At 61.5% G+C, this 55,433-nt stretch carries 55 protein-coding genes and 2 tRNA genes (1 of these 57 running past the window's edge); 26 read left to right on the forward strand and 31 right to left on the reverse strand.

The genetic code is table 11. The features are described 5' to 3' along the window. On the reverse strand, nt 1-395 hold a 395-nt coding region (locus Q0W88_RS00965), incomplete at its 3' end, for a hypothetical protein (RefSeq protein ID WP_297799039.1). A 103-nt stretch (nt 396-498) separates the two neighbouring features. Between Q0W88_RS00965 and Q0W88_RS00970 the strand changes: the two genes are divergently transcribed. After that, the gene (locus tag Q0W88_RS00970) at nt 499-1,248 is read left to right on the forward strand and encodes a sulfurtransferase (protein WP_297799042.1); all 750 of its coding nucleotides are present in this window, start codon (nt 499-501) and stop codon (nt 1,246-1,248) included. Nucleotides 1,249-1,256: 8 nt separating this feature from the next. Here Q0W88_RS00970 and Q0W88_RS00975 read toward each other — a convergent pair whose 3' ends face one another. The 3 genes from Q0W88_RS00975 to rnd all read right to left on the reverse strand — a co-directional run bounded on the left by Q0W88_RS00975 (nt 1,257) and on the right by rnd (nt 2,803). Then, nucleotides 1,257-1,589, reverse strand: coding sequence for a hypothetical protein (locus Q0W88_RS00975; protein ID WP_297799044.1), 333 nt, complete (start codon nt 1,587-1,589; stop codon nt 1,257-1,259). 16 nt (nt 1,590-1,605) lie between these two features. After that, nucleotides 1,606-1,681: transfer RNA gene (locus tag Q0W88_RS00980), tRNA-Ala, on the reverse strand. Between the two features lie 33 nt (nt 1,682-1,714). Next, nucleotides 1,715-2,803 (reverse strand): ribonuclease D, encoded by a 1,089-nt coding sequence (rnd, locus tag Q0W88_RS00985; protein ID WP_297799046.1) that lies wholly within the window; start codon nt 2,801-2,803, stop codon nt 1,715-1,717. 66 nt (nt 2,804-2,869) lie between these two features. Between rnd and Q0W88_RS00990 the strand changes: the two genes are divergently transcribed. Further along, nucleotides 2,870-3,877 carry a formylglycine-generating enzyme family protein gene (locus Q0W88_RS00990; protein ID WP_297799049.1) on the forward strand — a complete coding sequence of 336 codons (1,008 nt, stop codon included), beginning with the start codon at nt 2,870-2,872 and terminating at the stop codon, nt 3,875-3,877. On the opposite strand, the gene gluQRS is transcribed toward Q0W88_RS00990, so the two are convergent. Beyond that, complete coding sequence (gluQRS, locus tag Q0W88_RS00995; RefSeq protein WP_297799053.1) at nt 3,837-4,730, reverse strand: tRNA glutamyl-Q(34) synthetase GluQRS; 894 nt, start codon at nt 4,728-4,730, stop codon at nt 3,837-3,839. The two genes, Q0W88_RS00990 and gluQRS, sit on opposite strands and share 41 nt — an antisense overlap. 78 nt (nt 4,731-4,808) lie before the next feature. On the opposite strand from gluQRS, the gene htpX reads away from it, so the two are divergent. Further along, nucleotides 4,809-5,696 carry a protease HtpX gene (gene htpX / locus Q0W88_RS01000; protein ID WP_297799054.1) on the forward strand — a complete coding sequence of 296 codons (888 nt, stop codon included), beginning with the start codon at nt 4,809-4,811 and terminating at the stop codon, nt 5,694-5,696. Between the two features lie 46 nt (nt 5,697-5,742). Here the strand turns inward: htpX and Q0W88_RS01005 are convergent, their stop codons facing one another. After that, complete coding sequence (locus Q0W88_RS01005) at nt 5,743-7,827, reverse strand: EAL domain-containing protein (RefSeq protein ID WP_297799055.1); 2,085 nt, start codon at nt 7,825-7,827, stop codon at nt 5,743-5,745. 52 nt (nt 7,828-7,879) lie between these two features. Beyond that, entirely contained in the window at nt 7,880-8,887 is a 1,008-nt protein-coding gene (epmB, locus tag Q0W88_RS01010; RefSeq protein WP_297799057.1) for an EF-P beta-lysylation protein EpmB, read from the reverse strand. Nucleotides 8,888-8,974: 87 nt separating this feature from the next. Here epmB and efp point away from each other — a divergent pair, with 87 nt between their 5' ends. Genes efp through Q0W88_RS01040 form a run of 6 tightly spaced genes read left to right on the forward strand, consistent with a single transcriptional unit; the run spans nt 8,975 to nt 13,512 of the window. Further along, a complete protein-coding gene (gene efp, locus Q0W88_RS01015; RefSeq protein WP_297799058.1) occupies nt 8,975-9,541 on the forward strand; it encodes an elongation factor P in 567 nt (188 codons plus the stop codon). A 10-nt stretch (nt 9,542-9,551) separates the two neighbouring features. Next, a complete protein-coding gene (locus Q0W88_RS01020) occupies nt 9,552-10,049 on the forward strand; it encodes a hypothetical protein (protein WP_297799060.1) in 498 nt (165 codons plus the stop codon). Between the two features lie 26 nt (nt 10,050-10,075). Continuing rightward, complete coding sequence (locus Q0W88_RS01025) at nt 10,076-11,407, forward strand: TRZ/ATZ family hydrolase (protein WP_297799152.1); 1,332 nt, start codon at nt 10,076-10,078, stop codon at nt 11,405-11,407. Further along, on the forward strand, nt 11,404-12,108 hold the full coding sequence (ubiG, locus tag Q0W88_RS01030) for a bifunctional 2-polyprenyl-6-hydroxyphenol methylase/3-demethylubiquinol 3-O-methyltransferase UbiG (RefSeq protein ID WP_297799062.1): 705 nt from the start codon (nt 11,404-11,406) through the stop codon (nt 12,106-12,108). The genes Q0W88_RS01025 and ubiG overlap by 4 nt, the downstream gene beginning before the upstream one ends. Then, the gene (gene gph / locus Q0W88_RS01035) at nt 12,101-12,772 is read left to right on the forward strand and encodes a phosphoglycolate phosphatase (protein ID WP_297799065.1); all 672 of its coding nucleotides are present in this window, start codon (nt 12,101-12,103) and stop codon (nt 12,770-12,772) included. Before ubiG ends, gph begins: the two co-directional genes overlap by 8 nt. Beyond that, nucleotides 12,772-13,512 carry a hypothetical protein gene (locus tag Q0W88_RS01040; RefSeq protein WP_297799066.1) on the forward strand — a complete coding sequence of 247 codons (741 nt, stop codon included), beginning with the start codon at nt 12,772-12,774 and terminating at the stop codon, nt 13,510-13,512. Before gph ends, Q0W88_RS01040 begins: the two co-directional genes overlap by 1 nt. Nucleotides 13,513-13,518: 6 nt before the next feature. On the opposite strand, the gene pyrC is transcribed toward Q0W88_RS01040, so the two are convergent. The 3 genes from pyrC to Q0W88_RS10320 are packed head-to-tail and all read right to left on the reverse strand — an operon-like array spanning nt 13,519 to nt 15,350. Beyond that, nucleotides 13,519-14,550, reverse strand: a complete 1,032-nt coding sequence (pyrC, locus tag Q0W88_RS01045; protein ID WP_297799067.1) for a dihydroorotase — start codon at nt 14,548-14,550, stop codon at nt 13,519-13,521. Nucleotides 14,551-14,564: 14 nt separating this feature from the next. Then, entirely contained in the window at nt 14,565-14,804 is a 240-nt protein-coding gene (gene yidD / locus Q0W88_RS01050) for a membrane protein insertion efficiency factor YidD (protein WP_297799068.1), read from the reverse strand. 6 nt (nt 14,805-14,810) lie between these two features. Beyond that, nucleotides 14,811-15,350: a hypothetical protein gene (locus Q0W88_RS10320; RefSeq protein WP_343212519.1), complete on the reverse strand. Its 540-nt coding sequence runs from the start codon at nt 15,348-15,350 to the stop codon at nt 14,811-14,813. A gap of 151 nt (nt 15,351-15,501) precedes the next feature. On the opposite strand from Q0W88_RS10320, the gene dksA reads away from it, so the two are divergent. After that, nucleotides 15,502-15,951: an RNA polymerase-binding protein DksA gene (gene dksA, locus Q0W88_RS10325; RefSeq protein ID WP_343212520.1), complete on the forward strand. Its 450-nt coding sequence runs from the start codon at nt 15,502-15,504 to the stop codon at nt 15,949-15,951. A 44-nt stretch (nt 15,952-15,995) separates the two neighbouring features. Here the strand turns inward: dksA and Q0W88_RS01060 are convergent, their stop codons facing one another. Genes Q0W88_RS01060 through cysS form a run of 3 tightly spaced genes read right to left on the reverse strand, consistent with a single transcriptional unit; the run spans nt 15,996 to nt 19,542 of the window. Beyond that, a complete protein-coding gene (locus Q0W88_RS01060; protein WP_297799073.1) occupies nt 15,996-17,750 on the reverse strand; it encodes a DUF885 domain-containing protein in 1,755 nt (584 codons plus the stop codon). Beyond that, entirely contained in the window at nt 17,747-18,172 is a 426-nt protein-coding gene (locus Q0W88_RS01065; RefSeq protein ID WP_297799075.1) for a SufE family protein, read from the reverse strand. Before Q0W88_RS01065 ends, Q0W88_RS01060 begins: the two co-directional genes overlap by 4 nt. After that, nucleotides 18,172-19,542 (reverse strand): cysteine--tRNA ligase, encoded by a 1,371-nt coding sequence (gene cysS, locus Q0W88_RS01070; RefSeq protein ID WP_297799077.1) that lies wholly within the window; start codon nt 19,540-19,542, stop codon nt 18,172-18,174. Before cysS ends, Q0W88_RS01065 begins: the two co-directional genes overlap by 1 nt. Before the next feature lie 272 nt (nt 19,543-19,814). On the opposite strand from cysS, the gene Q0W88_RS01075 reads away from it, so the two are divergent. From Q0W88_RS01075 to argH, 6 genes are read left to right on the forward strand one after another with little or no spacing between them, the layout of a single operon-like run. Beyond that, nucleotides 19,815-20,831 carry an N-acetylornithine carbamoyltransferase gene (locus tag Q0W88_RS01075; protein WP_297799079.1) on the forward strand — a complete coding sequence of 339 codons (1,017 nt, stop codon included), beginning with the start codon at nt 19,815-19,817 and terminating at the stop codon, nt 20,829-20,831. 10 nt (nt 20,832-20,841) lie between these two features. Then, nucleotides 20,842-22,041 (forward strand): argininosuccinate synthase, encoded by a 1,200-nt coding sequence (locus Q0W88_RS01080; RefSeq protein ID WP_297799081.1) that lies wholly within the window; start codon nt 20,842-20,844, stop codon nt 22,039-22,041. Beyond that, on the forward strand, nt 22,038-23,123 hold the full coding sequence (locus tag Q0W88_RS01085) for an acetylornithine deacetylase (protein WP_297799084.1): 1,086 nt from the start codon (nt 22,038-22,040) through the stop codon (nt 23,121-23,123). The genes Q0W88_RS01080 and Q0W88_RS01085 overlap by 4 nt, the downstream gene beginning before the upstream one ends. 1 nt (nt 23,124) lies before the next feature. Then, on the forward strand, nt 23,125-24,453 hold the full coding sequence (locus Q0W88_RS01090) for an acetylglutamate kinase (protein WP_297799086.1): 1,329 nt from the start codon (nt 23,125-23,127) through the stop codon (nt 24,451-24,453). Further along, complete coding sequence (gene argC / locus Q0W88_RS01095) at nt 24,450-25,406, forward strand: N-acetyl-gamma-glutamyl-phosphate reductase (protein WP_297799088.1); 957 nt, start codon at nt 24,450-24,452, stop codon at nt 25,404-25,406. Before Q0W88_RS01090 ends, argC begins: the two co-directional genes overlap by 4 nt. After that, a complete protein-coding gene (argH, locus tag Q0W88_RS01100) occupies nt 25,403-26,692 on the forward strand; it encodes an argininosuccinate lyase (RefSeq protein WP_297799090.1) in 1,290 nt (429 codons plus the stop codon). Before argC ends, argH begins: the two co-directional genes overlap by 4 nt. A 4-nt stretch (nt 26,693-26,696) precedes the next feature. On the opposite strand, the gene Q0W88_RS01105 is transcribed toward argH, so the two are convergent. Beyond that, nucleotides 26,697-26,773, reverse strand: a tRNA-Pro gene (locus Q0W88_RS01105). Between the two features lie 171 nt (nt 26,774-26,944). Between Q0W88_RS01105 and hisS the strand changes: the two genes are divergently transcribed. Genes hisS through Q0W88_RS01120 form a run of 3 tightly spaced genes read left to right on the forward strand, consistent with a single transcriptional unit; the run spans nt 26,945 to nt 31,757 of the window. Next, on the forward strand, nt 26,945-28,303 hold the full coding sequence (hisS, locus tag Q0W88_RS01110; protein ID WP_297799092.1) for a histidine--tRNA ligase: 1,359 nt from the start codon (nt 26,945-26,947) through the stop codon (nt 28,301-28,303). Next, complete coding sequence (locus tag Q0W88_RS01115; RefSeq protein WP_297799094.1) at nt 28,300-30,183, forward strand: aromatic amino acid lyase; 1,884 nt, start codon at nt 28,300-28,302, stop codon at nt 30,181-30,183. Before hisS ends, Q0W88_RS01115 begins: the two co-directional genes overlap by 4 nt. Before the next feature lie 2 nt (nt 30,184-30,185). Beyond that, nucleotides 30,186-31,757, forward strand: a complete 1,572-nt coding sequence (locus Q0W88_RS01120) for a calcineurin-like phosphoesterase family protein (protein ID WP_297799096.1) — start codon at nt 30,186-30,188, stop codon at nt 31,755-31,757. Here Q0W88_RS01120 and mtnC read toward each other — a convergent pair. The 3 genes from mtnC to Q0W88_RS01135 are packed head-to-tail and all read right to left on the reverse strand — an operon-like array spanning nt 31,754 to nt 33,620. Then, nucleotides 31,754-32,458 carry an acireductone synthase gene (gene mtnC, locus Q0W88_RS01125; RefSeq protein WP_297799099.1) on the reverse strand — a complete coding sequence of 235 codons (705 nt, stop codon included), beginning with the start codon at nt 32,456-32,458 and terminating at the stop codon, nt 31,754-31,756. The genes Q0W88_RS01120 and mtnC overlap by 4 nt on opposite strands. Then, nucleotides 32,455-33,003, reverse strand: coding sequence for an acireductone dioxygenase (locus Q0W88_RS01130; RefSeq protein WP_297799101.1), 549 nt, complete (start codon nt 33,001-33,003; stop codon nt 32,455-32,457). Before Q0W88_RS01130 ends, mtnC begins: the two co-directional genes overlap by 4 nt. Then, nucleotides 33,000-33,620, reverse strand: a complete 621-nt coding sequence (locus tag Q0W88_RS01135; RefSeq protein WP_297799104.1) for a methylthioribulose 1-phosphate dehydratase — start codon at nt 33,618-33,620, stop codon at nt 33,000-33,002. The genes Q0W88_RS01130 and Q0W88_RS01135 overlap by 4 nt, the downstream gene beginning before the upstream one ends. A gap of 136 nt (nt 33,621-33,756) precedes the next feature. Here Q0W88_RS01135 and Q0W88_RS01140 point away from each other — a divergent pair, with 136 nt between their 5' ends. Together Q0W88_RS01140 and rmuC are read left to right on the forward strand one after the other, a co-directional pair. Beyond that, nucleotides 33,757-34,068: a high-potential iron-sulfur protein gene (locus tag Q0W88_RS01140; protein ID WP_297799107.1), complete on the forward strand. Its 312-nt coding sequence runs from the start codon at nt 33,757-33,759 to the stop codon at nt 34,066-34,068. A gap of 84 nt (nt 34,069-34,152) precedes the next feature. Continuing rightward, nucleotides 34,153-35,418: a DNA recombination protein RmuC gene (rmuC, locus tag Q0W88_RS01145; RefSeq protein ID WP_297799109.1), complete on the forward strand. Its 1,266-nt coding sequence runs from the start codon at nt 34,153-34,155 to the stop codon at nt 35,416-35,418. A gap of 52 nt (nt 35,419-35,470) precedes the next feature. On the opposite strand, the gene Q0W88_RS01150 is transcribed toward rmuC, so the two are convergent. Further along, a complete protein-coding gene (locus Q0W88_RS01150; RefSeq protein ID WP_297799111.1) occupies nt 35,471-36,952 on the reverse strand; it encodes an amino acid permease in 1,482 nt (493 codons plus the stop codon). A 186-nt stretch (nt 36,953-37,138) separates the two neighbouring features. On the opposite strand from Q0W88_RS01150, the gene Q0W88_RS01155 reads away from it, so the two are divergent. Further along, nucleotides 37,139-37,678, forward strand: a complete 540-nt coding sequence (locus Q0W88_RS01155) for an NUDIX hydrolase (RefSeq protein ID WP_297799155.1) — start codon at nt 37,139-37,141, stop codon at nt 37,676-37,678. 1 nt (nt 37,679) lies between these two features. Here Q0W88_RS01155 and Q0W88_RS01160 read toward each other — a convergent pair whose 3' ends face one another. Genes Q0W88_RS01160 through Q0W88_RS01170 form a run of 3 tightly spaced genes read right to left on the reverse strand, consistent with a single transcriptional unit; the run spans nt 37,680 to nt 39,604 of the window. Beyond that, entirely contained in the window at nt 37,680-38,252 is a 573-nt protein-coding gene (locus Q0W88_RS01160; protein WP_297799112.1) for a GNAT family protein, read from the reverse strand. Further along, nucleotides 38,252-38,815, reverse strand: a complete 564-nt coding sequence (yeiP, locus tag Q0W88_RS01165) for an elongation factor P-like protein YeiP (protein WP_297799114.1) — start codon at nt 38,813-38,815, stop codon at nt 38,252-38,254. The genes Q0W88_RS01160 and yeiP overlap by 1 nt, the downstream gene beginning before the upstream one ends. 18 nt (nt 38,816-38,833) lie before the next feature. After that, nucleotides 38,834-39,604 (reverse strand): SDR family NAD(P)-dependent oxidoreductase, encoded by a 771-nt coding sequence (locus Q0W88_RS01170; protein ID WP_297799117.1) that lies wholly within the window; start codon nt 39,602-39,604, stop codon nt 38,834-38,836. 87 nt (nt 39,605-39,691) lie between these two features. Between Q0W88_RS01170 and Q0W88_RS01175 the strand changes: the two genes are divergently transcribed. Continuing rightward, nucleotides 39,692-41,893, forward strand: coding sequence for a patatin-like phospholipase family protein (locus Q0W88_RS01175; RefSeq protein ID WP_297799119.1), 2,202 nt, complete (start codon nt 39,692-39,694; stop codon nt 41,891-41,893). A 4-nt stretch (nt 41,894-41,897) separates the two neighbouring features. Here Q0W88_RS01175 and Q0W88_RS01180 read toward each other — a convergent pair whose 3' ends face one another. The 5 genes from Q0W88_RS01180 to Q0W88_RS01200 form a co-directional block, all read right to left on the reverse strand. Continuing rightward, complete coding sequence (locus Q0W88_RS01180; RefSeq protein ID WP_297799121.1) at nt 41,898-42,392, reverse strand: GNAT family N-acetyltransferase; 495 nt, start codon at nt 42,390-42,392, stop codon at nt 41,898-41,900. Continuing rightward, nucleotides 42,379-43,278: a hydroxymethylglutaryl-CoA lyase gene (locus Q0W88_RS01185; protein WP_297799123.1), complete on the reverse strand. Its 900-nt coding sequence runs from the start codon at nt 43,276-43,278 to the stop codon at nt 42,379-42,381. Before Q0W88_RS01185 ends, Q0W88_RS01180 begins: the two co-directional genes overlap by 14 nt. Further along, nucleotides 43,271-45,265: an acetyl-CoA carboxylase biotin carboxylase subunit gene (locus tag Q0W88_RS01190; RefSeq protein WP_297799124.1), complete on the reverse strand. Its 1,995-nt coding sequence runs from the start codon at nt 45,263-45,265 to the stop codon at nt 43,271-43,273. The genes Q0W88_RS01185 and Q0W88_RS01190 overlap by 8 nt, the downstream gene beginning before the upstream one ends. A 67-nt stretch (nt 45,266-45,332) precedes the next feature. Next, nucleotides 45,333-46,124 carry an enoyl-CoA hydratase-related protein gene (locus tag Q0W88_RS01195; RefSeq protein ID WP_297799126.1) on the reverse strand — a complete coding sequence of 264 codons (792 nt, stop codon included), beginning with the start codon at nt 46,122-46,124 and terminating at the stop codon, nt 45,333-45,335. Between the two features lie 66 nt (nt 46,125-46,190). Further along, the gene (locus Q0W88_RS01200) at nt 46,191-47,543 is read right to left on the reverse strand and encodes a Gfo/Idh/MocA family oxidoreductase (RefSeq protein WP_297799128.1); all 1,353 of its coding nucleotides are present in this window, start codon (nt 47,541-47,543) and stop codon (nt 46,191-46,193) included. 155 nt (nt 47,544-47,698) lie between these two features. On the opposite strand from Q0W88_RS01200, the gene Q0W88_RS01205 reads away from it, so the two are divergent. The 3 genes from Q0W88_RS01205 to Q0W88_RS01215 are packed head-to-tail and all read left to right on the forward strand — an operon-like array spanning nt 47,699 to nt 49,997. After that, entirely contained in the window at nt 47,699-47,938 is a 240-nt protein-coding gene (locus tag Q0W88_RS01205) for a ferrous iron transport protein A (protein WP_297799130.1), read from the forward strand. Further along, nucleotides 47,935-49,767: a ferrous iron transporter B gene (locus Q0W88_RS01210; RefSeq protein ID WP_297799133.1), complete on the forward strand. Its 1,833-nt coding sequence runs from the start codon at nt 47,935-47,937 to the stop codon at nt 49,765-49,767. The genes Q0W88_RS01205 and Q0W88_RS01210 overlap by 4 nt, the downstream gene beginning before the upstream one ends. After that, entirely contained in the window at nt 49,764-49,997 is a 234-nt protein-coding gene (locus tag Q0W88_RS01215; RefSeq protein WP_297799135.1) for a DUF6587 family protein, read from the forward strand. Before Q0W88_RS01210 ends, Q0W88_RS01215 begins: the two co-directional genes overlap by 4 nt. Nucleotides 49,998-50,000: 3 nt before the next feature. Here Q0W88_RS01215 and Q0W88_RS01220 read toward each other — a convergent pair whose 3' ends face one another. The 5 genes from Q0W88_RS01220 to Q0W88_RS01240 form a co-directional block, all read right to left on the reverse strand. Then, nucleotides 50,001-51,167 (reverse strand): GGDEF domain-containing protein, encoded by a 1,167-nt coding sequence (locus Q0W88_RS01220; protein WP_297799138.1) that lies wholly within the window; start codon nt 51,165-51,167, stop codon nt 50,001-50,003. Nucleotides 51,168-51,176: 9 nt separating this feature from the next. Further along, nucleotides 51,177-52,784: a carboxyl transferase domain-containing protein gene (locus Q0W88_RS01225; RefSeq protein WP_297799139.1), complete on the reverse strand. Its 1,608-nt coding sequence runs from the start codon at nt 52,782-52,784 to the stop codon at nt 51,177-51,179. A gap of 87 nt (nt 52,785-52,871) precedes the next feature. Beyond that, entirely contained in the window at nt 52,872-53,180 is a 309-nt protein-coding gene (locus Q0W88_RS01230) for a hypothetical protein (protein ID WP_297799141.1), read from the reverse strand. Nucleotides 53,181-53,311: 131 nt separating this feature from the next. Then, on the reverse strand, nt 53,312-54,487 hold the full coding sequence (locus tag Q0W88_RS01235; RefSeq protein WP_297799143.1) for an acetyl-CoA C-acyltransferase: 1,176 nt from the start codon (nt 54,485-54,487) through the stop codon (nt 53,312-53,314). Between the two features lie 19 nt (nt 54,488-54,506). Beyond that, nucleotides 54,507-55,433, reverse strand: partial view of an isovaleryl-CoA dehydrogenase gene (locus tag Q0W88_RS01240; protein WP_297799146.1) — the 3' portion only. It continues 231 nt past the right edge of the window; the window shows 927 of its 1,158 coding nt (coding positions 232-1,158); its start codon lies off the right edge, out of view — the gene reads right to left on this strand; it ends in the stop codon at nt 54,507-54,509.

Below are 55,433 nucleotides of genomic sequence, written 5' to 3' on the forward strand. Positions count from 1 at the left end.
GCCAGACGATCATTCTTGAGGACTTCCGGACTGCCGTTGCAGTTCAGATTTGATTTAACGATGACCGGCCCATCCCATTCCGGATGCAAGCTCAGTTGCGCCATGCTGACCGTGGTTTTGCGGATATCGGCCACCCGCGCATTCAAGCAACGCCTGAAAGATCCCGCGAAATCCAGATAGTCTGCAGGCACGCAGGTCAGATCGACATGCAATATGGCCAAATCGGCCCCCGGGTTCTTCGCCTCAAGGCCATGGACGATTTCGACCTGGTGGCCCCGGTGGGTCAGTTCCATGGCCATTCGGCCGATCAGGTAAGGGCAGTTATAGCCATTTCCGTCCTGCCGTGGCCAGAGAATGCGGTCAAGTGCGTGGGAAAGAATTGCAATGGCCGCCATCGTTCAAAGTCCGTGCTGTTATCTGAATGGAATGCGTCCATTTAATCATAGGCAGGCAGTCAGTGGGTTTTCGGCAGGGGAGCGCTGCGTTAAAATAGAACGCATGTCGGATATCCTCAATATCGCCGCTTACCGTTTCGTCACCATTGTCGACGTCGATGCCGTTGCCGTGCGCGTCAAGGCCCTGTGCGAACAGCTCGAACTCAAGGGGACGGTATTGGTTTCGCCCGAAGGTCTGAATGTTTTTCTGGCCGGATCGGATCCGGCGATCCGCGGCTTTCTGGAGGCGTTGCAGGCCGATGTCCGATTCCGGGATATCGGCGTCAAATACAGCCGGAGCAGCTTCGTGCCGTTCAAACGGCTGCGGGTCAAGCGTAAACGGGAAATCATCACCTACCGCGATGAACGGTTGGCTCCGGAAAATGGACGTGCCCCCAGTGTGACTCCGGAAACACTGGCGCACTGGCTTGATCGGGGCTGCGATGATGCCGGGCGCGAAGTGGTCCTGCTCGACACCCGCAATGCCGAAGAGGTCGTGTACGGGACCTTCGCGGGCGCGTTGACATTCCCGATCGCCAAGTTCACCGAATTGCCGGAAGCCGTCGAATCCCAAAAAGAGGCCTTGGCCGGAAAAACCGTGGTCAGTTTCTGCACCGGCGGCATCCGCTGCGAGAAATCGGTGCTGCGCATGCAGGCCGACGGGTTCAGCGACTGCTATCAGCTCGAGGGCGGCATTCTCGGTTATTTCGAAAAAATGGGCGGCAAGCACTATCAGGGCCGTTGTTTCGTGTTTGACGACCGCATCGCGCTGGATCCGAATCTGGATCCGCTCATCGAAACCCCGGGGTTCTGAGTATTTCCTCAGAGCAGGTTGAGCCCCGCTTTCGGGGCAAACGTACCGACAGTCTTCCCGGTCTTGGCATCGCGCACGGCGATGGTCGATAGCGCCGGGTTTTTGGCATGGTGTTCTTCGAAAACCGGGGACAGGAGTGCTTCCTTTTCCCAGATATAGAGACCGTAGAAATCGTCAGTCACATAAACGATCAGGACGGTGGCTTTGGCGGCGCCGACCTTGTAGTAAAAGCGCCCTTGCGTGATGTTGACCGCTGCGGGCTCGGCGGCGGTTGGTGCGGCCTCTGCGCTTGCGTAAAGCAGAAGGGCCAGCGCGATGGACGCGGGCAGAATTCGATTCATGGACATCACTGAAAATTGGTGGATCTGAGGAGGATCGAACTCCTGACCTCGTCATTGCGAACGACGCGCTCTCCCAGCTGAGCTACAGACCCATGCGACTATGCTAATCCAAGAAGCTCCGGGCTTCAAGCCGGATCAAGAACGGCTTTGAACGGTTCGGCCAGCAGCGTCTGACGCCAGCCCTGCAGGGCGCTTGGCCAGGTGCCGGTTTCCAGCAGGAATTCCAGATGCTTGCGCGAACACAGCAGGCCTTCGGGAAGCTCCAGCTCCTGGGCTTTGGCCAGAACCGCCTGCTGCAGGGCTTTCAGGCGCGCTTTGGCCACGGCATCGGGCTCGCGGGCCAGCGGTGCGCGGCGCTCTTCGTCATCGAAGGGCTTCTGAAGCAGGGCGAACAGGTGCTGGCGGGCGCTTTTCGGCGATTTGGGATAACGCGAAAAGATGGCGTCGATGTCTTCGACTGCGGCGATCGGATTGCGCGCCAGCGCGAAGGCGGCATCGTTGTCGATGATCCAGCGTTTCGGTTTGTTGCGCTCGATGGCGCGGGCATCGCGCCAGCGCAGGATGCGCCGCAGCCGCAGCTGCGCCTCGGCGTCAAGCGGCTGGTTGCTGCGGATGCTCAGGTGTGGATGGGCTTCCGGCTGCTCATCGGCCGCGGCATTGACCGCACGTGCACAGTCGGCATCCAGCCACGCACGGCGTTGCAGTCCATCCAGACGCCCGGCCAGCTGCGCATGCATCGGCAGGATGTAGCGGACATCATCGGCGGCATAGTGCTTCTGGGATTCCGTCAAGGGCCGCTGCAGCCAGTCGGAGCGCGTTTCACCTTTTTCAAGCGTCACGCCGCAGAGCTGTTCCACGAGTTTCAGATAGCTCAGGCTGGCGCCGAGACCGCACAGTGCCGCGGCGGTCTGGGTGTCGAACACCGGCGTGGGGACCGCGCCGCAACCGGCCTTGAACGCCTGCAGGTCTTCGCTGCAGGAATGCATGATCTTCAGCACATCCGGATTTTCCAGAAGCGGTTTGAGCAGCAGGGCCACTTCCGGTTTGCCGGCATCGATCAGCGCGATTTCTTCGCCGATCACGATCTGGACCAACGCCAACTGCGGATAGTAGGTGCGTTCGCGGATGAACTCGGTGTCCATGCCGATCAGTCGGGCGTCGGCATGGGTTTGTAAAAAGCGGGTTAAATCGGACGGGGTGTCCAGCCAAATCATAGCGGTTTCTTGCATCTTGGGATAAGGTAGCTTAACTTGCCGCCGCCCTGATTGCCCAGACATTTCATGATTCCACGCCTGCCCGCATCGATGAAGTGCCTGATTCCGCTCGGAATGGTTTTGGCATTGGCGGCCTGCAAGGCACGGGATCCCTTGCCGGCCCCCGCAATGGCGGTCAAATCCGGCACCGAAGGCCTGCAGCCCGGCCATATTTTTTCAGACCGGCTTGCCCGCGCCGACTACGGCCCTGAACTCATCGTCATTCCCGCCGGGCGCTTCGAACTGGGCGCCGTCGGCAAGGACCGCAACGCCCCGGCGTCCGAGAAACCGGCGCATGCCGTCGAATTGCAGCGCCCGTTCGCCATGACCCGTGCCGAAATCACGGTCGACGAATTCGCGGCATTCATCGCGAGCAGCGGTTACCGAAGCCTGGCCGAACGCACCGGCGGCAGCGAGATTTTCGATCTGGCCAGCGGTCGCCTCATCCGTGCCGAGGGCGTCAACTGGCGTCTGGACCATATCGGCAAACCGGCCCGCGGTGATTATCCGGTCGTCCATGTCGCCTATGCCGATGCCTTCGCCTATGCGGCATGGTTGAGCCGGCGGACCGGACGGCACTACCGTCTGCCCAGCGAAGCCGAGTGGGAGTATGCCCTGCGCGCCGGCACGGATACCGTATTTCCCTGGGGCAACAAACCCAAACAGCTGGATAAAGGCAACCTCACCGGCAACGGCGACCTCTTCCCGAACGGCCGTAACTGGCGCAATGCCATCACCGGCTACAGCGACGGGTATTGGGCGCTTGCTCCGGTTCGGCGTTATTCCAGTGAAGGCTGGGGCACTTTCGATATGCTCGGCAATGTGTCGGAGTGGGTCGAGGACTGCTGGCACGAAAATTACCGGCGCGCTCCGGCCAGCGGCGAGGCCTGGGTCAATGAAGGCTGCACGCACCGGGTCATCCGCGGCAGCGCCTGGCTGAGCTCGATGGAGCAATCCCGGTCTTCGTTCCGCATGGCCATGCCGGCCGAACGCACTAATGCCCGTCTGGGCTTCCGTCTGGTTCGGGAACTGTAAGCGCCGGCAGCAGGCTTGCATCGAAGCCTCCCAAGGCCCGCGCCAGATTGGCTTCGGGAGCCAGATTCCGTTGCAGGATCCGCGCATCCTGCCCCAGATGCCCGTAGGCCAGGCATAGGGCATTGAACCGGTCTTCGGCATCCAGATCCGCGGCCCATTGCGATTTGCTCAGCTTCCGGCCATCCGGAGCACATACCAGGCCGATATGACAGTATGCCGGTGTCGGCAGGCCGAGCTGCTGTTGCAGAAAGATCTGCCGCGGGGTCGAAGCCAGCAGGTCGGCGCCGCGCACGACCTGGGTGATGTTCTGGGCGGCATCATCCACGACCACGGCCAGTTGGTAGGCATAAAATCCATCAGCACGCCGGAGCACGACATCACCGGTTTCGGCGGCCAGGTTCTGGCTCTGCGATCCATACACCCCGTCGGTGAATGCGATGGTCCGGTCAGCGACGCGCAGACGGATGGCGGCGCGTGCCGGATCGGCGGCCGTCACGCAGCGGCGGTGGATGCCGCCCTGATCGGCCAGCTGCTTGCGTGAACAGCTGCAGTAAAACGCCTTGTCCTCGCGCAGCAGCTTCGTCAGCGCCGCATCGTAAAACGCCGCGCGTTCGGACTGATACAGCACCGGTTCATCCGGGACAAGGCCGAAGTCGGCCAGTGTTTTCAGCTGCATTTCGGCCATGCCGGTGATTTCACGCGGCGGATCAATGTCTTCGATGCGGATAAGCCATTGCCCGTGCTGGCTTTTCGCCATGAGATAACTGGCCAGAGCTGCCGTCAATGAACCGAGGTGCAGTGGACCGGTCGGCGAGGGCGCAAAACGGCCGCGGGCAGGGGGTGTCGGGGTCACGGAAAATTCACTTGAAATCCGGAAAACTGGCTACAATTCATTATCACGCAACACTGACCAACCTGAAAGGGGTTTTCCATGTTCAAACGCATTGCTTTGTTCCTCGCCACCAATATGGCCGTGCTGGCTTTGCTCAGCATCGTGCTCAGCGTGCTGCAGAGCTTCGGCATCAATCTCGGCAACAACGGCACCTTGCTGGTGTTTGCGGTCATCTTCGGTTTCGGCGGCTCGCTGTTCTCGCTGATGATTTCGAAGTGGATGGCCAAACGCACCACCGGCATGCATCTGATCGAAAATCCGCAGAACGAACTGGAACAGTGGCTGGTGTCCACCGTCCGTCGCCAATCCGAAAAAGCCGGCATCAAGATGCCGGAAGTCGGCATCTACGACGCCCCGGAAATCAACGCCTTCGCCACCGGCCCGAGCCGTAACAACTCACTGGTGGCGGTGTCCACCGGCCTGCTGCGCTCCATGAGCCGCGATGAAGCCGAAGCCGTACTCGGTCACGAGGTCAGTCACGTCGCCAACGGCGACATGGTGACCATGGCCCTGCTGCAGGGCGTGATGAATACCTTCGTCATCGTTCTGTCGCGCGTGGTCGGCCGTGTGGTCGATTCGGTGGTGTTCGGCAACCGTGATGGTGTGGGTTTCGGCTATTACATCGTGGTCTTCGTGCTCGACATGGTGTTTGGCCTGTTCGCCTCATTCATCACCGCCTGGTTCAGCCGTCAGCGCGAATTCCGGGCCGATGCCGGCGGTGCCAGCCTGGCCGGCAAGGAAAAGATGATCGCGGCGCTGCAGCGCCTGGCGCAGAACCACGGTCAGAGCACGCTGCCGACCCAGATTGCCGCGTTCGGCATCTCCGGCGGTCTGAAGTCGGGCATCGGCGCCCTGATGATGACCCACCCGCCGCTGGAAGTCCGTATCGAAGCCCTGCGCAGCAGCGGTTCAGCGGTCACGCGCTGAGCGATATCCAGCATCCGGAAAAAAACCGCCGTAAGGCGGTTTTTTTTCAGGTGCTGAAATCGAAATTCATCTGGGTCAGAGGCGGCGACAGGAAATTGCCCTGGATCCAGTCGACGCCGGCACTGAACAGCAGGCTGACGGTATTGGCATCGGACACGAACTCGGCCACGGTGGATTTGTCGAGGTTGCGCGCGTTCTGCACGAATTCGCGGATTTTGGCCTGGTGATCCGGGTTTTTGTCGAGATCCTCGACGAAGCTTCGGTCGATCTTGATCAGATCGGCGTCGAAATGGCTCAGCATCTTGACCGAGTCCACGCTGGTGCCGAACTGGGTCAGGCAGATGCGCACGCCGAGTGCGCTCATCGCCGACTTGAAGCTCTGCGCCTGCTTGAGCCGGGTGATCATCTGCGATTCGGGAAGTTCCAGAATCAGGCGCCAGCCTTCGACGGCGTTGGCCATCAGGGATTTCGCGACCAGATCGATGAGGGTATTGTCCTGCAGCGACTCCGGCGAAATCTTGACGAAAATCTGGGTGTCGATGTTGCGCGACTGTTTTTCGGCCAGAAGACTGATGGCCTGACTGACCACCCAGCGGTCGATGTCGTCGCTCAGGCCGTGGCGCTGCGCGATGGGCAGGAAATGGTCGGGCAGGATCGCCTCGCCATCGGCCGACTGCAGCCGGATCAGCAGTTCATAGCTGTCGATCAGTTCGTCCTGGTTGAGATTGATGATCGGCTGGTAATTCAGAATGAACTCGCCATTGACCAGCGCCTTTTCGAGCCGGTCCTTCCAGGCCTTGTCGAGTTCGACATCGGCGCGTTCGCCGGCACCGGGGTCGAACACTTCGAAACGGTTGCCGCCGAGGCCGTCCATGGATTGCAGAAGATGGTTGCCGCGGTTCAGGATCTCCGGAACGCTGGCATTCTGTTCGGTAATCTGCACGCCGGCAACGCTGACGCTGAAGGTGATGGCGTTTTCACCGACTTCCATCAGCAGATTGTCGAACGCCACATGGATTTTCTCGCATAGCGCCAGGGTATGTTCATAGCGGCTTTCGGCGCAGATTACGGCAAGCGTCTGGTCGCGGTAATGGCAGCAGATGCCGTCGTTCATCACCAGGGTCGACAGCCGTGCCGCGAATTCCACCAGAACCTGGTCGGCAACGGTCATGTCCAGATTCTTGGTGCGCATTTCGAACTGGTTGGCTTCAACCAGAAGTATGGCCTGGCCGCCTGAACCCGAGCTGGAAACCTTGGCGACCATGGCCTCCAGCTGGTTCATGAAATACTTGCGGTTGAACAGCATGGTGTTCGGATCGCGGTCCTTCAGTTCCTTCAGCTGTTCGCTGAGGCGGCTGTCGGCCATCTGCGGACGGGCGACCAGCTGCAGGCAGGACTCGCCGTCATAGCTCGCCGGGGACATCTCCAGCTCGACTTCCGAGGGCGGCATTTTTTCCGGATGCAGAATCACCCGGATGGACGGCGGGCATTGCTTGGTTTTGGCGAAATCCTTCAGGATGGCCTTGAAATCCTTCTGCTGGCTGTCATCGATCAGATCGAGAATCGGCATGCCTTCCAGATCGTCGAAATTGGCGTAACCGAACATCTGCAGATAGGATTCGTTGGCATGGATGTGCATGCCTTCATGGATATAGGCGATCGGATCGCGTGATGACTCGATCAGATTGTTGCAACGGCGTTCCGACTCGCGCAGATCGGCTTCGAAATGCCGGATCTGACGGCGGTTGAGCAGGGCATGGAACTGCTGGCGGATGACATGCTGGATCTGTTTCGGCTCATCCCGGATGACCGTGTCGGCGGCTCCTGCGGCCAGTGCGTTGAGGACGCCGGCGTCGTCCAGATGCGCCAGAACGGCAATGACCGGGATGTCCTTGCCCCTGCGCTGTATGATGTCGGTCACGGCGGGCAAGGGCAAAAGGGTGCCTGCGGCATCGACCATGACCAGATCGATGCGGCTGCCATCGAGCAGTTGTTCGAAATGCTCGCTGTCATCCGCACGCTCCGGACGGACGGCGATACCGCCGTTCCGGATGTGACTGATCAGGAACTCCGCCTGTTCGAGCTGCTCCTCGACCAGCAGCAGGCGTAGCGCTTGTTCAGGTTTTGACATAAGAAGTCCGTCCTTGCTTTTGATAACAATAGCAAAAAATGGCGCTTACGGGCTAGTAAAGCGGGGATTTGTTCGGCTCTCCGGCGATTTCACGGACCAGTTTCGGAACCAGATAGCCCGGCAAGGCCGCCATCAGTTCCCGGTGCAGGGCAATGGCCCGTGCGTCGGGAACCGAAAAATGCGCAGCGCCCTGAACCCGGTCCAGTTGATGCAGATAATAGGGAAGCACGCCGAACTGGTGCAATCCCTCCGACAGCAGCTGAAGGCTCAGGGCGTCATCGTTGACGCCGGCCAGCAGCACGGACTGGTTGAGCAGGGTCGCCCCTGTCTGCCGCAGGCGCTGGAGCGCCTCACCGACATCCGGTCCGAGTTCGTTGCCATGATTGGCATGGATCACCACCGTGACCGGCCAGGGCAGGTCCGACAGCCATTCCAGCAGTTCCGCGTCCACGCGCTCCGGCAGCACCACCGGCAAGCGGGTGTGCAGGCGCAGACGCTTCAGGTGCGGTATGTGTTTCAATGCATCGGTCAACTGCGCCAGTTTCGGGGTGGCCAAAGACAGCGGATCGCCGCCGGAAAGAATCAGCTCATGGATGCCGGCATCGTTGCGCAGGTAATCGACGGCCTCCCGCCATTGGCCCGCTGCCGCCGTTTCTTCCGCATAGGGAAAATGCCTGCGGAAACAGTATCGGCAATTGATCGCGCAGGAGCCGGTTGCCACCAGCAACGCGCGGCCACGGTACTTGTGCAGAACCCCGGCAGCGCCGCGCGACATCAAATCGCCGACCGCGTCGAAGCTGAAGCCCGGAGACAGGACGTCCTCTTCCAACAGGGGCAGCACTTGCCGCAGAAGGGGGTCGTGGATGTCGCCGTGGCGCATTTTGGCCGCGAAACCGCGTGGCACCCGGAAAGCGAAGCCGGCCCGGGCCGTGGCCGATATCCGGTCCGAAAACCCCGTCAAACCGAGCAATTCCAGCAGTTCCAGCGGGTCACGCAGGCTGTCGCGCCAGAGCTGCTGCCAGTTCGGGATTTGAGCGGGGAGGGGTTTGACGGGTATCATAGAAGGCTGGAACGGCCGGAAAGGCCGTGTTTTCAATACGGTATTGTAACCCGCGGCCGGTCCGCCGGTGAATTTCAGGAGCAGGCAATGGCCACTTACGGCATGAATGATGTGAAGAACGGCATGAAGATTCTGGTCAACAACGACCCGTGCGTGATCACCGAAACCGAATATGTGAAGCCGGGCAAGGGTCAGGCCTTTACCCGTGTCAAATACCGCAGCATCAAATCCGGCCGCGTGGTGGAAATGACCATGAAGGCCACCGACAATGTTGAAGCCGCCGATGTGATGGATACCGACATGCAGTTCCTGTACGCCGATGGCGAGTACTGGCACTTCATGCAGCAGGAAACCTTCGAGCAGGTCCAGGCCGACAAGAATGCCATGGGCGATGCCTGGAAGTGGCTGAAAGGCGAAGAAGACTGCGTGGTCACGCTCTGGAACGGTCTGCCGATCGCGGTCCAGCCGCCGAATTTCGTTGAGCTCAAAATCGTCGAAACCGATCCGGGCGTGCGCGGCGATACCTCGGGCGGCGGCGGCAAGCCGGCCAAGCTGGAAACCGGCGCGACCGTGCGCGTTCCGCTGTTCGTGGCGCAGGATGAAATCATCAAAGTCGACACCCGCTCCGGCGAATACTTCAGTCGCGTCAAATAAGGCTTTGGCCTTGCGCATCCTCGGATTCATCTTCATCGTTTCGGCCGCATCCCTTGCGCATGCGGCCAAGCCGGACCCGGCGGTGTATCCGAATCCCAACATCTACCGTGATCCGGCGATTGCCAGGACGCCAGGTCAGGGGTTTGCCAAGGTCATCCGGGAATTCTGTCCGGGGCAGGGTCGCGGCCAGATTCATTTTCTGGAGGTGGATGGGCAGCTCATCCGCATCCGCAAAACCTGGCCGACCTATCTTGAGCTGGCCCCCGGCCATCACCGTTTGAGTCTCGAGTTCATGGCCCCGGCCAGCGATATCTGGAGCAGCTGGAACGGCAAGGCCGACGTGTCGGCAGACATCGAAGCGGGCAAAACTTACCTGATCCGCTATCAGCGCACGGCAGTCGATGCTTTCCGCGTGGCGATAGTCCCGTATCCGCAATTTGATGGTGTCGGCCTGTCCACGCAGGTCTGCGATCAACTGCCGTTTCCCGACGTTGGAGTGCATCAATGACGGCGTTGCATGATGGCGCGCGGGCAATGGAGCGCATCCACTGCGATTGGCTGATTGAAGCGGGTTGGATCATCCCCGTGCAACCGGCCGGGCAGGTGCTGGAATCGCATGCAGTGGTCATCGACGGCGACCGCATCACCGCCATCCTGCCGATTGCCGAGGCGCGTGCCCGTTACGCCCCGGAAGCCCATGTGCAACGCCCTGGCTCGGTGTTGATGCCCGGCCTGGTCAATGCCCACACCCACAACCCGATGAGCCTGATGCGCGGCGTTGCCGATGATCTGGCGCTCATGCCCTGGCTCAATGCACACATCTGGCCGATCGAGCGCGCGGTGATGACGCCGGATTTCATCGCCGACGGCATCGAATTGGCCGTGGCTGAGATGATCCGCGGCGGCACCACCTGCTGCAATGAAAACTATTTCTTTCCCGATGCCCAGGCGCGCACCTACGACCGTCTGGGGTTCCGCGCCGCCATCAGCATCCCGGTCATCGATTTCCCCTCGGCCTGGGCGTCCAGCCAGGACGAGTACTTCGACAAAGGCCTGGCCGTGCATGATCAATACCGATCGCATCCGCTGCTCAGCTTCAGCATGACCCCGCACGCGCCCTATACCGTGTGCGATGCCAGCTTCGAGCGCATCCGCCGCTACGCCGAACAGCTCGATCTGCCGGTGCATTGCCACATCCATGAAACCGCGCAGGAAATCACCGATTCGCTCAATCAGTACGGCCAGCGTCCGCTGGCGCGTCTGGATCGGCTCGGTTTGGTCAATGAGCGCCTGACCGCCGTACACATGACCCAGCTGACGCCGGCGGAAATCGCCCTGTGTGCGGCCCGCGGCGTGTCGGTGGTGCATTGTCCGCAATCCAACCTCAAACTCGCCTCAGGCTTCTGTCCGGCCGGCGATCTGCTGGCGGCCGGCGTCAATCTGGCCATCGGTACCGACGGCTGTGCCAGCAACAACGATCTGGACATGTTCGACGAACTGCGCACGGCCGCACTGCTGGCCAAAGCGGTTTCCGCAGACGCCACCATGTTCAAAGCCGGTCAGGCCCTGCATGCCGCCACCTTGGCAGGAGCGCGTGCCATGGGTCTCGAGCAGCTCATCGGTTCCCTCGAACCGGGCAAGCAGGCCGATATCATTGCCATCGATCTGGACCGGATTGAAGCCGCGCCTATTTATGATGTGGTTTCCCAGCTGGTCTACGCTGGTGCCCGGCATTGGGTCGGGGATGTCTGGATCGCCGGCCGTGCCAAAATGCTCAAACGCGAATTGCAGGACATGGACGAGACGCGCATTCTTTCCAGCGCTCGCCGCTGGCAACAGACCATCCGGGAGATACCGCGCGCATGAACGCCAATGTCAATCCGCAGGAAATCGAAAAATTCGGCGCGCTGGCCAGCCGCTGGTGGGACGCCAATGGCCCGCAGCGTCCCCTGCATGAACTCAATCCTGTCCGCCTGGATTACGTCCGCCGTATCCGGCCGCTGTCCGGTCTGCACGTACTCGATGTCGGCTGCGGCGGCGGCCTGCTGACCGAAGCCATGGCCGCTGCAGGCGCGCGCGCAACCGGCATTGATTTGTCGGAGCAGTTAATCGATATCGCCCGTCTGCATTTGCTGGAGTCGGGTTTGCAGGCTGAATACCGCGTGGTTTCCGCCGAGGCCATCGCCGCCCAACAGCCGGGCGCTTTCGATGCAGTGACCTGCATGGAAATGCTCGAGCACGTGCCCGATCCGCAGGCCATCGTGCAGGCCTGTTTCGATGTCCTGAAGCCGGGCGGCACACTTTTCCTGTCCACCATCAACCGCACCCCGGCCGCATTCGCATTGGCGGTGGTCGGTGCCGAATACGTGGCGCGTCTTTTGCCCAAAGGTACCCACGATTACCGAAGTTTCATTAAACCCTCGGAGCTGGCATCCGCGCTTCGACATTCCGGGTTTGTTCTGGAAGACGTCAGCGGCCTGCATTACAACCCGATGACGCGCAAGGCATCAATCGGTAGCAACACCTCGGTCAACTACCTGATGACGGCGCGCAAGCCCGATGTCTGAGTCGATTGCACCGCTGGTTCTGTTCGATCTGGACGGCACGCTTCTGGATAGCGCCCGCGATCTGCACGCCGCCATGGCGGTCTTGCTGGCCGAAAAGGGCGAGCCGCCGGTTGACTTCGAGGTATTCCGTCCCGTGGTGTCCAAAGGCGCACGCGCCATGCTCAAACGCAGCTTCGTGGCCGCCGACGAGCAGCAGCGCGAGGCCCTGCTGCCGGAATTCCTCGCACACTATGAAGGTGCGCTCGCCGCCCACAGCCGTTTGTTCGAGGGCGTCGCGGAAGTACTTGCGCACATCGAATCCCGGCAGGCGCGCTGGGGCATCGTCACCAACAAGCCCTTCTATCTGGCCGAACCTCTGGTTGAAAAGCTGGGCTGGTCGCAACGCAGCGCCATTCTGCTCGGCGGCGACAGTTTGCCGCGCAAAAAACCGGACCCCGATCAGCTGCTGCATGCCTGCGCGGTACTGGGCGAGCTTCCGGAACGGGTGGTGTATGTCGGTGACGACGAGCGGGATGTGCAGGCCGCCAATGCCGCCGGCATGCGTTCCATCGGAGCACTCTGGGGTTACCGTCCCGATGATGACGATCCGGAGCGCTGGCAGGCCGATGCTCTGGCTGAAACGCCGCTGGAGCTGATCGTCCGTGGACTGCTGCGAAGCCGCTGATGTCCGCGTCCGACGCCCTGCAGAGCTTTACCGGAAAATACCAGGCGCAATGGCCGGAGCTGTCGCTGTTGCAGGGATTCCTGCCGGAAAGATGCCGGCCGTTGGCTTCAGCATGGGGCGCGCTGCTGTGTGAGCTGCAGGACTGCGCTTTCGCCATCGAGCAGGAAGCCGTGCGTACGCCGAAATCACTCTGGTGGGCCGATGAATTGCAGCGGATGGCATCCCGGCAGGCGCGTCATCCCTTGACCATCGCCTTGCAGGACGAGGATGCCGGTTATGACCGCATCGCCGGCCCCTTGCTGGCTGTTTCCGCCAAAGTGCCCCTAAGGGCGGGAAATACCGAAGCGCTGCATCGGCAATTGCTGCCCTTGACCGCCGCGCTCGCCGGAACCGAAGCGGCGCTGTTCGGCGGCGGCAACGGGCACGACAGTACGGTCATTGCCGTCCAGCTGCTGCTGATGCGCCTGCCCGGCGGATTGCAGGCCTTCGATCGGGCCATGGTGCCGATGCATCTGCTGGCGCGCCATCAGGCCATGGAAGCACCCACGCAGAAACTTTCGGACGATTGGCTCGGCGAGCTGCGTGCACTGCTGCCGGAGCAGACGGCCGGTAATGCCTACCGCGAGGCGCAACGGCGGTTCATCCGACGACGTTTGTCGGCGATGCAATCCGGCAAACAGCCGAGGCTGACGCCCGCTTATGCCTGGGATGCCTGGCGGGCCGTCCGCCGTTTCCGCTGATCAGGGTTAAACCACTTTCCAGCGCAGGCTCTCGCCCGCCTTGAGCGGAGTCAATGCCGAGTCACCCAGAGGCTGTTGCGAAGGGACGGTCCACGATTCGCGTTTGAGTGTGATCCGGTCGGTATTGCGCGGCAGTCCGTAGAAGTCGGCACCGTAAAAGCTGGCAAACCCTTCCAGCCGGGCCAATGCGCCGGCGTCTTCAAATGCTTCCGCATACAGTTCGATGGCGGCATGCGCGGTATAGATTCCGGCGCAGCCGCAGGCCGCTTCCTTGCTGCCGGTGGCGTGCGGCGCGCTGTCGGTTCCGAGAAAGAACTTCGGACTGCCGGAGACCGCAGCCGCCACCAAGGCCTGCCGGTGCGGTTCGCGCTTGAGTACCGGCAGGCAGTACATGTGCGGGCGGATGCCGCCCTGGAACAGGGCATTCCGGTTGTACAGCAGATGGTGAGCGGTAATTGTGGCGGCGACATTGGCCGGTGCTGCGGCCACGAATTCGGCGGCCTGACGCGTGGTGATGTGTTCCAGCACTATTTTGAGCTGCGGGTAGCTGCGCAGCAGCGGCACCAAATGGCGTTCGATGAATACGGCTTCCCGATCGAATATGTCGATGTCGGCATCGGTCACTTCGCCGTGCAGCAGCAGCGGCATCCCGCAGGCCTCCATGGCTGCAATGGCTTCCGCGGCCTTTGCCAGGTCCGTAACGCCGGAATCGGAGTTGGTCGTCGCGCCGGCAGGATAATATTTCACCGCATGCACAAAGCCGCTGTCCTTGGCGCGCCGGATTTCATCGGCGGTGGTGTTGTCGGTCAGGTACAGGGTCATCAACGGCTGGAAGGCGGTGCCTGCCGAAGCCTCAAGCAGTCGGGTCCGGTAGGCATCGGCATCGGCCACACTCAGCACCGGCGGCTTCAGGTTCGGCATGACGATGGCGCGTCCGAACACGCGTGCCGTGTCCGGCACCACGCTGTGCATGGCGGCGCCATCGCGGAAATGGATGTGCCAGTCGTCCGGGCGGGTCAAGGTCAGGGTATCGGTCATGGCTGATTCAGGGCTCAGGAGTGGGAGTGGCCGCGGCATTTGTCCGGTACCGGATCAAAGCCGCCGGGATTGAACGGATGGCAACGCAGCAGGCGGGCGGCGGTCAGATACACGCCTTTGAAAAATCCGAAACGCTCGATGGCCTGCATGGAATAATTGGAGCAGGAGGGGGTGAAACGGCAGGTTTGGCCCAACAGGGGGCTGATCATCACCTGGTAAGCGCGCAGCAGCCATAGGGCCAGCGTTTTCAGCATAAAATATCACCGCAACATCTTGCGAAGGACTATAGTGTAGGCTATAAAAGATGTCCTGAGCCTAAACCAATGAGGAACACCCCACGTGGCTAGCAAAAAAACGGTAAAACCCGGCAAAAAGCCGGTCGTCCGCAAGCCGGCCGGTAAGGCCGCCAAGCCCGCGAAGAAGACGGTGAAAAAAGCCGCCGCCAAACCGGCAAAAGCCAAGAAGCCCGTTGTCAAAGCCAAAGCGCCCGCGAAGAAACCGTCCAAGCCCGTCAAAAAGCCCGTAGCCAAAAAACCGGTGACCAAGAAAGCGGCCGCCAAGCCGGTGAAAAAATCCGCCGTCAAGAAAGCACCCGCCAAGAAAGCACCGGTCAAGAAGGTTCCCGTAAAAAAGGCACCGGCCAAAAAACCGGTCCTCAAGGCAAAGAAATCACCCGCCAAAAAACCGGCACTTGCCAAAGCCAAGCCGGCCAAAAAACCGTTGGCCAAGGCCATTGCCAAGAAGCCTGCACCCAAACCCGTAAAAAAAGCCGCCGTCACGCCCAGCAAATCGATCGCCAAGGCCCCTGTCAGCAAGAAACCCGAAGTCAAAAAGCCTGAAGTGAAGAAACCTGTGCCTGTAGCCGCAAAAGTACCCGAAAAACAAATTCCCCCGCCGCCCGCTCCCAAGCCCGTCCGCAAAGGCGCCCGAGCCGGCTATGTCAAACGTGAAGTGGTTACCGAGAAAGCCCTGAAGCAGAAATCCGTGCGCCGCGTGCAGTTGCCTCCCGGCTACAAGCCGAGCGAAAAAGAAGAGTACATGAACGATTATCAGCTCGAGTACTTCCGGCAGAAGCTGCTGGCCGAGCGTGAAAATCTGCTCAATGCGACCCAGGAAACCATCAACGAGCTCAAAGAAGAAGCCCGCGACGTCGGCGATGAGGCCGAACGCGCGTCCCGCGAAACCGAGAACTTCTTCGAACTCCGGACCCGTGACCGTTACCGCAAACTGCTTTATAAAATCGACAAGATCATCGCCACCATCGATGACGGCACCTACGGGTATTGCGTCGATACCGGCGAGGAAATCGGCATCAAGCGTCTGGAAGGGCGTCCGATGGCGGAACGCACCGTGGATGCGCAGGAGCGCTGGGAACACAAAAAGAAGCAACTCGGCGATTGATCCGCGCCTGCCTGAAAAAAGCCCCGGCATGTCCGGGGCTTTTTTTATTTCGCATCAAGCGCCGGGTAAAAGCGCCAGTCCGGTTTCAGATCCGGATCGGGATCCGTGCCCATCAGCCGGCTGCGGACCACGGAGACCGGCATGGGGCCTCCTTTCAGGATGGCATCGTGGAATTCACGATCGGTCATTTTTCCCGATTCGACCAGCTCCCGCCGCAATTCCCAGAACTGCAGCCCGCCGAGCATGTAGGCGGCCTGATACAGCGGGCCGTAATCGCCGGCGAAACTGCGGCGGACTTCCGCAGCGGCATTGGCCCGTTCATGGCCGACGCGTTCGACCAGCATGTCGATGGACTGCTGCGGCGTCATGGTGCCCATGTGGAAGGACAGCGAAAACAGGATGCGGGCGGCACGGTGGCTGCGCCAGAACAGCATGCCCAGCTTCTGTTCGGGGGTTTTCGCGAAACCCTTCTGGTACAGCAGGAATTCCCAATACAGGGCCCAGCCTTCGGTCCAGAACGGCGTGCCGAACAGCTCGCGGTGGCTGTTGTAGCGGCTGTTGTAGAAATGCTGCAGATGATGACCCGGGATCAGTTCATGATGCACGACCGCCCGTGAGAAATAACGGTTGTTGCCGCGCAGAGCCATGGCCTGTTTTTCGGCCGGCATGCTGTCGTGCGGGTAGGCGACCCAGACGTCTTCGCCGCCGAGGAAAAACGGCGCCTGAAGCTGGTATTCGGGGCTGAGCATGGTCATCCGCCAGTCGCGCTTGGCCAGTTCGGGCACGGTCACCAGACGGTTGCGTTCCACGTAATCGATGGCCTCGTCGGCGAGCTTGACCACGTACTGCGGCTGATCACCGACCGCCGGACCGTCTTTTTTGATTTGTTCAAGCGCGTCATGCCAGTCGGCATAGCCCATTTCGGCGGCGGCTTTGCGCATCTCTTCCTGGCACCAGCGCAATTCGCGTTCGGCCAGCTGCACGATTTGTTCCGGTGTATACGGAATCATTTCATAACGCAATGCCGCTTCCACGGCATCGCGGCCGATCGGGTCGCCGATGATGGTTTCCGGATCGGCGGCCTTGGCGATGTCGTTGCGCAGGAATTTGGCAGTCGACTCGAGCTGTTTGTCGAGCGCTTCGTAGGATTTCGCGACCTGTTTGGTATAGGCCGGATCATATCCGTTATAGAAGGTATGCCATTGCTTGAAATCCTCGCGGAAGGCGGAAAGCAGCTTCGACGCGCGCAGGGCAATCACCGGCGACGGCGCGGGAGCGGAACGCAATCGGCTTTCCTCGGCTGTCAGGGCGCTGGCGGCGCGATCGATCAGTTGCCTGGCTCTGGCCGCATCAAGCGGCATCAGCGCCCGGCGCTGCTCAGCCAAGGCAATCAGCGGTGCCACCTCCGGCAGGAGCTTCAACGCCTCGGCATTGCGCGCGTGCTCGAAATCCAGTTGGCTGAGCCGGTACGTCAATTCGCGCCGGAACAGAGCGGCATCGATGCGGTCCTCGGCGGAGAATTTAGCCCTGTCGAATTCGCCGAGACGGGCCTGCCAACCCAAGTAAAGACTACGCAGCGCATTTTCGCGGGCGATGCCAGCGGTGATGTCGTAGGTATGTTCGGTGCTGTCCAGGTCATGCTGGAAGCGCTGGATGAAAAACGCCAGCGCATGCTGCGAAACCGGGATTTCCGCGCGTTGCGGAATGTTCTGCGGTCCCATGGGGCTGGAGGCCTTCGAGGGCGTTGCAGCCAATAGCGCGGCAATGGCGGTGCTGAGCAGGGCAGGGCGAAAATTCATGCGGACTCCGCGGTTTGTTGGATGAAGGCCAGCAGGGCCGAAAAACCGTTGCTGCGTGTCGGTGACAGGTGCCTGCTCAGACCGATGGTCTGGACGAAATCCGCAGGCGTGCCGCGGATTTCTTCAGCAGAACGCCCTGAGTAGACCCGAAGTGCCAGATAAACCAGACCGGAAACGATGCTGGAATCGGAAGCCGCCGAAAAAAACAGCCGGCCATCCCGGACATGCGGCACGATCCAGACCTTCGACTGGCAACCCTGCAGGCGGTTGGCTTCGGTTTTCCATTCCTCGGCGAAGGGCGGCAGGCGTTTGCCGAGATCGATCAGATACTGGTAACGCTCCGACCAATCGCCGAAGAAGGCGAATTCTTCGACAATGGCGTCTTGGGCCTCTGCAGCCGTGGGCTCTGTCGGCAAAAGCATCAGGCCCGCTTCCAGCGCACACCCTGAGGGGTGTCTTCCAGCAGAATGCCCTCATCGGCCAGCTGCTTGCGGATGGCATCGGCACGGGCGAAATCCCGGTTACTCTTGGCAGCAACGCGTTCATCGACCAGACCCTGGATCCGGGCGTCATCGCTGCCGTCCGCGCCTTTGGCAAACCACGCTTCGGGAGTCTGCTGCAGCAGACCGAGCGCGGATGCCGCACCCAGAAGCTGAGCTTTCAGGTGCGCGCGTTCGGCCGCATGCTCGCTGCGCCGGGCCTGGCCGGCCAGATTCGCGATTTCAGCCAGGGCCTGGGGCGTGTTGAGGTCATCGCACAAAGCCATTTCGATGCTTTCCGGAATGGCCATGGTACCGGCTTCGACATCGCCCAGATCCCGAAGCGTGCCGTACAGACGGTCGAGCGTTTTCACACTCTGCTCGATCAGCGCATCGGACCAGTCCAGCGGCTGCCGGTAGTGCGCGGACAGCAGGGCATAACGCAGGGCTTCCGGCGGGTGTCTTTCCAGCAGCTCATGCAGGATGCTGACATTGCCGACCGATTTCGACATCTTGCTGCCGCCGAAATTGAGCATGCCGTTGTGCAGCCAGAAGCGCGCGAACACCTTGCCGCCATGCGCGCAGGTGCTCTGCGCGATTTCATTTTCATGATGCGGAAACTGCAGGTCGACGCCGCCGGCATGGATATCGATGGTTTCGCCCAGATGCGCCTCGCTCATGGCCGAGCATTCGATGTGCCAGCCCGGTCGGCCGATGCCCCAGGGCGAGTCCCAGCCGGGCAGGTCGGGGGTAGAGGGTTTCCACAGCACGAAGTCGCCCGGGTGGCGCTTGTAGGGCGCCACTTCAACGCGAGCGCCGGCAATCATTTCATCCAGACTGCGGCGCGACAGTTGTCCGTATTCGGCGTAGCTGTCGACCGCGAACAGCACATGGCCTTCGGCGGCATAGGCATGACCGGCGGCGATCAGGCGTTCGATCATCGCGATGATGTGCGGGATGTGGTCGGTGGCATGCGGTTCGATGTCGGGCGGCTGGATGCCGAGCGCGGCCATGTCGGCACGGTAGATGGCAGTGTATTTGTCGGTAATGGTCGAGATCGGTACATCCAAGGCCTTGGCGGCGGCGTTGATTTTGTCATCGACATCGGTGATGTTGCGCGCATAGGTCACTTTTGCATAGCGCCGGCGCAGCAGTTTGATCAGGACATCGAACACCACCGGACCGCGGGCATTGCCGATATGGACATAGTTATAGACCGTCGGGCCGCACAGATAGACGGTGACGTTGGCCGCGTCGGCAGGGCTGAAAGCTTCCAGCCGGCGGTGCAGATTGTTGTATAAATGAAGGCTCATGGGCTTATTTTAGCAAGCTTTGGCCGGCGGTTTAGCCCGAATTCAGCGCAAACCCTTGCCGGAGCGGGGAATTTGGCCCATAATCAAGCGATGAATCCGGATTTCTCCGCCGTTGAACTGCTCTCGTCCGCGCGTCTTGCGTCGTCGATGACGTCGCGTGCCCGCCGACCGTTGCCGAAAAGTTAGCTGGGTCTCCGGATTTTTTGTCTTTTCCATTGAAACCCAGCCCCGGCTGGGTTTTTTCGTTTCCGCACCCCTCGAAGGATTCCATGATGCAGCACTTTCTCAACACGCAGGATTGGTCGGTGGACGGCCTGCAGTACCTGTTGGCCAAGGCCAGCGAGTTCAAGGCCAATAAGCTCGGCGACCAGCTCAAGGGCCGTTCGATCGCGCTGCTGTTCTTCAACCCCTCGATGCGCACCCGGACCAGCTTCGAGCTCGGCGCGTTCCAGCTGGGCGCGCATGCCGTGGTGCTGCAGCCCGGCAAGGATGCCTGGCCGATCGAGTTCGAGCTCGGCACGGCGATGGACGGCGATACCGAAGAACACATCATCGAAGTCGCCAGGGTATTGTCCGGCTACGTCGATCTGATCGCGGTGCGCGCCTTCCCCAAGTTCGTGGATTGGCAGCACGACCGCCAGGACAAGGTGCTGAATGCCTTTGCCAAATACGCGACGGTGCCGGTCATCAACATGGAAACCATCACCCACCCCTGTCAGGAGCTGGCGCACATCCTCGCCCTGCAGGAGCAGTTCGCCACCCGCGACCTGCGGGGCAGGAAGTACGTGCTGACCTGGACTTATCATCCCAAAGCGCTGAATACGGCCGTGGCCAACTCCGCACTGACCATCGCCACGCGCATGGGGATGGACGTCACTCTGCTTTGCCCGAACGAACAGTATCTGCTGGATGAACGTTACCTGGGTTGGGCCGAATCCAATGCCGCGGCTTCCGGCGGCTCGTTCACCGTCAGCCACGATATCGCCGCCAGCTATGCCGGTGCCGATGTGGTGTATGCCAAGAGCTGGGGTGCGCTGCCGTACTTCGGCAACTGGGAAGCCGAAAAACCGATGCGTGAACAGTACAAACATTTCATCGTCGATGAAGCGAAAATGGCGATGACCAATGGCGGCGTGTTCTCGCACTGCCTGCCGCTGCGCCGCAACATCAAAGCCACCGATGCGGTCATGGACTCCAAGGCCTGCATCGCGGTTCAGGAAGCCGAAAACCGCCTGCATGTCCAGAAAGCCATCATGGACACCCTCATCAACCACCCTGAAATCCGTTAAAGGAATCCCCATGTCGAAAGATGTCGTTCTCTCGTTCTCCGGCGGACTGGACACCAGTTTCTGCATCCCGTATCTGCAGGAGCAGGGCTATGCGGTGCATACCGTGTTCGCCAACACCGGCGGCGTCGGCGCCGAAGAGCTTGCCTACATCGAACGGCGTGCCGCCGAACTCGGTGCCGCCAGCCATGTCACGCTTGATCTGGCCCAGGATCTGTTCGAATCGTTCGTGACGCCCTTCGTGTGGTCCGGCGAGAAGTACCAGAATCAGTATCCGCTGCTGGTTTCCGACCGCTATCTGATCGTGCAGCACACCCTGGCCCGCTGCGCGGAACTGGGAACGCGAACCGTGGCACACGGCTGTACCGGCATGGGCAACGATCAGGTCCGTTTCGACGTGTCCATCCAGTCGCTGGGCGATTACGACATCCTTGCGCCGATCCGCGAAATCCAGAAAGCACATACCCACGTCCGCCAGTACGAGCAGGACTATCTGGAGCAGCGCGGTTTTGCCGTTCCGGCCAAGCAGAAAGCCTATACCATCAACGAAAACGTGCTCGGCATCACCCTCTCGGGCGGTGAAATCGATCAATGGCAGGCGCCCGGCCCGGAGCTCAAAGGCTGGTGCGCCAAACGTTCCGATTGGCCGTCCGAAGCACTCGAAGTGCGCATTGGTTTCGAAAACGGCGTTGCCGTGAGTCTTGATGGAAACGCCATGCCCGGCGGTGAAATGCTCAAGGAGCTCAATCGCCGGTTCGCCGCCTATGGGGTCGGTTGCGGCATGTATACCGGCGACACCACCATCGGCCTCAAAGGCCGCATTGTGTTCGAAGCCCCGGGGCTCACCGCACTGCAGACCGCCCATCAGGCCTTGGAGGAAGCCGTCCTGAGCAAACAGCAGAACCGCTTCAAACCGGTGGTCGGCCGCAAGTGGGTGGAGCTGGTTTATGAAGGATTTTTCTTCGATCCGCTCAAAGCCGATCTGGAAGCCTATCTGAAGGCCAGCCAGTCCTGCGTCAATGGTGTCGTCACCCTGCGTACCGAAGGCGGTTCGGTCACCGCCATCGCCGTGGATTCCAAACACATCCTGCAGGCCAAAGGCGCCACTTATGCGCAATCGGCCGACTGGGGCGCGACCGAAGCCGAAGGCTTCATCCGTCTGTTCGGCATGAGCTCGAATCTGTGGGCGAAGGTGAACGGTGACCGCAAGTGAATGACCTCCTGCTGTCGCGCACCTTGACGCATTTAAAGGCCTTGGTGGCGTTCGATACCCAGAATCCGCCGCGCCGGATCGGTACCGGCGGCATTTTCGATTATCTGCAAGCGCAGCTTCCGGGCTTTACCTGCACGCTGACCGATCACGGCGCCGGGGCGGTGTCGCTGCTGGCCGTGCGCGGTACGCCGACAACCCTGTTCAATGTGCACCTCGATACCGTTCCGGCGGCCCCGGGCTGGTCGCAGGATCCGCACGTGCTCTCGGTCGATGAGCACCGCGCCATCGGTTTGGGGGCTTGCGACATCAAGGGCGCCGCAGCGGCCCTGTTGGCCGCAGCCGAAGTGACAAGAGGAGACGCCGCATTCCTGTTCAGCAGCGATGAGGAGGCCAATGATGCGCGTTGCATCGCGGCATTCCTGGCAACCGATCATGGCTTTACCGATGTCATCGTGTCCGAACCCACCGGATGTCAGGCGGTACTGGCGCACCGCGGCATCAGCGCGGCCATGGTCCGCTTCATCGGAATCTCCGGGCATGCTTCGAAAATCAGCGACCCGATGCAGAGCGCCGTGCACAAGGCACTGCGCTGGGGCAGTGCCGCTCTGGACCTTGCCGCCAGCCAGTCCCATCACCGTTTCGGCGGCTTGACCGGCATGCCGTTCAATATCGGGAAAATTGAAGGGGGTATCAAAGCCAACATGATTGCCGCGTCGGCCGAACTTCGTCTGGGGTTCCGTCCGTTGCCGACGCAATCGGCCGCTGAGCTCCATGCCGGATTTGCGGCCTTGATGCCGGACACTGATTACGACATCACTTTCGCCGGACCGCCACTGCCTGCCGGTGACACCGCGCAGGCCGAACAGCGGCGCCTGCAGGCCCGCGATTTCGCCGATGGCCTGAATCTTCCGATCGGCCACGCCGTCGATTTCTGGACCGAAGCTGCCCTGTTTTCCCAGGCCGGGCTGAATGCCATCGTGTTCGGGCCGGGCGATATCGCCCAGGCGCACACGGCCGATGAATGGGTCGCGCTGGCGCAGCTGCAGAAGGCCGCAGACCACTATAAAACCATCCTGGAATGACATGAACCACGACAGCCCCATCCGCGATACCATCGTGCGCCTGCTCAGCAACATCGGTAGTGCCAAGGAAATCCAGCAATACCTCAAGCGTTTCTCGCAGCGCGATGCGTCACGCTTTGCCGTGGTCAAAGTCGGCGGTGCCATCCTGCGCGATGATCTCGAGGCGCTGGTCAGTTCGCTCGGGTTCCTGCAGCAGGTCGGTCTGACCCCGATCGTCATCCATGGCGCCGGACCGCAGCTGGATGCCGAGCTGGCCGCCGAAGGCGTGCGCAAGCGCACGGTTGACGGCCTGCGGGTCACCACCCGGAAAGTGCTGAAGACGGTGCGCCGCGTGTGTCTGCAGGAAAATCTGCGGCTGGTCGAGGCCCTGCAGGTGCAGGGCATCCGCGCCGTGTCGCTCAATTCCGGGGTGCTGGAAGCCAAACTGCTGAATGCCCGGAAATACGGCATGGTCGGGAAAGTGGTCGCCGTGCATACCGAAGCCGTGTATTCCGCGATCAAAGCCGGATCGATACCGGTGATTTCCTCGCTCGGCGAAACCGCCGACGGACAGATCGTCAACATCAATGCCGACTGGGCCGCCAACGAAGTGGTCAAGACCCTGCAGCCCTATAAAATCATCTTCCTGACCAATACCGGCGGTTTGTTGGACGGAGATGACAACATCATCGACTCCATCAATCTCAGTACCGACTACGCGCGTCTGATGCAGCAGCCCTGGCTGCATTCGGGCATGAAGGTGAAAATCGAGCAGATTGCCGCGCTGCTGGCCGATCTGCCGAGCGACAGTTCGGTCTCGATCACCAAGCCCTCGGAGCTGGCCAAGGAACTGTTCACCCACCGTGGTTCCGGCACATTGGTGCGCAAAGGGCAACGTATTCTATCGGCCGACCGTTGGTCGAAGATCGACAAGACCCGCTTGCAGAAACTGATGGAATCCGGATTCGGACGCAAGATGAAGGCGGGCTATTTCCGCGATAATGTTCCAGCAAAAATCTACTACAGTGCCGACTACCGGGCGGCGTTGGTGCTTCTGGCGGTGGATGGCGCCATGTATCTGGATAAATTCGCCGTTGCCGACGATGCCCAAGGCGAAGGCCTCGGTGCGGCGGCCTGGTCGGTGATGCGTCAGCACACGCCGAAACTGTTCTGGCGGTCGCGTCACGACAATCCGGTCAATGCCTTTTATCTGCAGGCGGCCGATGGTTGCCTGAAATGCGGGCATTGGACGGTATTCTGGTATGGCCTTTCCGGCTTTGCGGAAATCGAGCAGGCCGTGTCCTATTGCCTCGGCAAACCGGCAAGTTTCCACGAGCAGGAGCCGTCATGAACCCCGCCAACCGCATTTACCGCATCGGTCTGATCGGCGCCCGCGGCCATGTCGGCGGTGAGCTGATCCGTCTGCTGGCGGGGCATCCACAACTCGGGATTGCCTTTGTGTCCTCGCGGGAACGCGAAGGGCAGGCAGTGACTGATTTCGAACCGCAGGCGCCGGACGGTCTGCGTTATGTCAATTACGGCCCGGGCCAGGCCATCGAGGCCGGCGCCGATGCGGTGATTCTGGCCCTGCCCAATGGCCATGCCGCGCAATGGGCGCAGGCTTTCGATGCCGCCGGCAGTCCGTCGCTGCTGATCGATCTTTCGGCGGATTTCCGTTTTGATCCCGAATGGTATTACGGTCTTCCCGAGCTGACCCGGAGCGGCTATGCCGGACAGCGCCGCATCAGCAATCCCGGCTGTTATGCCACCGCCATGCAGCTGGCCATTGCCCCGATGCGGGATGTGCTCTCCGGACCGGTCAACTGTTTCGGGGTTTCCGGCTATTCCGGGGCCGGCACCACACCCTCGGATAAAAATAATCCGGAAAAGCTCAGGGACAATCTGATGCCGTATGCCTTGGCAGATCATCTGCATGAGCGTGAAGTCAGCACCCGTATGGCAACGTCCGTCCAGTTCATGCCGCATGTGGCCCCGCATTTCCGTGGCCTCTCGATTACGGCCAATATGATCTTGGACCAGCGCTTCAGTGCCGATCAGGTCATGGCCCGATACGTGCAACGCTTCGGAAATGAACCCTGCATCCGGATTGGTAGGGACATTCCCCAGACCAGTGCGGTCGCAGGAACGGTCTTGGCGCATCTCGGCGGATTCACGCTGGCCGACGAGGGCCGCCGTCTGGTGGTGGTTTCGGTGCTGGACAATCTGCTGAAAGGTGCCGCCAGCCAGGCGCTGCAGAATATCAATCTGGGCCTCGGATTGCCCGAAACCATGGGGGTGTTATGAATCATCAGGTCATCTGGGCCAAGCCCGGCTTTGAAATCAATCACGCCATCCAGAACTTCCTGGCCGGCGATGACATCCTGCTGGATGCCGCACTGTTTCCCTATGACATCAGCGCCAGCCGGGCGCATGCCCGTGGTCTGGAACGGATCGGCATTCTGGACCGGGAAGAAACCCGGCAGCTGCTCGAACAGCTCGACCGCCTGGATCAGGCCTTTGCTTCCGGGGATTTCAGCCTTGATGACCGCTTCGAAGACGGACACAGCGCCATCGAATGGTTTCTCACCGAGGCGCTCGGCGATACCGGCCGCAAGATCCACACCGGCCGCAGCCGCAATGACCAGGTTTTGGTTGCCTCGCGGCTGTGGTTGAAAGACCAGTTGCTGGCCTTGGCGGAGCTGTGCCGGAAAATCGCCGACGTCAGTCTGCAGCGTGCGGAATCGGAAGCGCTGGTCGCGTTTCCGGGCTACACCCACCTGCAACGGGCCATGGTGTCTTCCTTGGGCATGTGGTGGGGCGCATGGGCGGAAGCCTACATCGACGACGCCCAACGGGCAGGGCAATGCCTGTCATGGATCGATGCCAACCCGCTCGGCAGTGCTTCCGGCTTCGGGGTCAATCTGCCGCTGGACCGGGCCTTCTGTTCCGAAGCGCTTGGTTTCGCCCGCACCCAGCAGATCGCGACCTATGCCCAGCTGTCGCGCGGCAAGTTCGAACTGGCCGCGCTCGACGCGCTACTGTCGGCCATGGGTGATCTGCGCCGTCTGGCCTGGGATCTGTCCTTGTTCAGCACCAGCGAGTTCGGATTCGTGCATCTGCCGCCGGAATACCAGACCGGCAGTTCGCTGATGCCCAACAAACGCAATCCGGATCTGATCGAGCTGCTGCGCGCTTCCTATGCCGTGGTTTCTGGGGCGCGTTCGGAACTGGAGCAGGGATTGTCCCTGCCATCGGGATATCACCGAGACCTGCAATACACCAAGGCGCCGGTCATGCGCGGCTTCCGGCATGGGCTGGCAGCGCTGGCCCTGGTGCCGGATCTGTTGGCCAAATTGGACTGGAATGCAGAACGGATTGCCTCGGCCATGGAGCCATCGATGATGGCGACCGATCTGGCGGTGGATTTTGCCAGAAACGGCGTTCCTTTCAGGGCCGCGTATCAGCAGGCTGCCGATCCGTCGAACTGGCAGGCCCGGACCCCGGCGGAAAGTCTTTCGGCCCGGTCCTCCGAGGGTTCAGGCATCAATCTCGGACTTGAGAAACTGAAACAGCGCCTTGCGGCGCTGTGAAAGTTGGTCGGGGAGACAGGATTCGAACCTGCGACCTCTACGTCCCGAACGTAGCGCTCTACCAGACTGAGCTACACCCCGATTTCGCTATTTTACCGTATTTTGGCACCTCAGGAAAAGGCCTTGGCTTGAAATTTATCCGGATGGTGATGCATAACACCCTGTTTTCGGGTGCTGTGCCGCTATTTCGCAGGGAATCTCCGAAACCGCCGGCAACCCGTTAAAATAAGGGCCTGAACGTAGGAGTCGATTGTGATCAAGCCCCGTACCCCCGCCGGCACCCTGGAACTGCTGCCCGGCGAGCAACGCACTTTCAATCATATGCTGGAAGTCATCCGGCGCAATTACGAGCGTTTCGGGTTTCAGCCGATTGAAACGCCGGTGTTCGAGCTGAGTGAAGTGCTGCTGACCAAAACCGGCGGTGAAACCGAGCGTCAGGTCTATTTCGTGCAGTCGACCGGCGCCCTGGAGCAGGGCAGCGCTCCCGAACTCGCCCTGCGTTTCGATCTGACCGTGCCGCTGGCGCGCTATGTAGCCGAGCACGAACACCAGCTGGCCTTTCCCTTCCGCCGCTATCAGATCCAGCGGGTCTATCGCGGCGAACGCGCCCAGAAAGGCCGCTTCCGCGAGTTCTATCAGTGCGACATCGATGTGGTCGGCAAGGATGCGCTCTCGGTCCGTTACGATGCGGAAATTCCGGCCGTCATCCATGCCGTTTTTTCGGAGCTGGCCATCGGGCCGTTCACCATCTCGCTCAACAACCGGAAAATCCTGCGCGGCTTCTTCGAAGCCATCGGCATCGGCGATGGTGCGCATCAGGCGGCGGTATTGCGCGAAATCGACAAAATCGACAAGCGCGGTGCCGAGGCCGTGGCACAGACCCTGAAAGGCGAGGGCTTCGGTCTGGCCCACGCGGTCATCGAACAGATTCTCGGGTTCGTGCTCATGCGCTCGAGCAGCCACGCTTCGGCACAGGCCATGCTCGCCGATATCGCCGCGCGTTATCCGCAGACCGCCGAAGGCGTTGCCGAACTGGCGACCGTACTGACCATGCTCAAGGACCTCGGCGTTCCGGAAAAGAACTACGCCCTGAATTTCTCGATTGCACGCGGCCTCGATTACTACACGGGTACCGTGTATGAAACCACGCTGGACGACTATCCGCAGATCGGCTCGATCTGCTCCGGCGGACGCTACGACAACCTCGCCAGCCACTACAGCAAGTCGAAACTTCCCGGCGTCGGCATTTCCATCGGCGCTAGCCGGCTGTTCTGGCAGCTGCGCGAGGCCGGCCTGATCGCTCCCGATCCGCACAGCCACATGGTGCTCATCGGTCTGATGCGCGATGAAGATCTTCCCGAGTCGCTGGCCATGGCCGCCGAGCTGCGTGCTGCCGGTATCGCCTGCGAAGTGCAGCTGGAAGCCAAGAAACTGGCCAAACAGTTCCAGTATGCCGACAAAGTCGGTTTCAGTTACATGATCCTGTTCGGCGAAAGCGAGCAGGCCAAGGGCGTGGTCAGTCTGAAGAATCTGGCGACCGGCAAGCAGGTCGAGATCGCCCGTGCCGATCTGCTGCGTTGCCTGAGCCAAGCCAAGGAGTGGGGCTTATGAAATCAATCACCCTGACCGGTACCGCGCTCAGCCATGAGCAGGTGGTGGCCGTTGCCTATGGCGCCAGCGTGGTTCTGGAGGCCTCACAGCTGCCGAAAGTGGCCGCAACCGCCGATTTCCTGGCCGAGCAGGTCACCGAGCAGCAACCGCTCTACGGCATTTCCACCGGCTTCGGGTCCAATGCCGACAAACTGCTGGGCGCGCATCCGATCCGCGACAGCCGGCGCAGCGGCGAAACGCTTCTGCAGGAGCTGCAGCGCAACCTGATCATCACCCATGCCGTATGCGTGGGCGAGCCGTTCGCACCCGAAGTAGTGCGCGCCATGATGGTCATCCGCATCAATACGCTGATGCGCGGCCATTCCGGAATCCGGGTGGAAACGCTGCAGGCCCTGACCGCATTGCTCAATGCCGGCGTGGTACCGGTCGTCCCGAAACTCGGTTCGGTCGGCGCCAGCGGCGATCTGGCCCCGCTGTCGCACCTGGCCATCGTGCTGCTCGGCGGCGGCGAAGCGTTTTACGACGGCGAGCGTCTGTCCGGTGCCGACGCACTGGCCAAGGCCGGCCTGAAGCCGATTGTGCTGTCGCACAAGGAAGGCCTGGCCTTGAACAACGGAACCGCACAGATGCTGGCGACCGGCGTGCTGGCCGTGGCCAAGCTGGAGGAGCTCTGCGATACCGCCGATCTTGCCGCCGCCATGACGCTCGATGCCTTTGCCGGCCGCATGCGCGCTTTCGACGATCATGTGCACGCGCTGCGGCCGCACCCGGGGCAAGTTCATACGGCCAAGCATCTTCAACAGTTCCTGGCCGGATCCAAACTGACCGACATCGCTTATCATCTGGTGCCGCGTTTCAGGTCCTGGCTGCCCCAATGCTGGCCGGATGCAACGCTGGACGCGTTGAACTTCGATATTTCCTGGGATTGGGTGCCGTTCAATCAGCGCCACGGTCGCGAAAAATTCTATCAGCGCTTCAAACCGTTCCGTGGCGGCAAGAAGCACCAGCCGCAGGACAGCTATTCGCTGCGCTGCATTCCGCAGGTGCATGGCGCCGTCCGCGATGCCATTGCCCAGGCACGGCGGGTGCTTGAAATCGAGCTGAACGCCGTTACCGACAATCCGCTGATTTTTCCGGGACTGGAAGGCGCCCGCAACATCGAGGATCAGATCGTTTCCGCTGGCCATTTCCACGGCATGCCGCTGGCATTGGTGATGAGTTATGTCAAAGCCGCGATCCCGGTCCTGGCGTCCATTTCCGAACGCCGGCTCAACAAGCTGGTCGATCCGGCCACCAATGACGGTCTGCCGGCGTTCCTGATCGGCAATGAAGACGGTACCGAAAGCGGTTTCATGATCGTCCAGTACACGGCGGCGGCCATCGTCAACGATCTGGCGACCCGCGCCCATCCGGCCTCGGTCTATTCCATTCCGACCAGCGCCAACGCCGAGGACCATGTCTCCATGGGTGCCAACGAGGCCCGCCACGTGCTCGACATGGCCCAGGATCTGGGCAAGGTCATCGCGCTGGAAATCTATACCGCCGCCCAGGCGCTGGAATTCCGCAAGGACATGATCAATGCCGCCCGTCGTCTGGCGGCCAGCCATGATTGCAGCGCACTGGCAGCGAAAATCAACGGTGCGCCGGCGCAAGGCGATGCCGATCATGCCGCGTTCATGGCCGAAGTCGAAGCGCTGCGTTCCGAGCTCGCCCAGGCCGGTGAATTCACTCCCGGGCGCCCTGTGGCGGCGGCATTGGCCGCTTTGCGCCGGCATATCGCGTTCATGTCGGCCGACCGCGCCATGGATGGCGAGGTCCAGCGCATGGTTGATCTGGTCGAGCATGGCGAATTGCTGATGGCGGCGAGGGCCGCACAATAAGCATGCGCGCCGGCATCCTGCTGTCTGCGGCACTGGCGCTCGTTCCGTCACTGCTGCGTGCGCAGTGTGACAGCCGTGTTTACATCGATGCCAACCGCAACGGTGTTTACGATGCCGGGGAGCGGGGCATTTCCGGTGTCGGCGTTTCCGATGGCGAACACATAGTCCGCAGCGGCCGTGACGGCCGTTACCGGTTGCCCGCGATGGCCGGCAAAACCCTGTTCATCATCAAGCCGGCAGGCTATGCGCTGCCCCGGCGCAGCGATGGACTGCCGGATTTTTTTGCCAATCAGGCCGGAAACGCCAAGGGCCTGAAATACGGCGGCGTGGCGGATTCCGATACCGGGTGCAAATCGTTCGCCCTGCATCCGTCCGTGCAGTCCGCTGACGCGCCGCTGTCGGTTCTGGTGTTCGGCGATCCGCAGCCGAAGTCGGCCGTCGATGTCGATTATTACCGGCGTGACATCATCGCGCCGCTTCGTGGCAATCCGGCAGCAACGCTCGGCATCAGCCTCGGCGACATCGTGCATGATGATCTGACGCTGCTGCCGGAAATCAAAAAGGCCGACAGCGCGCTCGGTCTGCCGCGTCTGTATGCGGCAGGAAACCATGACATCGACTTCGATGCCGCCGGCGATGCAGGTTCACTGGAAAGCTTCCGTGCCCAATTCGGGCCGGACACCTTCGCCTGGGAAGAAGAAAAGGCCAATTTCATCGTCATGGATGATGTGATCTACCGGCCTGGCCTCAAGCCGGGCTATATCGGCGGCCTGCGGGAGTCGCAGTTCCATTTTCTGGCGCGCTACCTGGCTGGAGCCGACAAAACCAAACTGCTGGTGCTGTCCGCGCACATCCCCTTGTTCCAGAGTGCGGAGGCTCCCGAAACCTTCCGCAGCGCCGATCGCCGCCGTCTGTTCAAACTGCTCGCGCCGTTCCGGGACGTCCTGCTGTTGACCGCGCACACGCATGCCCAGAATCTCGTCCGGCATGGACCGGACAGCGACTGGCATGGCCCAGGCCGTCTGTTCGAATACAATGCCGGTGCGGCCTGCGGCGGCTATTGGGCCGGCGAAAAGGATAATGAGGGCCTGCCCGATGCCATGATGAGCGACGGTACGCCGAACGGTTATGCCCGACTGCATATCTCAAGCGGGGATTACCGGCTGCAGTGGTTCAATGCCCGCAACCGCCCGGAGGCCGCCATGGCGCTGCATGTCCCACAGGTGCTCAGACAGGGCGCCTATCCCGGTATCGGTCTTTACGCGAACGTGTTCATGGCGCGTCCGGATACCCGTGTCGAGGTCCGTATCGACGAGGCTGCGTGGCAACCGATGCAACGGGTCAGCCGCGCCGATCCGCGCGTGCTTGCGCTGAATCTTCGGGATGACGCCGCCCCGGCACTGTCCGGCTATGACCGGACGCCGGAAGCCACTGTTTCCAGCCATCTCTGGCGTTTTGCCCTGCCCACGGATTTGCCTGCCGGCGAGCACCGCATTCGCGTGCGGGCCATCGATGATTGGCTCGGCGAGGTGACTCAGGACGCTGTTTACCGCCTGGATGCGCGGCAGCCTTAAAGCGCGGTAATGTCGCTGAAGCGTTCGGCCCGGGCATGTCCGTGCGTGGCTTCGCCGGTGCGCGACTGCGGATAGTCCTGCTGACGATCGATCAGTACCGTCTGCCAGCCGGCATCCCTTGCCGCATCCAGTTCCTCGACGATGTCGGACAGAAACAGCAGATGTTCCGGAGCCAAACCGATGGCGCCGGCGATGCGGACGTAACTTCCGGCCTCGCGCTTGCCACCGATTTCGGTATCGTAATACCCCGAAAACAGCGGACACAGATCGCCGTGGTCGGTATGGGCGAAGAACAGTTTCTGGGCGGGGACCGAGCCGGAACTGTACACATACAGCGGAACGCCTGCGGCATGCCAACGGCGCAAAGACGCTTCGGCATCCGGGTAGACCGGCGCCTTGTAGGTTGCCTTGGCGTAGCCCTCCACCCAGATCATGCCTTGCAGTGCTTTCAGTGCGGTGTGTTTCCGGTCCTGATCGATCCACTGCAGCAGGATTTCGGTGACGCCATCCAGGTCGCTGGCCGGAAGGCCGTTCTCTTCGGCCACCGTTTTGATCCAGTGCGTCACATCGGCACGCCCATGCTGCTCCTGCAGAAATCGCGGCAGGGCGGCACGCGCATAAGGAAACAGGACGTCCCGCACGAACGCGATGGAACTGGTGGTGCCTTCAATATCGGTGACGATGGCCTTGATGGCGCTCATGCACGGCCTTCATAGCGCGGAAAGCGCTCGGCAAGTCCGGAGTCGGTGAAATAGCCGACCCAGCCATCGGCTTCGGTGAAGAAACGGATCGCGGTAAAGCGCGGCGCGGGGCCCATGTCGAACCAGTGCTTGGTGCCGTCCGGAACACGGATCAGGTCCTGGGTCTGGCACAGTACCTCGTAGACGTGGTCGCCGATATGCAGGGTGAACAGGCCCGAGCCGCGGACGAAGAAGCGCACTTCATCTTCCTTGTGGCTGTGCTCGCTCAGGAACTTGGCACGCATGGCGTCGCGCTCGGGATGGTCGGGATTGATGCTGACCACATCCACCGAACGGAATCCGTTTTCCGCCACCAAGCGGTCGATTTCGGGTTGGTAGGCCGCCAGAATCGATTCGTTGCTGGCATCGTCGGCGATCGGGCGGACCGCCCATCGTTCAAAGCCGACCCCGACGGCGTTGAGCCGTTCCGCGATGACAGCGGCATCACGGCTTTCGAAAAGCACGGTTTCCGGTGCGGATTCTGAAAAAATACGTAAACGGCTCATGCGCGGAACCCCAGTTTGGTCATTTCAGCGGTTAAAAGGAATTCAAAGGCGTCCAGGTGACGTTGCGCTTCTTCAACATCACGGCCCCAGGTGTAAAGACCATGACCGGCAATCAAATAGCCCCAGAATGCCGATTCGACGAAGGCGGGAGCGATGGCTGTGCACAGTGCATGCATGTCCTGCGTATTGGCCACGATCGGAATGCGGATGGCGGTCTCGTGGGTTTTGATGCCATTGAACGCCTTCAGCAGTTCGTAGCCTTCGAGGGTGATGAAACCATCCCGTTCGTAGCGCATGGACAGCAGCGTCTGCGCCAGGGAGTGGGTATGCAACACCGCGCCGGCCTCCGGCCGTTCCCGGTAGATCTGGGTATGCAGCAGGGTTTCCGCGGAAGCGGTGCGCCCGGGTTCCAGTGCCTTGCCTTGAAGATCGACGGGCATGAAATCGTCCGGACCCAAGCGGCCTTTGTCCCGGCCGCTGACGGTAATCAGACAGCTATTTGCATCCGCACGGATGGAAAAGTTGCTGCTGGTCGCCGGCGTCAGATTGGCAGCAGCCAGTTTTGACGTGCAGGCGGTAAGACGTTGCAGTTCGGCGCTGGTATCAGGAACATTCATGAATAAGAGTCATTCTCAATTGGTTGAAATCGATCCAAAAAAATTGCCATTTCATTGACCTGGATTAAGTCAGTGTAGCGTGCGCTAGGGTATGATTAGCCCATGTCCATTTTCTCACGATTCCAGGAGCCTTACCATGAAATCCCAAGATAACAGCCGTCGCCAATTCCTGATCCGCGGCCTGGTTTCGGTAGCGGCGTTGCCGTTTGCCGGCGCCATGCTCTCCGCCACGGCTTCGGCCCAGGCCCTGAAGCCGCTGCCGGCGACCAATCCGCAAGCGGTCGCCCTCAAATACGTCGCCGATGCCAAAAAAGCCGTGGGCGCCAAGCCCGGCAGTAATTGCGCCAACTGCGCGCTGTTCCAGCCGGCAACCAAAGGCTGTGGCATTTTCGCGGGCTTCGCCGTTGCACCTGCCGGCTGGTGTTCGGCCTGGGCCAAGAAGGCCTGATACCGCTTCAGATGGCTCCGGTCTCGGAATACGAGACCGGCATGCCGTAAGATAAGCCAAGTTCCCTCCGAGCTTGGCTTTTTTATGTCCTTTGATTCCCTTCACCTGATCCTGCTGCTCCTGCTGCTGGCTGCAGTCATTGCCGCGCTGACTTTCATGCTGAAAAGGGCGGCCCTTGCCGTGCAATTGGCATTTCTCGCGGATGAAAACCGCAAGCTTTCCGGGCAATCCGCCGAATTGGCGGCCATCCGCGAAAAATACGCGGCTCTGGAATCCGGTGCTGCTGCGCGGGAAGCCGCCGCCGCCGAACAGTTGCAGCAGCTTTTGTCAGCCGAAAATCGCCTTAAAGAAAACTTCGAGAACCTGGCCAACCGCATTTTCGATGAAAAATCGACGGCTTTCAAAAGCCAGAGCAAAGAGCATCTGGAAGCGATGCTGAATCCGCTCAAGACCCAAATCGGCGAGTTCAGGAATACGGTTCAGCAGACCAATCAGGGCATCCATACCCTGAAGGAATTGAATCTGCGCATGGCCGAAGAAGCGACCAACCTGACGCGCGCGCTCAAAGGTGACAACAAGGCCCAGGGCGGGTGGGGCGAGCAGGTGCTGGGCCGCATACTCGACGCCTCCGGCCTGACTGAAGGCCGGGACTACCACGCCCAGTTTTCCTATGTCGATGAAGGCAATAGCCGCAAACAGCCCGATTGCGTCATTTTCCTGCCGGAAAACAAAGCCATCATCGTCGACTCCAAGGTCTCGCTCACCGCCTATGACCGCTACATCAATGCCGAATCCGTCGTTGAGCGCGAAGTCGCCCTGAAAGAGCATGTGCGCTCGCTGAAGAACCATATCGACGGGCTGTCGGCGAAAGCCTACGAAGAACTTCCCGGCAAGCGTAATCTGGACTTCGTGCTGATCTTCATTCCGGTCGAGTCGGCGTTCATCGACGCCCTGCGTGCCGATGATGCGCTCTACACCTACGCGCTGGACAAGAACATCGTGCTGGCCGCGCCCAGCACCCTGCTGGCCACCTGCAGGACCGTCGCACACCTGCAGAAACTCGACAAGCGCAGCAGCAACGCGATGAAGATCGCGGAGCAGGCCGGAAAGCTGTATGACCAGTTCGTGGCCTTCAGCACCGACATGGGCAAGGTCAGCAAGGCGCTGGCTGCCGCCCATGAGGCCCAGGAGTCGGCGCTGAAGCGTCTGTCTTCCGGCAAAGGCAATCTGGTGCGTCAGACCGAACAGCTCAAGGCTCTGGGCGCCAAGACGGCCAAGTCGGTTCCGTTTGCGCTGTTGGAAGACGATCTCCCCGCGCTCGGGGATGACTCGGAATCCGATCCGGAATAAAAAAACGGCGTCCACTTGCGGGGACGCCGTTTTCAATGAAGCATGTTCACGATCACTCGTGCTGTTGCAGGCCTTTCTGCAGCTGCGAATTACGCATGCCGTACACGAAGTACAGAATGATCGCCGCCAGTACATACCAGCCGAAGAACACCAGAACGCGGGTTTCGACGGTGAAGATCAGGGCGAAGCAGGCCAGAATGCCGAAAGCCGGCAGAACCGGGTACAGCGGCACGCGGAAGCCGCGCGGAATTTCCGGATGGGTGGTGCGCAGCCAGATCACCGACAGACAGACGATGCCGAACGCCGCCAGCGTACCGACCGAGGTCATGTCGCCGAGGGTGTTGATGTCGAAGAACGCGGCCGAGACGGCGGTGATGAAGCCGACCAGAATGGTGTTGACCCACGGGGTCTTGAATTTCGGGTGCACGGTCGAGAACACTTTCGGCAGCAGGCCGTCGCGGGCCATGGTGTAGAAAATGCGGGTCTGGCCGTACATCAGCACCAGAATGACCGAGGTCAGGCCGATGATGGCGCCGATCTTGATGGTCTTGGCGAACCAGCCCCAGGCCGGGCCCAGCGCATCGACCGCCACCGCGACCGGATCGGGCACGTTCAGCATCTTGTAGTTGACCATCAGGGTCATCACGATCGAGACCAGGATGTACAGGATGGTGCAGATCAGCAGGGAGCCGATGATGCCGAACGGCATATCCCGTTTCGGGTTCTTGGCTTCCTGACCGGCGGTGGAAACCGCTTCGAAACCGATGTAGGCGAAGAACACGATGGAGGCCGCGCGGAAGATGCCGCCCCAGCCGTATTCGCCTTCCTTGCCGGTGGCTTCCGGAATGAAGGGATCCCAGTTGGCTTTCAGGGTGTCGAAATGCTGGATGACATACCAGCCGACGATGATGATGAAGGCGATGATGACCGAAGCCTTGATGGCGACGATGACATTGTTGACTTTCGCGCTTTCGGACACGCCGATGATCAGCAGGCCGGCGAGGGCCAGGCAGATCAGGAAGGCCGGAAGGTTGAACAGGGTGGTGACCGCATTGCCGTCGGCACCGATGACCGCGGCGCCGTCACGCATCAAGGCATGGCCGAACGGGCCGGTCAGTTCCGGGGGAATCACCAGACCATAGTCGCCCAGCAGGCTGACCACGTACCCGGACCACCCGACCGCGACCACCGAGGCGGCCAGGCCGTATTCGAGCAGGAGCAGACCGCCCATGATCCAGGCGGCGAACTCGCCGACCGTGGTGTAGCTGTAGGTGTAGGCCGAGCCGGAAACCGGCAGGGTCGAGGACAGTTCGGCATAGCACAGACCGGCCAGGGCGCAGACCACGCCGGCGACCAGGAAGGAAATCAGAACCGCCGGACCGGCGTGCAGCGCTGCGGCATTGCCGGTGCGGACGAAGATGCCGGCACCGATGATGCAGCCGACGCCGAGGAAAACAAGGTTCCACGGACCCAGGGTACGCTTCAGCGTGCTGGTCTCGCTTTCCCTTTGGACTTGTTCAACGCTCTTGCGCATGAGCATGCGCGAAAGAAGCCCATTGCTTGGAGTATTGGCCATTAATCTGCCCTCGAGTAGGTTTTATTTTTTGGGATAATGATCGTTCCGGGTAATCCAGACGAACCCGATTACCATAAGCTAGATGAACGCAGGGGTAAAGCCCTTTCCGGCCGATTCGGGGAATAATTCGCCACCATGACAGAAATGCGGGACAACTTACTGGAATTGCTGGCGAATTATCGGGCCGCCGGGGCATCGGAAGCCGTGCTTCGTGAGGAGTTCATCACCCTGGCAGGCACGGCCGCCGATTGCTGCAAGCGCAGCCGGCTGGAAGGGCATCTGACCGGCTCGGCCTGGCTGGTATCGGCCGATGGCCGGCAAGCGCTGTTGATGCATCACCGGAAGCTGGATCGCTGGCTGCAGCCCGGCGGCCACGCCGATGGCGACTGGAATCTGGCCGCTGTGGCCTTGCGTGAGGCCCGGGAGGAAACCGGATTATCGGATCTGCAGGTCGATCCGGCGATTTTCGATCTGGACAAGCACCGCATCCCGGCCCGCGGCGAGGCGCCGGAACACTGGCATTACGACCTCCGTTTTGTGGTGCGTGCAACCGGCGGCCAAGAGTTCTCCGGAAATGCCGAGTCGCTGGCGCTGCGATGGTTCGATATTGCCGCCCTGGCCCACGATGCCGGTTTGGATGCTTCCATCCGGCGCATGGCGCGGCGTTGGCTGGAAAGGAACTGATTCAGCCGGCGGAAAGACGCGCGTCCAGCCGTTGCCGGATTGCCGGCCATTCCCGGTCAAGAATGGAGTAGGTGTAGGTATCGCGCAGACTGCCGTCCTTGTGCCGTTTGTGCTGGCGCAGGATACCGTCGCGTCGGGCGCCGAGGCGTTCGATGGCGGCCTGCGAGCGCAGATTCAGGTGGCTGGTGTGGAAATACACGGCGGTCACCGCCATGCCCTCGAAGGCTTCTTCCAGAAGCAGCCGCTTGCAGGCGGTGTTGACGTGCGTGCGTTGGACGCTGGCCGCGTACCAGGTGTACCCGATGGCCACCGTCGGCGTGGCGGCATCGATGTCGTAGAAACGGGTCGAGCCGAGCACGCGTCCGGCGGTATCAACAACCGCAAACGGTCGGCATTCGCCACGTTGCTGTCCGGCGAGCGCGACGGCGATGTAATTGCGGACCGATTCCAGATCAGGGCCCGGCGCGGTGGTGTAATTCAGCTGCCAGATTGCGCCATCCCCGCTTGCCGCCAGCAGGCCTTCGGCATGATGCTGTGCCAGCGGCTCGAGCCGAACGCCGTAATCGGTTCGCATCAGGCGCGGCCGTTGAATTCGCCGGTGACCGTGGAGACCAGAATTTTTTCGCCGTTGCTGATGTACTCGGGCACCTGGATTTCGATGCCGGTGCTGAGCTTGGCCGGTTTCGGGCGCTTGGTGGCGGTGCCGCCCTTGAGTTCGGGGGGCGTATCCACGACTTCCAGTACCACGCTCGGCGGCATCTGGATGGCGACCGGGGCGTCATCGATCAGCTGCACGTAGACGCCCTCAAGGCCTTCGGTGATGAAGCCGGCCATGTCGCCGACGATGTTGGCATCCAACTGGTAGGGCGTGAAGTCCTCGCTGTCGAGGAACACGAAGGCATCGCCGTCCATGTACGAGAAGCTGGCTTCCCGGCGCACCAGATCCAGTTCTTTCAAATCATCGTCTGCGCGCAGGCTGAGATCGTATTTGTTGCCGGCCGGTACCGAGTACATGGTGAAGCGGAAGGTGACATTGCCGCCGCGGCCCTGCGGTGCAGAGCGCTCGATATCGCGGATCTGGTACACGGTGTTGTTGTATTCGACGACATTGCCTTTTTTGACATCGGAAGCTTTCATGGGGAAATCCGTAATAGGTTATTTGGCGGCCAGACGGACCGAGCCGTCGAGCCGGATGGTTTCGCCGTTGAGGTAGCGGTTCTGCAGAATGAATGCGGCGGTCGCAGCGAATTCTTCCGGTTTGCCCAGACGGGCCGGGAAGGGAATCGATGCCGACAGCGACTCCTGCACGGCCGGCGGCATGCCGTCGACCATGGGCGTCCAGAAGATACCGGGGGCTATGGTCATCACGCGGATGCCGAAGCGGGCCAGCTCGCGCGCCATTGGCAGGGTCATGCCGACCACGCCGCCCTTGGAAGCCGAATAGGCGGCCTGACCGATTTGGCCGTCAAATGCGGCCACCGAGGCCGTATTGATGATGACCCCGCGCTCGCCGTCTTCGCCCGGTACGTTGTGCTGCATGACATCGGCCGCGGCCTTGGCGACGTTGAAGCTCCCGATCAGATTGACGCGGATGGTGGTGGCAAACTGCGCCAGCGGCATGCAGGCCTCACGGCCCAGGACCCTGCCGGCGCCGATGATGCCGGCGCAGTTGATGGCGGCGTTCAGACCGCCCATGAACTCGGCGGCTTTGGCAGTGTTCCCGGCCACCTGATCTTCGTCGGACACATCGGTGCTGAAATACGTGGCGCTGCCGGCGCCCAGCGTGGTAATGGCTTCGGCGGCTTTCAGGCTGTTGATGTCGAACAGGGCGACTTTGCCGCCATGGGCAACGATATGCTGGGCGACGGCGAAGCCGAGCCCGGAAACGCCGCCGGTGACGATGGCGCGGGTATCGGAAAGATTCATGGCAAACCCTCGGTGGAATGTGTCATTTTAGCAAAAATCCGCCGGAAACCTCGTAAAATGGCGGCATATTCTCAGGGGTACCCTCCCATGAAAATCAAATTCGCCTTGTGTCTCCTGCTGGCCGGCGGGCAAGCCCTTGCCGCCGATGCGCCTTTGCCCTGCCGGGCGGCGGATCCGGATAATCCGCGCCCGCGCATCGGTCTGGTTCTTGGCGGCGGCGGCGCACGCGGCATCGCGCATCTGAGCGTGCTCAAGGAAATTGAACGCCAGCACATTCCGATCGATTGCATCGCCGGCACCTCGATGGGCTCACTGGTCGGCGGCCTGTATGCCTCGGGCATGAGTACGGCCGATATGGAAACCATGCTGCGGACCATGGACTGGACCACTGTCATGAAAGATACCGTGGGCCGCCAGGACCGCAGTTTCCGGCGTAAACAGGATGATCTGGAATCCCTGGCGCCTGCCAAGCCCGGTATCGGCAAGACCGGACTGCGGATTTCTTCCGGACTGCTGGCCGGTGAAAACATCCAGCTGTTCCTCGAACGCCAGATCGCGGCTTCCTCGGGCGTGACCGACTTCAATCGCCTGCCGATACCCTACCGGGCGGTGGCGACCGACATCAACACCGGGAAAGCCGTGGTCCTGGATTCCGGCAGTCTGGCCAAAGCCATGCGCGCCAGCATGTCGATTCCGGGCGCCTTCAATCCGGTCACCATCGACGGCCGTATTCTGGTCGATGGCGGGTTGGTCAACCAGGTGCCGGTCGATGTCGTGCGCGCGATGGGAGCCGATATCGTGATTGCCGTGGATGTCGGCACGCCGCTCTCGGCCATCACCTCAGAAAGCAGCGCGCTGGCCATCGGCGACCAGGTCATGGGACTGCTGACGGTGGGCAATACCCAGGCACAACTGGCGACGCTTGGGCCGAAGGACATCCTGATTCAGCCGGATCTGGGTAAAGAAGTCACTACGGGCTCGTTCGAAAAAGCCGCACTGGCGCTTGAAATCGGCGACAAAGCCGCGGCGGCCGCAGCGCCACGTCTGGCGACGCTGGCACGCCCCGAGTTGCCGGCACGCCAGGCAACGCCGATCCGCGATGCTCAGATGCGGGTGGCGTTCATCGAATTGGATAACCGGACGGAATACGATGACCGCCTGTTCACGCGGCATCTTAATCCGTTGAAGGGGAAACCCATCGACCGGGACGCCATCGATGATCATATCCATGCCATTTATGGCCAGTACCCGCTGGAACTGGTGACCTATGAGGTGGTCGAGAAACAGGGCGAAACCGGCCTGAAAGTAACGGTGACCCCGCCGGTGGTCGGCAAGTATTTCGGCGAGTACGGCTTGAACTTCAGCGGCAGCTCGAAAGGACAGTTCCTGTTCAATATCACCACCGGTGTCACCATCACGCCGATGAATCCTTCCGGCGGCGAGCTGCGCACGCTGTTGACCCTCGGCGACGAGCCCAGCCTGACCAGCGAGTGGTATCAGCCGCTGGCGCCGGCATCGCCGTTCTTCACCGATATCCGTGTCGGTTACGAAAAACCCCTGCTGTCCCTGGTGGACGGCAACGAGAATGTGCTGGTGGAGTACGCTGCGCCGACGGTGTTCATGAGCGCCAAGCTCGGCCGCGCCTACGGCAACTGGGGCGAGTTGAGCCTGCAGGCCAACATCGCCAATGGCCGGCTTGAACGCAACATCGGCTCGACGGCGTTTCCCGAGTACGATTACCAGCGCCGCGAGCTTGCGCTCGGATTCACCATCGACACCGTCGATTCGCTCTACCTGCCGCGCAACGGCAATGTCCTGGAAGCCTCCGTGGTCAGCTCCATCGATGCCTGGGGCAGCGATGACGACTACCGCCAGTTCAATTTCGACCTATTGCATGCCCGCGCCCTCGGCAAGCATTCCGGCTTCGCCGGACTGCGCTATCACAATACCTTCAGCGGTGATTCCGGTTTCCAGAACTATTATGGGCTTGGCGGCGTAACCCGCTTTGCCGGATACCAGGCCCAGCAGCAGTTTGCCGAGAACTACGCGTTGGTGTTTGCCGGTTATAACTTTGAATTAGGCAAGCTGCTCGGCCGTTCCCTGGTGCTGGGCGGCTCGCTTGAGCGCGGCAAGATCTGGTATGACAGCGCCATCGTTTTCGATGACTACCAGACTCACGGCAGCGTCTACCTTGGCTTCGATTCCTGGCTCGGACTGCTGATGATGGGCTACGGCCACAGCAACGAAGGCGACAGCAACATCTTCATCGAGCTCGGCAGAACGCGCTGATCCGTTACAGGCTTTTCGAAAAGAACCGGTTGCAGCCGCCGTGACCGGTATCGCCCATGGGTTTGTCCAAGGATCGGAATCCGGCTTTGTGATACAGCGCCATGGCGCTGTCCATGCCGGCGAGCGTTTCGAGGTAGCACAGTTCGAATCCGAAATCGCGGGCCTTGGCCAGGCAGGTCTCCATCAGCGCCTGGCCGGCGCCCAGGCCGCGCAGCGCCGGCAGGAAATACATTTTCCGCAGTTCGCAGATGCGCGGATTGGTCGCGCCTTCCAGCGGCGCAATGCCGCCACCGCCCATGACCTGGCCTTCCAGTTCGACCACGAAGTAGGCGCTTCGGGGGGCGTTGTAGGCCTTGCTCATCCAGTCCACTTCCGGATCATGGATGGCGAATCCCTCGCCGTCGGCACCGAATTCCGGCATCACGCTGCGGATGATGTAAGCCACGCGTGAATCATCGTGCGGCGTGATCGGACGGATTTTCCAGTTACGGTTTTTCATGATGCATGGCCCGGTTGACGTTGCTGGCGCTTGGCCGGCCGAGCAGACGGCTCAGCCAGGCGCCGGTATCGACCAGTCTAGCCAAATCCACACCGGTGGCAAAGCCCATGCCGTGCAGGGCGTAAACCAGATCTTCGGTGGCGAGGTTGCCGCTGGCGCCTTTGGCGTAGGGGCATCCCCCGGTACCGGAAACCGAAGCATCGACCGTGCGTACGCCGGCCTCGAGACAGGCCGTGACATTGGCCAAGGCCTGTCCGTAGGTGTCGTGGAAGTGCACGGCAATCGCCTCCATCGGGATTTCACCCGCAACGGCACGCACGAGCGCACGTGCGGCATGCGCGGTACCGACCCCGATGGTGTCGCCGAGGGAGATTTCGTAACAGCCCATGTCTTTCAGGGTTCTGGCCAGGCGCACCACATCGGCGGTGTCGACCGCACCCTGGTAAGGACAGCCGAGCACGGTGGAGATGTAGCCGCGCACCGCGATGCCATCGGCCATGGCGCGCTCGATGACGGGCTCGAAGCGTGCGATGCTTTCATCGATGCTGGCGTTGATGTTGCGCATGCTGAACGCCTCCGAGGCGGCAGCGAATACCGCCACTTCCCGGACGCCGCAGGCCAGCGCGCGTTCGTAGCCTTTCAAATTCGGCACCAAAACCGGATACCGGCAGCCATCGTCCTTCGGGAGCAGGGCAAACAGCTGTTCGGCATCGGCCAGCTGCGGCACCCATTTCGGACTGACGAAACTGGTGGCTTCAATCGTTCGCAGTCCGCAATCGGCCAGCCGGCGGATCAGTTCGGCCTTGTCGGCGGTGGCCACGAAGCCCGGTTCATTCTGCAGGCCGTCACGGGCGGCGACTTCAACGATGCGGACATGGTCAGTCATGCACGGGATCCCAGCAGAAAATTCCGGCATCGGCATCCAAAACACTTCCGGCTTCGGCCAGAATGCCGGTGATGCGGCCATTGCCCGGCGCCTTGATGCTGAGCTCCATTTTCATGGCCTCCATGACGGCCAGCTCCTCGCCGGCAGCGACTTTCTGCCCGGACTGCGCTTTAAGCAGCACCAGTTTTCCGGGCATGGGGGCGCGGATAAATCCATCGGAACGGTCGGATCCCTCATTGACGTCGCTGCCCGGAATCCGGATCTGCCAATGCGAGCGCCGCCGGCCATCGTGCACGACCAAGGCGTTATCGCAGCGGAAGCAATGCAGATCGTGGTGGCGTCCCTCCATCTCGAGCGACAGGGTTGTTGCATTTCCGCCCCGCACCTTCGCCGCGAATTCACGGCCCTCAGCCGAAACGGTCAAGCGGCCCTCGACCAGCCGGAGCCGGTAAAGAACGAAGTCCGCATGATGTTTCAGCGCGACGCGGAACGCGCCGTGGCCGTAGGGACGCCAGAAATCGCGTTGCGACCAGGGGTCGCCGGCAGATTCCGGCACAGCGTGTTCCGCCGCCTTCAGGCTGAAATAAGCCGCTGCCGCGACATGCCAGTCGGGTAACTGCTCCGGTTTTTTCAGGACATCGTCCAGATTCCGGTCGAGAAAGCCGGTGTCGATGTCGCCCTGCTGTACTGCCGGGTGCGCGACCAAATCCTCGAGAAATCCGATGTTGCTGGGCAGACCGAAGATCTGGCAGCCGGCCAGGGCGTCCTGCAGGCGGTGCAGGGCGGCTTCACGGCTGTCGGCATGCACGATGAGCTTGGCCAGCATCGGGTCATAGTAAACGCTGACCGTATCGCCCTCGCGGAAACCGCCGTCGATGCGCAGGCCGGTGCCGGTTTCAGGCAAGTGCAGCTGGCGAATCGTGCCGCTACCGGGCATGAAATTCAGATCCGGATTTTCTGCATACAGGCGCACCTCGATGGCGTGACCCCGGTGGCGGATGGCGTCCTGCGACAGCGGGAGCGGGCGGCCGGCGGCGACTTCAATCTGCCAGCGGACCAGATCAAGGCCGGTGACCATTTCGGTGACCGGATGCTCGACCTGCAAGCGGGAATTGATTTCCATGAAGTAAAAATCGCCGTTGGGCGCCACGATGAACTCGACGGTTCCGGCATTGCGGTAATCCACCGCGCGCGCCGCGGCCACGGCCGCTTCGGCCATGCGTGCACGGTGATCGGCATCCAGAAAAGGCGAGGGCGACTCTTCGATGACCTTCTGGAATCGACGCTGCGCCGAGCATTCGCGCTCGCCGATGTGGATGGTGTTGGCGTGGCTGTCGGCAAAGATCTGGAACTCGATATGGCGCGGCTTTTCGATATAGCGCTCAAGCAGGACACGGTCCTTGCCGAAGGCGTTGCGCGCCTCACGTTGGCAGGATTCGAGCGCCGCCGCGAAAGCCGCCGGCTCATGCACGATGCGCATGCCTTTACCGCCGCCGCCGTGCGCGGCTTTGATCATCAGCGGATAGCCGATGGCGTCGGCTTCGCGCTGCAGGTGAGCGGCGTTCTGGTCCTCGCCGCCGTAACCGGGCACGACCGGTACGCCGTGCGCGGCCATCAAGGCCTTGGCGCCGGCCTTGGAACCCATGGCCCGCATGCTGGCGGCTTTCGGGCCGATGAACACCAGACCTGCGGCTTCCACCATTTCGGCGAACTCGGCGTTTTCGGAAAGAAAACCGTAGCCGGGATGGATGGCCTGGCTGCCGGTGGCCCGTGCCGCATCCAGAACGGCCTGCCGATTCAAGTAACTGAGAGTTGCCTCCGGCGGGCCGATGCAAACCGATTCATCGGCCATGCGGACATGCTCGGCATGGCGGTCGGCTTCCGAATACACGGCCACGGTGGCGATGCCCAGTTGCCGGCAGGTGCGCATGATGCGGCAGGCGATTTCACCGCGGTTGGCGATGAGGATTTTGTCAAACAGGCTCATTCGCCATCCCGGGAGTCGAGGTTGTCGCGGTTGCGGTACCGCAGGCCTTCGCTGATGACCGGAGGTTTCATTGTTCGATCCAGCCGCTTGGCCGTTTTTCCAGAAAAGCGCTCAGGCCCTCCTGTCCTTCGGTGCTGACCCGTAGACGGGCAATCAGCTCGGCGTTGGCTTTGTCCTGATTCTCCATCTGCAGTTGCGTTCCTGCCGGGCTGAATTCACGGATCAGTTGTTTGGCGGCCGCAACCGCCTTCGGTCCGGCTTTGCCGATCCAGTGCACGATGCGGTCGATGCTCTCGTCGAGCCGGGCCGCCGGTACCGCCTCATGCAACAGGCCGATGTGTAGCGCCTGCGCGGCATCGAAGATTTCCGCCGACAGGAAATAACGGCGTGCATGACGCGTGCCGATGGCGGCAATGACATACGGGGAGATGACCGCCGGCACCAGGCCGAGTTTGACCTCGCTGAGGGTGAATTTGGCGGTATCCACACCCACGGCGATATCGCAGCAAGCCAGCAGACCGACGCCGCCGCCGTAGGCCGAGCCATTGACGCGCGCCAGAACCGGTATCGGCAGGTTGTCCAGCCGGCGCAGACAGCGGGCCAGGGCCATGGCATCTTCGAAATTTTCGTTTTCCGGCGCTTGCGCCATGTCGCGCATCCAATTCAGATCGGCGCCGGCTGAAAAAGTGCTGCCGGCACCGGTCACCACCAGACAGCGGGCGCGGGTGGCTTCCACTTCCGCCAACGCTTCCTCCAGATCGGAAATCAGACCGGCATCGAAGGCATTATGGCTGGCCGGCCGATTCAGGGTCAGGGTCGCCAGCGTGCCGCGGCGTTCGAGCAGGACGGTATCGGACATGGTCTGGGAATTCCAAAAAGGAAATGATAACGGATATCCCGCCGGACCGGTGGCGGTGCAAACCCGTCAGAACGCGTCGGTGCGTGCAAACGTGTTCTTCCGTGTCTGCCAGGCGCCTTTGCTGAAATCCGGAAAATCCACAGCACGGTTGCCTTCGGCGATCGATTGTTCGCTGAGCGGGGTAATCGCGCTCCAGGCCGCGGCGTCATATACATCCTGCGGCGTGGCAATGCCGCGCTTGGCGCTTTCGATGAACGCATGCAGCACAAAGAAGTCCATGCCGCCGTGGCCGGCGCCTTCGGCATCCGCGGCATATTTCTTCCACAGCGGATGGTCGTATTTTTCCAGCCAGGGCGCGGCCGGTTCCCATTTGTGGTGCGGGCTGACGCCCTCGATATGCAGGGACTGGTTGAGGTCCATCCACAGGCCCTTGCTGCCCTGAACGCGGAAGCCGAGCGAATACGGGCGGGGCAGGGATGTGTCGTGCTGCAGCAGCACCGTCTCGCCGTTGGCGCAGGCGATCTGGGTCGTGACCACATCGCCCAGTTTGAAACGTACCGCCGCATTCGGATGGTCTTTGCCGCCTTTGGCGACCACATAGTCGTGCAGCCCCTGGGCGCGCGTGGCATAGGAACTCAGCCGGGTGAAGCGGTTGCCGCGGTTGATGTCGGCCATCATCGCCAGTGGACCGACGCCGTGGGTCGGGTACAGATCGCCGTTGCGGTCGATGGCGTGCTGGGTGCGCCAGCGTGCCTCCGAATAGCCCTTTTCACCGAATTCCACACCGCTGTCGTAGGGTGTTCTGCCGTCGTTGAATTTGACGCCGCGCAGATCGTGCTGGTAACCGCCCTGCAGATGCAGCAGGTCGCCGAACAGGCCTTGGCGGACCATGTTCAGCACGGCGATCACGTCGCGCCGGTAGCACACATTCTCCAGCATCATCACCTGCGCCCCGTGTTTTTCGGCGGCATTGACCACATCCCAGTGGTCCTGCAGGGTCAGGCCGAGCACCACTTCGGTGCCGACATAGCGGATGCCGCGCTCCAGGGCATCGATGATCATCGGTTTATGCCATTCCCAGGGGGTGGCGATGATGACGGCATCCAGATCGCGCCGCTCCAGCAGCCTGCGGTAGGCATGCACATCCCCGGTGTAGATTTCAGGCGCGTTCTTCCCCGATGCGGCCACCAGGGCATTGCCGTCACGCAGCATCCCGGCGTCGATATCGCACAGGGCCACGACGGCGACATCGTCACGGGCCAAGGCCAATTCCAGGTGGTTCTGGCCGCGCAGACCGACGCCGATCAGGCCGATCCGGACGGTTTTCCGGCTTTTGGCGTTCAAGGCGTCGGGTGCGATGAATAGGCCGGCAGCCAGTGCGGCACCGGACTGCAGGAAATGGCGGCGATCGGGGTTCATGGTCAATCCGTTCAGTGGGCGGCGGGTGGTTTCAGCGTACCCCCGGAATCCCGGCTTGTGAAGACCGCCTGAATGCGTCAGCGGTTTGACTGAAATCAACAGCATTTTCACCACTTAGCGCTATAATGAGAATAATTCCCATTTGGAAAACTGGCATGGATTTGAGCCAATTGGCTGCCGGAAAAGAGGCCCGTGTGGTTTCCGTGACGCCCTCCAGCGACGCGGATGGCATCGCCCTGCGCTTGCTCGACCTCGGCTTTGTCCCGGGTGAAGCTGTGCGCTGCGTGGCTCTGGCGCCGTTCGGCGGTGATCCGATGTTGGTGCAGATCGGCTTCACACGCTTCGCGTTGCGGGCCTCCGAGGCCGCGCGGGTCAGGGTTTCGGTGGACGCATGAAAACCCTGAATGTGGCTTTGGTCGGCAACCCGAACTGCGGCAAGACCGCGTTGTTCAATCTTCTGACCGGGAGCCGGCAGAAAGTCGCCAACTACGCCGGCGTGACCGTCGAGCGCAAGGAAGGCCAATTCGTGGTGGATGACCGACCGGTGCGCATTCTCGATCTGCCCGGCGCTTACAGCCTTACGGCCACCAGTCCCGATGAGGAAATTACCCGTGAGATCTGCCTTGGCAGTGCCAAGTACGGCTTCCACCCCGATCTCCTGATCTGTGTCGTCGATGCCACCAATCTTCGCCTGCATCTGCGTTTCGTGCTGGAGTTGAAAGCCCTGGGCAAGCCGATGCTGGTTGCGCTGAACATGATGGATGCCGCCCAAAAGCGCGGCATCACCATTGACGTGCCGGCCCTGGCCGCTGCGCTTGGCGTGCCGGTGATTCCCACCATCGCGGTATCCTCGCGCGGTGCCGACGCCCTGAAAACCGCGCTCGCGAAGGATGTCAGCGCATTGCCGCCGCTGGAATGGAACGCCGGAGCCCGGGACGACATGCACCAGCAGGTCCGGCGCATCCTGGGCGATTGCGTCAGCATGCCGCGCGCGACCTCGCAGACCGATGACCGGCTTGACCGCTGGCTGTTGCACCCGGTGTTAGGCCCCGTGGTGCTGTTCAGCCTGCTGTTTTTCATGTTCCAGGCCGTATATGCCTGGGCGGCGCCATTCCAGGACGGCATTTCGGCCTCGGTGGCCTGGCTTTCCGGTTTTGCCGGAACGCTGCTGCCGCAGGGCATACTGTTGAGCCTGCTACAGGATGGCCTGCTGGCCGGCCTGGGCACCGTGCTGGAGTTCCTGCCGCAGATCCTGATCCTGTTCGCCTTCATCCTGGCGCTGGAAGAAACCGGTTATCTGCCGCGTGCGGCATTCCTGCTCGACCGCTTCATGTTCCTGTGCGGACTGACGGGACGCTCGTTCATTCCCCTGCTGTCCAGTTATGCCTGTGCCATTCCCGGCATCATGGCCACGCGGTCGATCCAGGATCCGCGCGACCGCCTGGCCACCATCATGGTGGCGCCATTGACCACCTGCTCTGCGCGGCTGCCGGTCTACACGCTGCTTATCGGCGCCTTCATTCCGGAAACCAAGGTCGCCGGACTGTTCAATCTGCAGGGGCTGGTGCTGTTCGGGCTGTATCTGTTCGGCATCGTCAGCGTATTTGCGGTGGCCTGGGTGATGAAAATGCTCAATCGCCGGAAATCCGAGCATGCGCTGCTGCTGGAACTGCCGTCGTACCGGATGCCGAATTTACGCGATCTGGCCATCGGCCTCTGGGACCGCATGCGCATCTTCCTGCGTCGCGTCGGCGGCATCATTCTGAGCCTGACCGTGCTGCTTTGGTTCCTGTCCAGTTTTCCGGCCCCGCCGGAGGGATTCACCGGACCGGCCATCGATTACAGTTTCGCCGGCCGCATCGGGCATGCCCTGGCACCGTTGTTCGCCCCCATCGGTTTCAACTGGCAGATCGTACTGGCTCTCATTCCCGGCATGGCCGCGCGGGAGGTGGCGGTTTCGGGCCTGGCGACGGTGTATGCGCTGTCCGGCGATGAGGCCGGCATCAGTCAGCTGGGCGGCATTCTGGCCGCGCAGTGGAGCCTGGCCACCGCGCTCTCGGTGCTGACCTGGTATGTGTTCGCCCCGCAATGCATTTCCACCATCGCCACCATCAAACGTGAAACCAATTCCTGGAAATACACCGGCTACGCCGTGTTCTACCTGTTCGGCCTGGCCTATCTGTTTTCCTTTCTGGTCTACCAGACGGCGGCGGCACTGGCATGAGCGGCGTGTGGCAATGGCTTCTGGTGTATGCGCTGGTGATCTGGTGCTGCTGGCGGCTGTTGCGTAAATATCTTCCGGATTCGCTCTGGCAGGCGCAGGCGCGTCTGAGTTACTTTTTCGAACAGCGTACGCCGGCGTGGTGCCGCCGGCTGGGTCGCGCGCTCAGGCCGGCGGTGGTCATTCCGCAGGGCTGCAGCAGCCATTGCACCTCCTGCCGGAGCTGCGCCTGAGATTCAGCCGGCGAGCGCGACCACCTTGTTGCGGCCGCCCTGTTTGGCCACATAGAGCGCCTGATCGGCACGGTCGAGGAAGTCTTCGAGATTTTCATCGGGGCGCATGCGTGAAAGGCCGATGCTGACCGTACAGCGCAACAGTCCCTCACGGGTCTCGAACGGTCGGATGCCGATGGCCAGCCGGATGCGTTCGGCCATGGCCGCTGCCATGTCTGCCGGCGCGCCGTTCCAGAACATCGCGAATTCCTCGCCGCCCAGCCGCACGCAGAGATCATGCGGCCGCACCAGGCTCTCCAGACGCCGCGCCATTTCGGTCAGCACCTGATCGCCGACGGCATGTCCGAACCGGTCGTTGATGGTTTTGAAATGGTCGATGTCGATCACGGCCAGATTGATCTCGGGCGTCCCATCCCGCAGCGCGCGCTGGTGCAGGCGTTTGAAGCGGTTGGCCATGCCGCGCCGGTTGAGCAGGCCGGTCAGCTCGTCGAATTCGGCCAAGGCCATCATTTTCTTCTGCAGGTCATCGTTGATCAGCAGCAAAATGGCGAAGCCCTGCATCACCAGCGCGGCGATGAAAACCAGCAATGCGGTCGAATTGACGGCCAATACCGGCCCATCGCCGGTCGGAAAAATCGCAATCATTCCGCGCAGCAGCAGCCGCCCCAGCAGCAGCGCAATCAGAAAGGTACCGAAACCAAGCGCAAAGCCGCGTTCACGGCGGTAGGCATGCAACAGATCCGACAACGCCACCGCAGTCAAACCGGCGGCCACCGCCAGTGTGAGGGCCAGCGGGAGTGCATACTCCGGCACAGACCGGCTCAGAATCCAGAGCATGGCGGCGGTCAGGCTGGTCACGGCGCCAATTAGACGCCAGTGCAGTGGCCGACCGAGATAGGATTTGACCGCCAGCAGGATGAAAGCGGCGTTCAACAGCACGCCGTACTGGCCCATCAGTGCGGCAGTAGATGGTGTTTCACTGGTCGGGCCATAATCCCGCAGCAGCTGGAAACCGGCCGTCGCCGCGAAGCTGCCGAACCAGAACCACAGACCGAAACGGCCCTTGGCATGGATGGCACCGGCCAGAATCACGACCGTTGAAATCAACGCCAACATCTGGTGCACGACCAGAAGCGTTGTGATATCCAAATCCTGAAGTTGCGCCCCCATCCGTTTATTCTACATCCGATAGACGGCTGCCGGCCCGCGTTCGATCGGCGCGTTGAGCGACGCCGAGAGAGCCAGGGCCAGAACACGTCGGGTGTCGGCCGGATCAATCACGCCGTCATCCCAGAGCCGGCTGCTGGCATAAAACGGATGCCCCTGGCGTTCGTATTGTTCGCGGATCGGCTGCTTGAATTCGGCTTCCTGTTCCGGGCTCCAGTCGCCGCCTTTGGCCTCGATGCCATCGCGTTTGACCGTGGCCAGCACCGAAGCCGCCTGCTCGCCGCCCATCACCGATATCCGCGCATTCGGCCACGACCACAGGAAGCGCGCGCCATAGGCGCGGCCGCACATGGCGTAATTGCCGGCGCCGAAACTGCCGCCGATCAGCACGGTGAATTTCGGCACGTGCGAACAGGCCACGGCGGTGACCATCTTGGCGCCGTCCTTGGCGATGCCGGCCTGCTCGTATTTGCGGCCGACCATGAAGCCGGTGATGTTCTGCAGGAATACCAGCGGAATGTTGCGCTGGTTGCATAACTCGATGAAATGCGCGCCCTTCAGTGCGCTTTCCGGGAACAGGATACCGTTGTTGGCGACGATGCCGACCGGAAAGCCATGCAGATGGGCGAATCCGGTGACCAGCGTCTTGCCGTAACGGGCCTTGAACTCCTGGAATTCGGAGCCGTCGACCAGGCGGGCGATGATTTCACGGACATCGAACGGACGCCGTGCATCCTTCGGTACGATGCCGTACAGCTGCTCGGCCGGATAGGCCGGTTCGGCCGGAGCTTTGAGGGCCACGGTTCCGGGTTTATCGCGGTTGAAATTGGCGACGATGTTCCGGGCAATCGCCAGGGCATGCTCGTCGTTTTCGGCCAGATGGTCGGCCACGCCGGAAATACCGGTGTGCACCTCGGCACCGCCCAGACTTTCGGCATCGACGATTTCCCCGGTGGCGGCCTTCACCAGCGGCGGGCCGCCAAGGAAGATGGTGCCCTGGCCGCGGACAATGATGCTTTCATCGCACATGGCCGGCACATAGGCGCCGCCGGCGGTGCAGGAACCCATCACCACCGCGATCTGCGGGATGTTGCGGGCGCTCATGCGCGCCTGATTGTAGAAAATACGGCCGAAGTGTTCCCGGTCCGGGAATACTTCATCCTGCAAGGGCAGAAACGCACCGCCGGAATCGACCAGATAGATGCAGGGCAGGTGGTTTTCCAAGGCGATCTCCTGCGCCCGCAGGTGTTTCTTGACCGTCATCGGGAAGTAGGTGCCGCCTTTGACCGTGGCGTCGTTGGCCACCACCACCACTTCCAGGCCATGCACGCGCCCGATGCCGGTGATGATGCCGGCCGCAGGCGCTTGATCGTCGTATTGGCCGTCGGCGGCCAAAGCCGAGAGTTCGAGGAAGGCACTGCCCGGGTCGAGCAGGGCATCGATGCGTTCGCGTGGCAGCAGTTTGCCGCGTGCCGTGTGTTTGGCGCAGGCGGCCTCGCCGCCGCCCAGAGCCACCGCGGCCAGTCGGGCATTCAGCGCGTCGCGTTGCTCCAGCATGGCGGCGCGATTGGCGGCGAACTCCTCGGAGCCGGTATCGATGGTGCTGGTCAGTTTCGGCATGGAATGTTTTCGCGCCCGTTTCCGTCTAGTTTACCCAAAAAAAAACCGCCGTTGCCGGCGGTTTTTCCAACAATCGCAGAGCGATTATTACTTCTTGGCTTCTTCAGCGGCCGGAGCGGCAGCGTCGGCGGCCGGAGCGGCAGCGTCGGCAGCAGCAGCGGTGGCGTCAGCGGCAGCAGCGGTGGCGTCAGCGGCAGCGGCGGTAGCGTCGGCAGCAGCGTCAACGGCCGGGGCGGCAGCGTCAGCAGCAGCGGCGGTGGCGTCAGCAGCAGCTTCGGTGGCGGCAGCGGCTTCGGCGGTGGCGTCAGCAGCGGCTTCGGTGGCTTCTTCTTGCTTCGAGCAGGCGGTCAGGGCCAGTGCGAAAGCCAGAGCGATGATGGTTTTGTTCAGGGACATGGGTATTTCCTCAAAGTTTCAATATTGAATTTGATTAAAAAAACGTGCGTTATCACGCACGTAGAACTAATCATGCCAGTATTTCTGAAATAGTCAAGTATTTGTGAGTAAAAAGTAAAATAAATGTTCAGTTAAGCCAGTTCGATGGCCATGGCCGTGGCCTCGCCCCCGCCAATACAAAGGCTTGCAACGCCTTTGCGCAGGCCCCGGGCTTGCAGCGCATAAATCAGGGTGACCAGAATCCGGGCCCCGGAAGCCCCGATCGGATGGCCAAGTGCGCAAGCCCCGCCATTGACGTTCACTTTGTCGTGGGACAGCCCCAGTTCGTGGATCGGGGCCATCGCCACGGTGGCGAAGGCTTCGTTGATTTCGAACAGATCAACCTCGGTGGCACTCCATCCGGCTTTCGCCAAAACGGACTGGATCGCGCCGACCGGTGCGGTAGTGAACCACTCCGGAGCTTGGGCAAACGAAGCCTGGGCCACGATGCGAGCAATCGGTTTCAGACCGTGGGCAGCGGCGTAGCTTTCCGAGCTCAGAACCAATGCGGCGGCACCGTCATTGATGCTGGACGAGCTGGCCGCGGTAATGGTGCCGTCTTTCTTGAATGCGGCGCGCAGGGTCGGAATTTTGTCGATGTTGCATTTACCGGGCTGTTCGTCACTGGCGATCTGTACTTCGCCTTTACGGCCCATCACCGTCACCGGCGCGACTTCGGCATCGAAAGCGCCGCTTTGCTGGGCGTTCAGGGCACGGCGCACCGATTCGGCGGCAAACGCGTCCTGCTGCTCGCGGGTAAACCCGTATTTGGCCACGCACAGTTCGCCGAAAACGCCCATGGACTGTTTGTCGTATGGGTTGGTCAGGCCGTCCCAGGCCATGTGGTCGAGCATTTCGGCGCTGCCGTAGCGGATGCCGGTGCGCGAACCCATCAGCAGGTGCGGGGCATTGGTCATGGATTCCATGCCGCCGGCAACGACCACGTCCGCTGAACCGGCTTTGATCAGGTCATGGCCGAACATGACGGCCTTCATGCCGGAACCGCAGACCTTGTTGAGCGTGGTGGCGCCGGCCTTCATGGCGACACCGGCCGCGATGGCGGCCTGACGTGCCGGCGCCTGGCCCAGGCCGGCCGGAAGCACACAGCCCATCAGCACTTCATCGACATCATCGCCGCTGACGCCGGCCTGATCCAGGGCAGCCTTGATGGCGGTGGCGCCCAGTTGCGGGCTGGGCACGCCGGTGAATTGGCCGAGCAGGGCACCAAGTGCGGTACGTTTGGCGCCGAGAATGACGATCGAGCTCATGTTGTTTCCTTTTCCGGGGTTATTGCCGGCCGTCGAACAGTTCGCGTCCGATCAGCATGCGGCGGATTTCGTTGGTGCCGGCGCCGATGGCATACAGCTTTGCATCGCGCAGGATGCGGCCGGCGTCGTAGTCGTTGATGTAGCCGTTGCCGCCAAGCGATTGGATGCACTCCAGCGCGACCTGGACCGCCGCCTCACTGGCATGCAGCAGGCAGGCGGCGGCATCCACGCGCGAGCGTTCACCGGCGTCATAGGCGCGGGCCACGGCATAGGCGAAGGCGCGCGAGGACTGCAGCGCGGTGTACATGTCGGCGATTTTGGCCTGCATGATGCCGAAGCTGCCGATGGCGGCATCGAACTGGCGACGCTCGCGTACATAGGGCAGAGTCAGGTCGAGCGCGGCCTGCATCAGGCCGATCGGGCCGCCGGAAAGCACCAGACGTTCGGTGTTCAGGCCGCTCATCAGCACCTTGACGCCCTCGTGCACGGTGCCGAGGACGTTTTCGGCCGGAATTCTGCAGTTTTCGAACACCAGTTCGCAGGTGTTGGAGCCGCGCATGCCGAGTTTGTCGAGTTTCTGCGCGGTGCTGAAGCCGGGCATGCCTTTCTCGACCAGAAAGGCGGTCATGCAGCGGCTGCCGGCGTCTTTGCCGGCGGTGCGCATGTACACGATCAGCACATCGGCATCGGGACCGTTGGTGATCCACATCTTGCTGCCGTTCGCGGTCCAGACGCCGTCTTGCAGCTCGGCATGGCAGGCCATGCCGCCGACCACATCCGAACCGGCGCCCGGTTCGCTCATGGCCAAGGCACCCACCCATTCGCCACTGCACAGTTTCGGCAGGTATTTCGTCCGCTGGGCTTGCGTGCCATTCAGATGCAGGTTCTGCACGCACAGATTGGAATGCGCGCCGTAACTCAGGCCGACCGAACCCGATGCCCGGGA

Origin of the sequence: Arenimonas sp. GDDSR-1, assembly GCF_025980345.1 — a bacterium.
Classification (GTDB): Bacteria; Pseudomonadota; Gammaproteobacteria; order Xanthomonadales; family Xanthomonadaceae; genus Arenimonas.

What these genes read in the sequence shown, in the direction of transcription:
- Q0W88_RS01075 (WP_297799079.1), top strand. Translation starts at nt 19,815, where the DNA reads ATGCAGCACTTTCTCAACACGCAGGATTGGTCGGTGGACGGCCTGCAG.
- Q0W88_RS01140 (WP_297799107.1), top strand. Translation starts at nt 33,757, where the DNA reads ATGAAATCCCAAGATAACAGCCGTCGCCAATTCCTGATCCGCGGCCTG.
- rnd (WP_297799046.1), bottom strand. Translation starts at nt 2,803, where the DNA reads ATGATTTGGCTGGACACCCCGTCCGATTTAACCCGCTTTTTACAAACC.
- Q0W88_RS01180 (WP_297799121.1), bottom strand. Translation starts at nt 42,392, where the DNA reads ATGAAAAACCGTAACTGGAAAATCCGTCCGATCACGCCGCACGATGAT.
- Q0W88_RS01210 (WP_297799133.1), top strand. Translation starts at nt 47,935, where the DNA reads ATGAAAACCCTGAATGTGGCTTTGGTCGGCAACCCGAACTGCGGCAAG.
- Q0W88_RS01230 (WP_297799141.1), bottom strand. Translation starts at nt 53,180, where the DNA reads ATGTCCCTGAACAAAACCATCATCGCTCTGGCTTTCGCACTGGCCCTG.
- gph (WP_297799065.1), top strand. Translation starts at nt 12,101, where the DNA reads ATGTCTGAGTCGATTGCACCGCTGGTTCTGTTCGATCTGGACGGCACG.
- Q0W88_RS01115 (WP_297799094.1), top strand. Translation starts at nt 28,300, where the DNA reads ATGAAATCAATCACCCTGACCGGTACCGCGCTCAGCCATGAGCAGGTG.
- Q0W88_RS01130 (WP_297799101.1), bottom strand. Translation starts at nt 33,003, where the DNA reads ATGAGCCGTTTACGTATTTTTTCAGAATCCGCACCGGAAACCGTGCTT.
- Q0W88_RS01150 (WP_297799111.1), bottom strand. Translation starts at nt 36,952, where the DNA reads ATGCGCAAGAGCGTTGAACAAGTCCAAAGGGAAAGCGAGACCAGCACG.
- Q0W88_RS01205 (WP_297799130.1), top strand. Translation starts at nt 47,699, where the DNA reads ATGGATTTGAGCCAATTGGCTGCCGGAAAAGAGGCCCGTGTGGTTTCC.
- Q0W88_RS01215 (WP_297799135.1), top strand. Translation starts at nt 49,764, where the DNA reads ATGAGCGGCGTGTGGCAATGGCTTCTGGTGTATGCGCTGGTGATCTGG.
- Q0W88_RS01025 (WP_297799152.1), top strand. Translation starts at nt 10,076, where the DNA reads ATGGAGCGCATCCACTGCGATTGGCTGATTGAAGCGGGTTGGATCATC.
- Q0W88_RS00975 (WP_297799044.1), bottom strand. Translation starts at nt 1,589, where the DNA reads ATGAATCGAATTCTGCCCGCGTCCATCGCGCTGGCCCTTCTGCTTTAC.
- argH (WP_297799090.1), top strand. Translation starts at nt 25,403, where the DNA reads ATGAATCATCAGGTCATCTGGGCCAAGCCCGGCTTTGAAATCAATCAC.
- Q0W88_RS00990 (WP_297799049.1), top strand. Translation starts at nt 2,870, where the DNA reads ATGATTCCACGCCTGCCCGCATCGATGAAGTGCCTGATTCCGCTCGGA.
- Q0W88_RS00970 (WP_297799042.1), top strand. Translation starts at nt 499, where the DNA reads ATGTCGGATATCCTCAATATCGCCGCTTACCGTTTCGTCACCATTGTC.
- Q0W88_RS01135 (WP_297799104.1), bottom strand. Translation starts at nt 33,620, where the DNA reads ATGAATGTTCCTGATACCAGCGCCGAACTGCAACGTCTTACCGCCTGC.
- ubiG (WP_297799062.1), top strand. Translation starts at nt 11,404, where the DNA reads ATGAACGCCAATGTCAATCCGCAGGAAATCGAAAAATTCGGCGCGCTG.
- Q0W88_RS01225 (WP_297799139.1), bottom strand. Translation starts at nt 52,784, where the DNA reads ATGCCGAAACTGACCAGCACCATCGATACCGGCTCCGAGGAGTTCGCC.
- Q0W88_RS01005 (WP_297799055.1), bottom strand. Translation starts at nt 7,827, where the DNA reads ATGTCAAAACCTGAACAAGCGCTACGCCTGCTGCTGGTCGAGGAGCAG.
- Q0W88_RS01160 (WP_297799112.1), bottom strand. Translation starts at nt 38,252, where the DNA reads ATGCGAACCGATTACGGCGTTCGGCTCGAGCCGCTGGCACAGCATCAT.
- cysS (WP_297799077.1), bottom strand. Translation starts at nt 19,542, where the DNA reads ATGAGCCTTCATTTATACAACAATCTGCACCGCCGGCTGGAAGCTTTC.
- Q0W88_RS01170 (WP_297799117.1), bottom strand. Translation starts at nt 39,604, where the DNA reads ATGAATCTTTCCGATACCCGCGCCATCGTCACCGGCGGCGTTTCCGGG.
- yidD (WP_297799068.1), bottom strand. Translation starts at nt 14,804, where the DNA reads ATGCTGAAAACGCTGGCCCTATGGCTGCTGCGCGCTTACCAGGTGATG.
- Q0W88_RS01080 (WP_297799081.1), top strand. Translation starts at nt 20,842, where the DNA reads ATGTCGAAAGATGTCGTTCTCTCGTTCTCCGGCGGACTGGACACCAGT.
- epmB (WP_297799057.1), bottom strand. Translation starts at nt 8,887, where the DNA reads ATGATACCCGTCAAACCCCTCCCCGCTCAAATCCCGAACTGGCAGCAG.
- Q0W88_RS01155 (WP_297799155.1), top strand. Translation starts at nt 37,139, where the DNA reads ATGCGGGACAACTTACTGGAATTGCTGGCGAATTATCGGGCCGCCGGG.
- Q0W88_RS01060 (WP_297799073.1), bottom strand. Translation starts at nt 17,750, where the DNA reads ATGAATTTTCGCCCTGCCCTGCTCAGCACCGCCATTGCCGCGCTATTG.
- Q0W88_RS01175 (WP_297799119.1), top strand. Translation starts at nt 39,692, where the DNA reads ATGAAAATCAAATTCGCCTTGTGTCTCCTGCTGGCCGGCGGGCAAGCC.
- argC (WP_297799088.1), top strand. Translation starts at nt 24,450, where the DNA reads ATGAACCCCGCCAACCGCATTTACCGCATCGGTCTGATCGGCGCCCGC.
- Q0W88_RS01235 (WP_297799143.1), bottom strand. Translation starts at nt 54,487, where the DNA reads ATGAGCTCGATCGTCATTCTCGGCGCCAAACGTACCGCACTTGGTGCC.
- mtnC (WP_297799099.1), bottom strand. Translation starts at nt 32,458, where the DNA reads ATGAGCGCCATCAAGGCCATCGTCACCGATATTGAAGGCACCACCAGT.
- efp (WP_297799058.1), top strand. Translation starts at nt 8,975, where the DNA reads ATGGCCACTTACGGCATGAATGATGTGAAGAACGGCATGAAGATTCTG.
- Q0W88_RS01120 (WP_297799096.1), top strand. Translation starts at nt 30,186, where the DNA reads ATGCGCGCCGGCATCCTGCTGTCTGCGGCACTGGCGCTCGTTCCGTCA.
- htpX (WP_297799054.1), top strand. Translation starts at nt 4,809, where the DNA reads ATGTTCAAACGCATTGCTTTGTTCCTCGCCACCAATATGGCCGTGCTG.
- Q0W88_RS01220 (WP_297799138.1), bottom strand. Translation starts at nt 51,167, where the DNA reads ATGGGGGCGCAACTTCAGGATTTGGATATCACAACGCTTCTGGTCGTG.
- yeiP (WP_297799114.1), bottom strand. Translation starts at nt 38,815, where the DNA reads ATGAAAGCTTCCGATGTCAAAAAAGGCAATGTCGTCGAATACAACAAC.
- Q0W88_RS01190 (WP_297799124.1), bottom strand. Translation starts at nt 45,265, where the DNA reads ATGAGCCTGTTTGACAAAATCCTCATCGCCAACCGCGGTGAAATCGCC.
- Q0W88_RS01040 (WP_297799066.1), top strand. Translation starts at nt 12,772, where the DNA reads ATGTCCGCGTCCGACGCCCTGCAGAGCTTTACCGGAAAATACCAGGCG.
- Q0W88_RS01185 (WP_297799123.1), bottom strand. Translation starts at nt 43,278, where the DNA reads ATGACTGACCATGTCCGCATCGTTGAAGTCGCCGCCCGTGACGGCCTG.
- Q0W88_RS01090 (WP_297799086.1), top strand. Translation starts at nt 23,125, where the DNA reads ATGAACCACGACAGCCCCATCCGCGATACCATCGTGCGCCTGCTCAGC.
- Q0W88_RS01065 (WP_297799075.1), bottom strand. Translation starts at nt 18,172, where the DNA reads ATGCTTTTGCCGACAGAGCCCACGGCTGCAGAGGCCCAAGACGCCATT.
- rmuC (WP_297799109.1), top strand. Translation starts at nt 34,153, where the DNA reads ATGTCCTTTGATTCCCTTCACCTGATCCTGCTGCTCCTGCTGCTGGCT.
- pyrC (WP_297799067.1), bottom strand. Translation starts at nt 14,550, where the DNA reads ATGACCGATACCCTGACCTTGACCCGCCCGGACGACTGGCACATCCAT.
- Q0W88_RS01200 (WP_297799128.1), bottom strand. Translation starts at nt 47,543, where the DNA reads ATGAACCCCGATCGCCGCCATTTCCTGCAGTCCGGTGCCGCACTGGCT.
- Q0W88_RS01195 (WP_297799126.1), bottom strand. Translation starts at nt 46,124, where the DNA reads ATGTCCGATACCGTCCTGCTCGAACGCCGCGGCACGCTGGCGACCCTG.